This window comes from Pseudomonas sp. microsymbiont 2, from assembly GCF_054788395.1.
Genome location: NZ_CM139112.1, coordinates 3,787,695 through 3,843,233, shown reverse-complemented (window position 1 = coordinate 3,843,233; position 55,539 = coordinate 3,787,695). Strand labels below are relative to the sequence as shown.

Below are 55,539 nucleotides of genomic sequence, written 5' to 3'. Positions count from 1 at the left end.
GTTGGGGTTCTGCACACGGATCTTCACGGCCATGCGCAGTTCCAGGTCCTGACCGGGCAGCGGGTCGATACCGATCACACTGATGTTCAGCGGGTCACGGCCCTGGAACAGCGCGCAAGCGTTCAGGCCAAGGGTCAGCAGCAGGATCAGGCAGACGCGGACATGCATGATGATTCGGGTCTCGGGGGACGGGCGAGTCCGCAGTGTGGCAAATGCGCGGCAGGGTTGAAAGTGCGAGGCGCCATGAACGGAAGTGCTACACAGCCTTGGCGTCCTTGAATACCTCCCGCAGGTCCTGGACGAACGCCTGCTGCGCTTCGCCAGGCTGCTGCCGGCGGTGCCAGGCGAGGGTGAACGGCACCATGAAGTCCCGCGTTGGATCCAGGGCTCGCAGGAGACCCTGGGCTTCCCAGGGCGCAGCGCAATGGCAGGGCAGATAGCCGATATGTCGGCCTGACAGGATCAGCGTCAGCGCGCTGTCGATCTGTTCCGCCACCGCAAGGCTGTGCCGGCTCTCGAAGGGCTCGTCCTGTTTGAGAAAGCGATAGGGGTGGCGTACCTGGTCGGCCTCCAGCAGTTGTTCGCGACTCACCCGGGGCAGGCTGAACAACGCATGTCCCAGGCCGCAGTAAAGCCGCTGGCACTCCTCGAACAACGGCACGTAGTCGAACGCTGCCTGGTTGCCGGAGAAGTAGCTGATGGCGCAGTCCAGACGCTGTTCCAGCAGCAACCGTTCGAGCTCGGCCGGAGGCGCGCAGGTCAGTTCCAGCCGTACCGATTCTTCGCGTTGACGAAAGCGCGCAATGGTCCTGGCCAGGCGCAGTGTCACGCTCGCGTCCTGGTTCTCGGCCAAGCCGATTCGCACCGTGCCCAGCAGGCGTCCAGACACACCGTTGGCCTGCTGGCGAAACTGCTCGATCTGCAGCAGCAGGTCACGGGTGGCCTGGAGCAACAGTTCGCCTTTCTCGGTCAGGCGAAAGCCGCCCTTGCCACGGCTGCACAGGCGATAGCCCAGACGCGTCTCCAGCTTGGCCATCTGCTGGCTGATACTGGGCTGGCTCAGCCCCAGCACGCCCTGGGCGGCGCTGAAGCCGCCGGCCTCGACTACAGTGACGAACAGCCGCAGCAGGTGCAGGTCGGGGTCGTGCAGTTGTCCAAGCATCACATTGCCTCTGGTGAATGTCAGCTTTGCAAGGTTGCCATTTTTGCAATGTAACCCGACAGGCATGCTGACGGCATCCACCCCCTGCCGAGGTGCCCGCCATGCGTCGAACGTTGTGCCTGCTTGCCTTGCTGATCGCCCTGCCGCTGCAGGCCGAGGAAAAGATCGTCAACCTGTATAGCTGGGCCGACTATGTCGCCCCGCAAACCCTGGAGCGTTTCGAGAAGGAGACCGGCTACAAGGTCCGTTACGACACCTTCGATACCACCGAGGTGCTGGAGACCAAGCTGCTGACCGGCGGCAGTGGCTATGACGTGGTGGTGCCGTCGGCCACGGTACTGGCCCGTGCCCTCAAGGCCGGCGCCTTGCAGCCGCTCGACGCGCAAGCGATGCCCGGCTATGCCAACCTCGACCCCGATCTGCTGGCCAAGCTGGCCGAGAGCGATCCGGGCAATCGCCATGCGCTGCCGTACACCTGGGGCACACTGGGGCTAGGGGTGAACGTCGAGGCGGTGCGCCAGCGCCTGGGCGATGTGCCGCTGGACAGCCTCGACCTGCTGTTCAAGCCGGAGTACGCCAGCCGGTTGAAGGATTGCGGCATAGCCATGCCCGATTCGCCCCAGGAGGTGATCGGCCTCACGCTCCACTATCTGGGCAAGGACCCGTACAGCCAGAACAAGGCCGACCTGGATGCCGCGCAGGCGTTGTTGCAGCAGTTGCAGCCATCGATCAGCTACGTGGCCAATGGTCGCCAGATCAATGACCTGGCCAACGGCAGTGTGTGCCTGGCGCTGACCTACAACGGCGATGCGGCCATGGCCGCCGATCAGGCCCGTCGCGCCGGCAAGCCATTCGAGCTGATCTACCGCATCCCCCGCGAGGGCACGTTGGTCTGGCAGGACAACCTGGTGATCCCGAAGGACGCACCGCATCCTGAGGCCGCGCGCGCCTTCATCGCCTTCATGCTGCGCCCCGAGTCGGTGGCGGCGCTGACCAACACGCTGTTCTTCGCCAATGCCAACCAGGCCGCCACGCCGTTGGTGGATGCGGCGATCCGCAACGATCCGGACATCTATCCAACGGCCGAGGTGCGCCAGCGTCTGTTCGCCGACCGTAGCATGGCGCTGTCCGACCTGCGCCAGCGCAATCGCCTGTGGACCGCCTTCCGCAGCCGTCAGTAGATAATCACAACAGGAGACAAACCGTGGATCTCGCCCAGGACAACGACCAGGCCATGACCCGTGACAGCCTCTACGGCACTGCCGCCGAGAGCACCTATGCCGGCATCACAAGCTTTTCCAGGCGTCGCTACAGCCGCGACCTGCGCGGCGTCGATGTGGTGGTCAGCGGCGTGCCGTTCGACACCGCCACCAGCAACCGCCCCGGTGCGCGCTTCGGGCCGCGGGCGATCCGCGCGGCCTCGGTACAGCAAGCCTGGGCCCGTCACTGGCCCTGGGCATTCGACCCGTTCGATCACTTGGCGGTGATCGACTATGGTGACTGTGCGTTCGACAGTGGCACGCCGCAAACCGTGCCGGACAGCATCCAGGCCCATGCCGAGCGCATCCTCGAGGCTGGCTGCGCCATGCTCACCCTCGGCGGCGACCACTTCATCAGCTACCCGCTGCTCAAGGCCCATGCCCGCCGCCATGGCCCGCTGGCGCTGATTCATTTCGACGCCCATAGCGACACCTGGCCGGACGAGGAGGGCAAGCGTATCGACCATGGCACCATGTTCTGGCATGCGGCGCGGGAAGGCCTGGTGGATCCGGCGCGTTCGGTGCAGATCGGCCTGCGTACCACCAATGACGACAGCCAGGGGTTCGCCGTGCTCGATGCCCGCCAGGTGCATCGGCAGGGGACCGAGGCGATCATCACGGCGATTCGCCAGCGAGTAGGCGACGGGCCGGTGTACCTGACTTTCGATATCGATTGCCTGGACCCGGCCTTCGCGCCCGGGACCGGTACGCCGGTATGCGGGGGCCTGAGCACGGTGCAGGCGCTGGAGATTCTCGGTGGCCTGCGTGGCATCAACCTGGTGGGAATGGACCTGGTGGAGGTGGCGCCGGCCTACGACCACGCGGATATCACCGCACTGGCCGGGGCGACCTTGGCGATGGAGATGCTGTGTCTGTATGCGGCGCGGCACAAGGTGGACAGCCCTGCATAGAGGCTGCAGTCCTTTCTGTGGAAGCAGGTTTACCGGTGCGGTCACCGTAGCATTCGCGGGTAAACCTGCGTCCACAGGCGTTGTTGCCTGGGACCATACTGAAACATCAGGAATCATCTCAAGCCAGATTCCCACTTTTGCGTCGAACCCTGGGCGCCGTAGGCTATCCAACCCTGGAGCGCGCCTTTTCGAACCGGAGGTGAAGCATGAATCCTACATGGCCATTCCTGGCCCTCGGCCTGCTGCTGGCCTTGCCGCTCCAGGCTGCGCCGTTGCCAGCGCCGTTGCTGGCCGCCAACGACGTCAACAATCCCTACAACAGCCCGATCATGCGGGCCAACCCCAACAGCCGGCAGGGCAGTGTGCTCGCCACGCCACCGGTACGTGGTCCGTCTACCCAGCCGATTCCACGTCAACCGACCCTCGACAACCGAGGCATCGGCAACGGCGAGAACCTGCGTCGCGAGCAGCAGATCCCCAATCTGGATCCCGTCCGGCCACCGCGCGACTCCCAGCGCGTGCCGTGACCCCTTCGAAGGAACCGAACATGACACCACGCACCTGGTTGACCACCCTGGCCGCCGCCAGCCTTTTCCCCTTGCTGGCCCAGGCGGCCGCCGAGCAACAGTTCTCCAGTGAGGAAGGGCAACTGACCGTCAGCACGGTCGCCGATGGTCTGCGCAATCCCTGGGCCCTGGCCTTCCTGCCTGGTGGCAAGGACATGCTGGTGAGCGAGCGCCCCGGCAACCTGCGCATCGTCAGCGCCGAAGGCAAGGTCGGCCCACCGCTGTCCGGTGTGCCCAGGGTATGGGCCGAAGGGCAGGGGGGCTTGCTCGACGTGGTGCTGTCGCCGGAATTTGCCAAGGATCGCACGGTCTATCTGTCGTTCGCCGAGGCAGGCGCGGATGGCAAGGCCGGTACGGCGGTCGGCCGCGGCCAGTTGTCCCAGGACCAGGCGCGGCTGGAGAATTTCACGGTGATCTTCCGCCAGCAGCCCAAGCTGTCCGAAGGCAACCATTTCGGCTCGCGCTTGGTGTTCGACCGCGACGGCTATCTGTTCATCGCCCTGGGCGAGAACAACCAGCGTCCTACCTCCCAGGACCTGGACAAGCTGCAGGGCAAGATCGTGCGTATCCTGCCCGATGGCGAAGTACCCAAGGACAACCCTTTCGTTGGTCGTGACAATGTGCGTCCGGAAATCTGGTCGTTCGGCCACCGCAATCAGCAGGGCGCTGCGCTCAACCCCTGGACCGGCAAGCTGTGGACCCACGAGCATGGTCCCCGTGGCGGCGACGAGATCAACATCCCGCAGCCTGGCAAGAACTACGGCTGGCCGATCGCTACCCACGGCATCAACTACTCGCTGTTGCCGATCCCCGAGGCCAAGGGCAAGCATGTCGATGGCATGGTCGATCCGCATCATGTGTGGGAGAAGTCGCCGGGCATCAGCGGCATGGCGTTCTACGACAGCCCGACGTTCAAGGCTTGGGACCACAATCTGTTCATCGGTGCGTTGGCGACTCAGGAATTGATCCGACTGCAGCTAGATGGTGACAAGATCGTGCATGAAGAGCGTCTTCTGGGCGACTTGAAGGCGCGGATCCGTGACGTGCGGGTGGGGCCGGACGGCTATGTGTATGTGCTGACCGATGCTAAGGACGGGGCGCTGCTCAAGGTCGGCTTGAAAGAAGGCTGATCCGGGGCGCCCGGGCCGGCCTTTTCGCGGGCAAGCCCGCTCCCACAGCGACCGCGCCGACTTCGAGCCATGCTGTGGGAGCGGGTTTACCCGCGAAGAGGCCCTAACTGGCGTAACATGGCCTTTTCCTACCCGGCTACCCGGCATGACCCCCGACTCTCTCTACCGGCAGGCCCTGGACGAGCAAGGCTTCTTCCCCGATCCAGCCCAGGCCGCTGCGCTCACCGCACTGCAAGCCTGTTTCGATGCGTTGCGCCAGGGGCAGCCCACCCAGGGCCTGTACCTCTGGGGCCCGGTCGGGCGCGGCAAGACCTGGCTGATGGACCTGTTCCACCGCTGTCTCACGGTCCCGTCCCGGCGTCAGCACTTCCACCACTTCATGGCCTGGGTCCACCAGCGCCTGTTCCAGCTCAACGGCACCACAGACCCGCTCAAGGCCCTGGCCCGGGAGCTGGCGGGCGAGATCCGCGTGCTGTGCTTCGACGAGCTGTTCGTCAGCGATATCGGCGACGCGATCATCCTCGGTCGGCTGTTCCAGGTGTTGTTCGACGAGGGCGTGGTGATTGTCGCCACGTCCAACCAGCCCCCGGACCAGCTGTACCGCGATGGTTTCAACCGCGAACGCTTCCTGCCGGCCATCGCCGCCATCGAGCGGCATATGCATGTGCTGTCGGTGGCCGGCGAGCAGGATCACCGGCTGCATCCTGGAGAGCGACAGCAGCGCTACTGGGTGGCGCGGCAAGGTGGCGGCGCCTTGGCGGCAGTGTTCGAGCAGTTGAGTCCGGATGATCCGGGTAGCGAGCAGCCCGTGCAGCTTGGCTCCCGGCGAGTGCGGGTGGTACGTCACAGCGCCCGGGCCGTCTGGTGCCGGTTCGCTGATGTGTGCGAGCAACCCTTGGCCGCCATGGACTTCATGGCCTTGTGCGATCGCTTTCCGGCGATTCTTTTGAGTGAAGTGCCAGCCCTGGGCGGCGAGCAGCAAGCCGGACGCATTGCTCGCGGCACCGAGGATGGCGCCGCCCGCGTCGAGGCCGGCGACCGCGAGCTGCCCATGCTGGCGCCCAAGGATGACAGCGTGCGGCGCTTCATCGCGCTGGTCGACGAATGCTACGACCGTCGGGTGGCGTTGTACCTGGAGGCCGAGGTCCCGCTGGATGCGCTCTACACTCAAGGGTATCTGGCGTTCCCGTATCAACGGACCTTGAGCCGGCTACGGGAGATGCAACTGCAACGCTTCGCCTGAAGGAGCCGCCCATGGAGCCGCTGTCGCATCACCTGCTGACCCAGGCCTACAACAATGCCTGGGCCAACCACCGTCTGTACAAGGCATGCCTGCAACTGAGCCACGATGAGTTCGTTGCCCCCCGTTGCAGCTTCTTCCCCTCGATCAAGGCCACCCTCAACCATCTGTTGACGGTGGACTGGTTCTACCTGGATGCCCTGGAGTGCGAGCAGCGCGGCGAAGCCCCCGATCCGGACGGTGAGCGCTTCTTCCAGCCGGAGCAGCCGTTCGCCACCTGTACCGACCTGCAGGCCCAGCAGGCCCAGGCCGATCAGCGGCTGATCAACTATTGTCGGGCATTGCGTGACGATCAGCTGGCGCGCTACGTGAGCATCGTCCGGCCCGACCGGGTGCAGCGCGAGCAGCGCCTGCGGCTGCTGTCGCACCTGTTCGAGCACCAGATCCACCATCGTGGGCAGGTGCATGCGATGCTCAGTGACACGGCAGTGAAGCCGCCGCAGCTGGATGAGTTTTTCTGTGAAGAGGAGGCGGGGTTACGGGAGGCAGATTTTGCCGAGCTGGGCTGGCGCGAGGAGCAGGTCTGGAGCCGCTGAGTGGTCCATGCAGCGTCGTACCTGTGGGCGCGGGCTTGCCCGCGAAGGGCTGCATAGCAGCCCCGGTCATTTTGTCAGCCAGCCGATCAACGCCTGGTGGAACTTGCCCGGTTCCTCGATCTGCGGCGCATGCCCCAGCCCTTCGAAGGTCACCAGTTCGCCCTGGGGGATCATCTTCGCCACCCGCGGCCCCAGCTCCTTGTATCTGCCCAGCGTCGCCTTGACCTCGGGCGATGCGATATCGCTGCCGATCGCCGTGCTGTCCTGGTCACCGATCAGCAACAAGGTCGGCATTTTCAGGTCCTTGAACTCATGGACCACCGGCTGGGTGAAGATCATGTCGTAGATCAGCGCCGAGTTCCACGCCACGGCCTCGTGCCCCGGGCCCTTGTTCAACCCCACCAGCATCTGCACCCAGCGCTCGTACTCGGGCTTCCAGCGGCCAGCGTAGTAGGTGTTGCGCTCGTAGTTGCGCACGCCTTCGGCATCGAGCTTGAGCTCGCGGGCGTACCACTGATCCACCGTGCGATAGGGCACGCCCAGGGCTTTCCAGTCCTCCAGGCCAATGGGGTTGACCATGGCCAGGCGCTCCACCTTTTGCGGGTACATCAGGGCGTAGCGGGTGGCGAGCATGCCGCCGGTGGAGTGGCCGAGGACGATGGCCTTGTCGATGCCCAGCTTCGCCAGCAAGGCATGGGTGTTGTCGGCCAGCTGCTGGAAACTGTACTGGTAATGCGCCGGCTTGCTCGATGTGCAGAAGCCGATCTGGTCAGCGGCGATCACCCGGTAACCCGCCTGGCTCAGAGCGTCGAGGGTGGTCTCCCAGGTCGCGGCGCAGAAGTTCTTGCCATGCATCAGCACCACGCTGTGACCGTTGGCCTTGCCCTTGGCGGGTACGTCCATGTAGCCCATCTGCAGGGCCTGGCCTTGGGACTGGAAGTCGAAGTGCCGCAAAGGATGCGGATAGGCGAAGCCTTCGAGCTGCTGGCCGTAGGTGGGCGGTTCGGCGGCGATGGCCGTACCTGCGCTCAGGCAGGCCAAGGCCAGGACGGTTGCGCGCGGCATCGGGGCACTCCATGTGGGACCAGACGGGAAACGGCGACTGTAGCAGCCAGTTGGCCCTGGGCCTCGTGAAAGGTGTTACCCGGTGTGAAACCAGCCCAGGGTGATCATCGCCACGACGATATAGCGTCCGCCCTTGGCCAGGGTGACCAGCAGCACGAAGCGCCAGAACGGTTCGCGCATGATGCCCGCGATCAGCGTGAGCGGATCGCCGATCACCGGCATCCAGCTCAACAACAGTGACCACTGGCCCCAGCGCTGGTAGCGCTGCTGGGCGCGCGCCAGCTGACTGGCGCTGAACGGGAACCAGCGTCGTTCGCGCAGGTGCTCGATGGCCCGGCCAAGCAGCCAGTTGACCACCGAACCGAGCACATTGCCGAGGGTCGCGACCAGCAACAGCGTCGCCCACGCCGCAGGCTCGCGCAGCAGCAGGCCGACCAGTACCGCCTCGGACTGCAGCGGCAGCAGAGTGGCGGCGCCAAAGGCGCTGATGAACAGCGCCCCGAGGCTGAGCATCAGTAGCTGGCGACCACGGTGTCCCGACCGTCCTGGGTCACGCCGATCACCTGGTAGGCGTCCTTGCGGTCACCCATCTCCATGCCTGGGGAGCCCATGGGCATGCCTGGCACGGCGAGGCCCTTGAGGTCGGCACGCTGGGTCAGCAGGCGCACCTGCTCGGCTGGCACGTGGCCTTCGACGAACTTGCCATCGATCACCCCGGTGTGGCACGAGGCCAGGCGTGGTGCCACGCCCAGGCGTTGCTTGACCGCGCTCATGTCCGGTTCGACGTGGTCGTTGACGGTGAAACCGTTGTCGCTCAGGTGCTTGATCCATTCCTTGCAGCAACCGCAGTTGGGGTCGCGGTACACATCGATGGTCTCGGCGGCCTGGGCCAGGCCGGTGAAGGCCAGCAGGCCAAGGGTGAGCAGGTGTTTGCGCAGCATGGTGAAGCTCCTGTGAAACAGAACACATCTGGTTGGCTTTGTGGGAGCGGGTTTACCCGCGAATGCGTCAGCGAGCCCACCATCGCATTCGCGGGTGAACCCGCTCCCACAGGGACGGCGTCAGGCCTTAAAAGCGCAGGCGAACCCCGGCCACCAGCCGGGTCTGGCCGATGTCCTCGCCATCCTCCCGGGCCTGGTCGGCACGCTGGCCGTGCAGGCGGTTGAAGCTGACCCCGACATAGGGCGCGAACGCGCGGCTGATCTCGTAGCGCAGGCGCAGGCCCACTTCGCTTTCGGCCAGACCCGAACCCTGTTCGCGCCCGGCATCGTTGCGCCCGAAGAAGTTGGCTTCGACGGTCGGTTCGAGGATCCAGCGATTGGTCAGCAGCATAGCGTAACCAGCCTCCAGGCGCAGCGCGGTCTGCTGTCGCTCGCCGGCGTAGGCGGTGGCCTCCAGCTCCAGGCCGTAGAGCGGCGTGCCCTGGATGCCGAAGGCGGCCCAGGTCTGGCCGCTGGCGGGCTTGAAGTCCTGGCGCACACCGCCGACCAGCTCCCACCAGGGGCTGATGGCATGGCCCCAGAGCGCCTGCAGCTCGGCCTTGTGGGTCTTGCCCTGTTCGCGTTCACCCTCGGTGCGCAGCCACAGGCGGTCGATGTCGCCGCCGACCCAGGCGGTGGCGTTCCAGTTCAGGGCACCGCTGCTTTCGAAATTCTGGTACTCCAACTGGTCGACGATCACTGCCCAGTTGGTCGCCCGGTCGTGCACCTGATGCCCCGGCAGCGGCGGGAAGGCGGCGCGGCGGTCGGCATCGGTGATCACTGGCAGCGGTGTGCGCGGTTGGCTGGGAGTTGCCGGCGCGTGGTTCATCTGGCTGTGATCCATGGGCATGCTGCCAGGGTTCATCTGGCCGTGGTCCATCGGCATGGCGCCATGGTTCATGTGGTCCATGCCCGCGGCCAGGGCCCGTTCGCTGGCCAGCAAGGCCATCAGTGCGACACCGGTGACGATGTGGCGGTTGCGGTTCTCATTCATCGACCCGTACCTCGCGGAACATGCCGGTCTCCATGTGGTAGAGCAGGTGGCAGTGATAGGCCCAGCGGCCCAGGGCGTCGGCGCTCACGCGGTAGCTGCGCCGGCTCCCGGGGGGCATGTCGATGGTGTGCTTGCGCACCAGGAAGCGCCCATGTTCATCCTCCAGGTCGCTCCACATGCCATGCAGGTGGATGGGGTGGGTCATCATGGTGTCGTTGACCAGGGTGATGCGCACCCGCTCGCCGTACTTCAGGCGCAGCGGTTCGGCATCGCTGAACTTGATGCCGTCGAACGACCAGGCGAAGCGCTCCATGTGCCCAGTCAGGTGCAGCTCGATGTCCCGCGACGGTTCGCGTCCGTCCGGGTCGGGATAGGGGCTGCGCAGGTCGGCGTAGGTCAGCACCCGGCGGCCGTTGTCGCGCAGGCCGATGCCGGGATCGGCCAGGTTGGCGCGGGGGGCCATGGTCTGCATGTCCACCAGCGGGTTGTCGGTCTCGCTGGCGGGGTGGCCTTGCATCATGGCCATGCCGGCCATTTTGGAGTGGTCCATGCCCGCCATGTTGCCGTGGCCCATCGCTGGCATGTTCGAATGGTCCATCTCACCCATGCCGCCGTGCCCCATGTCGTCCATGGTCAGCACCGGACGCGGGTCCGGCTCGGGTACAGGGGCCTGCAAACCCGCTGCGCGGGCCAGGGTGCCACGGGCGAAACCGGTGCGGTCCATGCTCTGGGCGTACAGCGTGTAGGCGGGCAGGTCGCCCACGGTGACCAGTACGTCATAGGTCTCGGCCACGGCGATGCGCAGCTCATCCACGCTCACCGGGGTCACCGGCAGGCCGTCGGCGGCGATCACCGTGAGCTTCAGGCCTGGGATGCGGAAGTCGAAGTAGGTCATCGCCGAGGCGTTGATCAGGCGCAGGCGCACGGTCTCGCCGGGCTGGAACAGGCAGGTGAAGTTGCCGTCCGGTGGCTGGCCGTTGAGCAGGTAGGTGTAGGCGGCAGCGCTGATGTCGGCGAGGTCGGTGGGGCTCATGCGCATCTTCGCCCAGGCCCAGCGCTCACCGGCTGCCTTGCCCCAGCCGTTTTCGGCGACATCGTCGACGAAGTCGCCGACCGTGCGCTTGTGGTAGTTGAAGGCGTCGGACTGTTTCTTCAGGGTGGCCATCAGCGCTTCGGGCGCCTGGTCCGACCAATCGCTGAACAGCAGCACATGGTCGCGCTGGTATGCGTGCGGCTCAGGCTCGCGAGGCTCGATGACGATGGCGCCGTACACACCGGCCTGCTCCTGCAAGCCGGAATGACTGTGGTACCAATAGGTGCCGCTTTGGCGCAGGGTGAACTGGTAGAGGTAGTCGCCACCAGGCTCGATGCCGGTGAAGCTCAGCCCCGGCACGCCGTCCATGTTGGCCGGCAGGATGATGCCGTGCCAGTGGATCGAGGTGGGCTGATCCAGGCGGTTGCGCACCCGCAGGGTCACGGTGTCGCCCTCGCGCCAGCGTAGCTGCGGGCCGGGCAGGCTGGCGTTGATGGTCTGCGCGGTGCGTGGGCGCCCGGTGATGTTGACCGGGGTCTGGCCGATGAACAGGTCGAACTGCTGGCCGCTCAGGTCGTGCAGCGGCAGACGGCCCTCGGCGGCCTGGGCCAGCGGGCGCCAGAGGCCCAGGCCGGCCAGAGCGGTGGCGGCACCCAGGCCCTTGACGAAGGTGCGGCGGGTTGGAGTCGGTGGCATGGCGTGTTCTCGGTGCTGGCAAGGTTCATCCGATCGCGGGGCAAGCCCGCTCCCAGGGTGGGAGCGGGCTTGCCCCGCGATCGGGAATGACACCGATGGTCGCCGCCAGCGCCTGTCAGCCACCTGAGGCGCGGATTACAGAATTGTCAGGCAGCGGCCTCGCCACTCTCCAGGTCGCGCATCAGCAGGCCGAATTCCAGCGAGACCTGCTCGGGAATCGGCAGGTACACCACATGGCCGTCGCCCGGCGCCACTTCGATGGCTTGCTGCTGGCGGTCGCACAGGCGGTGCAGGTCGAAGTGGTAGTTGCCGCGCGGGGTCATCAGCTCCAGGTGGTCACCTATGGCGAAGCGGTTCTTCACCTTCACCTCGGCCAAGCCGTCCACCCGCACCCCGGTCAGCTCGCCGACGAACTGCTGGCGCTCGGACACCGAGTTGCCACGCTGGTAGTTCTGGTACTCGTCATGGACGTGGCGGCGCAGGAAACCTTCGGTGTAGCCACGCTGGGCGAGGGATTCGAGGTTGTCCATCAGGCTGCGGTCGAAGGGGCGACCAGCCACCGCGTCGTCGATGGCCTGGCGGTACGACTGCACGGCGCGGGCACAGTAGAAGTGCGACTTGGTGCGGCCCTCGATCTTCAGCGAGTGCACGCCCATCCGGGCCAGGCGCTCGACGTGCTGGATGGCGCGCAGGTCCTTGGCGTTCATGATGTAGGTGCCGTGCTCGTCCTCGAACGCCGGCATCTGTTCATCGGGGCGGTTGGCCTCCTGGAGCAGGAACACCTGCTCGGTCGGCGCGCCAAGGCCCAGGGTCGGCTCGCATTCACGGACGATATCGCCGGTGGTGTTCTCGCTGGCCGGGGTGGCCCGGTACTTCCAGCGGCAGGCGTTGGTGCAGGTGCCCTGGTTGGCATCGCGCTTGTTCATGTAGCCCGACAGCAGGCAGCGCCCGGAGTAGGCCATGCACAACGCGCCATGCACGAAGACCTCCAGCTCCATGTCCGGGACCTGCTGGCGGATCTCCTCGATCTCTTCCAGCGACAGCTCCCGCGACAGGATCACCCGGGTCAGCCCCAGGCCCTGCCAGAACTGCACGCTGGCCCAGTTCACCGTGTTGGCCTGCACCGACAAGTGGATGGGCATCTGCGGGAAGTGCTGGCGCACCAGCATGATCAGCCCCGGGTCGGACATGATCAGCGCATCCGGGCCCATCTCGATCACCGGGGCCAGGTCCTTGAGGAAGGTCTTGAGCTTGGCGTTGTGCGGGGCGATGTTGACCACCACGTAGAAGCGCTTGCCCTGGGCCTGGGCCTCCTGGATGCCGAGGGCCAGGTTGGCGTGGTCGAATTCGTTGTTGCGCACCCGCAGGCTGTAGCGCGGCTGCCCGGCGTAGACCGCGTCGGCGCCGTAGGCGAAGGCATAGCGCATGGTCTTCAGGGTGCCGGCGGGGGCGAGCAGTTCGGGCTTGGCGAGAATGGTCATGGTGCGCACCGGGGGCAAAAGGCGCGGATGCTAAGACGGCGGCACCGCGCAGGTATTGATCTGGATCAACGGCACTTTTGCCGATGTGCGGGGCACTAAATTGTTGAGCCCTCGAGGAATGCCCATGAACGAAGCTGTCTTGCAGAACAAAGCCCTGACCGTGCTGCTGGCACTGGTGACCATCGCCTTCATCTGGATCTTGCTGCCGTACTCCGGCGCGATCTTCTGGGCGGTGATCCTCGGCATACTCTTCGCGCCCTTGCAGCGCCACCTGTTGCTGCGCTTCGGCGGGCGGCGCAACCTGGCCACGGCGACGGCGCTGCTCACCTGCCTGCTGATCGCCGTGCTGCCGGTGATCGTCATCGGCGCCCTGCTGGTACAGGAGGGCGCGGCGCTGTACCAGCGCATCGAGAGCGGCCAGCTGGATATCGCCGGCTATATCGAGCGCGGCAAGGACATGCTGCCGGCCTATGCCCAGCATTTCCTCGACCGCATGGGCATGGGCAACCTCGACGGCCTGCGCGACAAGATCAGCAAGTGGGCGACCCAGGGCAGCCAGTTCCTCGCCGGGCAGGCGTTCAGCTTCGGCCAGGGCACCTTCGAGTTCCTGGTGAGCTTCGGCATCATGCTCTACCTGCTGTTCTTCTTCCTGCGCGAGGGCGCGGAGGTGGCGCGCAAGGTGCGCCAGGCGGTGCCGCTGCCCGAGCAGCAGAAGCGCCGCCTGCAGTTGAAGTTCAAGCGCGTGGTGCGGGCCACGGTCAAGGGCAACCTGCTGGTGGCGATCACCCAGGGGGCGCTGGGCGGGCTGATCTTCTGGATGCTGGGCATTCCCAGCGTGCTGGTGTGGGCGGTGCTGATGGCGTTTCTGTCGCTGTTGCCTGCGGTGGGGGCGGGGATCGTCTGGGGGCCGGTGGCGCTGTATTTCCTGCTGACCGGGGCGATCTGGCAGGGGATCGTGCTGACCGCGTTCGGCGTGCTGGTGATTGGCCTGGTGGACAACCTGCTGCGGCCGATCCTGGTGGGCAAGGATACGCGGATGCCGGATTACCTGGTGCTGGTGTCGACACTCGGTGGGCTGGCGGTGTTCGGGCTCAACGGGTTCGTGATCGGGCCGTTGATCGCGGCGTTGTTCATCTCCAGCTGGGCGATCTTTGCCTCGACCAAGCCGCAGGTGCAGTTGCCGTCCTGAAAGGGCCATTCGCGGGTAAACCCGCTTGTGTCTTGAGGTGGGATTAGAATCTGGAGTGAGAGCGGTGAATGGCAAGAGCTGAATGCCGCAGGTGCCTTGAGCACGCGTGGGAGCACAAGCTGCCATTCACCGTTCCACTTTGGCGAGAGCCCGAACAGTTGGATGCGGCTCTGATCTCGAATCACAAGCGTGGGCCAAGCCAAAGTCCTCTCACTGTGTTGAGTTTAGGAGGTTTTGGTGATGGCTTCCTTCTTGGGTATCGATGTATCCAGTATCTCGCTCGATGCTGCGGTGCGGCCCCAGGGCATCAAACTGCATATCAGCAATGATCCGAGAGGCTTTGAGGTGCTACTGAAGAGCCTTCGCAAGCTCAGTATCAAGCGCGTCCTGCTAGAGGCAACGGGTGGCTACGAGCGAGATGTCATGCGTTTTCTACAGGACGCTGGCTACAAGGTCATACGCGTCAATCCCAGGCGGGCCAGGTCATTCGCTGACTCTTTGGGCATCAAGGCCAAGACCGACGCCATCGACGCCGAAGTTCTGGCGCACTATGCCGAAGTCATTCCAGATCAACCCTCTCTGCGAGTCAGCCCAGAACGAGCGCTTCTGCGAGAGCTGCTTCAGCAACGTGATCGGTTGGTTCAACAACGAGATGACGACCTGCGACGCCTGAAGCAGGTGCAATCGACTGCAGTCGCTAACTACCTGAATGCCAACCTGAAGCACTTCAAGACGCAGATCAAACTGGTTGAGTGCGAGATCGAACAGCAAACCGCGATGCTGAACGACGAACGGGTTGCCCAGCTGATCACAGTGAAAGGCATTGGGATGGTGACAGCGGGCAAATTAATAGCGCTGCTGCCGGAGCTAGGTCGGGTTGAATCCAGAGAAATTGCCTCCCTGGTCGGGGTCGCGCCCTTCAACCACGACAGCGGGAAGTCCGTGGGCAAGCGTTCTATCTCTGGTGGGCGATTTGCGGTCAGGCGATCGCTGTACATGGCATGCATTGTGGCGATGAAGTACAACCCAGCACTCAAGGCGCGTTATGAGTCACTGCGCGAGCGGGGGAAGCTTCCCAAGGTTGCTATCGTGGCCTGCATGAGGACTTTCATCGTACGGCTAAATGCCATGCTCAGAACGGGCACATCATGGCGCGACCTGGTGCTGCCGCAACCTGAAAGTACAACGTAAATCCAGAACGCTGCGCGATCAGCGTGGAAGCGGGTTTGCCCGCGAAGCCAACACCGTGGTGGATGGCACGGGCTTCGCCCGTGTTCGCGGGCAAGCCCGCTCCCACAGGGATCGCGCCAGATTCTAAAAATTGCGTAAGACAGTTGCTCCCACAGGGAACTGCACGAGACCTGTGGGAGCGGGTTTACCCGCGAATGAGCTGCATCGCAGCCCCAAGCTGTTTATCGGAAACTGTAGGAAACCCCGGTATACACCCCGAACCCTTCCCCCGGCGTCGAGCGGGCGATGTCCTGCCCGGCGTCGTTGTACCCCGGTGTCACCGTCGCCGCGTAACGCTTGTTGGTCAGGTTGCGCAGGTCGAGCCAGGTCTGCCAGTCCCGTTTCGGCGAATCCCAGCCCAGGCGCGCGCCGAGCAGCGCATAGGCGTCGGCGTGGTAGCTGTTGGCGTAGTCCACCTGGACCTTGGAGGCCATCTGCGTGTTCACCCCGGCGTGGAAGCCGCTCGGCCAGTCATAGCGCAGTTCGGCCTGGTAGTAGTGCATGGGGATGCCGGGCAGGCGGTTGTCGCCGAACTTGTCGTCGTCGCGGTAGTGGAAGTCGCTGAAGGTGTAGGCCTGGCGCAGGCTGAGCTTGCCGGTGCCCGGTTGCTCCCAGAGCAGGCTGTCCAGGCCTGCCTCGATGCCCTGGTGCACGGTGGGGCTGGCGTTGAACTCCTTGAACGGCAGACCCTGCACGACTTCCACGTTCAACAGCTCGTGGCGCACCTGGGCGTAGTACCAGGCCAGGTCCCAACGCCCCAGTGCCGAATCGCCGCGGGCGCCCAGTTCCAGGGTGGTGGCGGTCTGGTTCTGCATCTTCATGGGCTGGTTGGCGACTGGCGCACTCCAGACCAGCGACCACGGGTGTGGCGGCTCCACCGAGCGGCTGAGGTTGCCGTAGACCTGCAGGTCCGGGCGGATGTCGTAGCGCAGGCCCAGGCGTGGGGCGTAGTCCCAGTCATGCTGGCTGACCTTGCCGCCACTGGCTGGGTAGGTGACGTCGCTTTCGCGGCGGGTGTAGATCATCGCCAGGCCCGTGGTCAGCCACAGGTTCGGAATCAGCTCCAGGTCGTTGCCCGCATGCAGCACGGTGTCCGAGCCCTGGTAGCTGAAGTCGCGGCTGCGGGCACCGAAGTTGTCGCCGCCGCTGCGGGCGAACTGCGAGGCGCCGCTGTTGGGCAGGTGCTTGGTGGTGCGCCAGCCGAGGGTGGTCTTGCTCTCGTGGCCGAACAGGGTGTCGCGGCGCACGTAGTTCAGCGTGCCGCTGACATCGGTGTAGGCGACCTTCAGGCGCATCGGGCCTTCGCGCAGGTCCATCGGGTAGTCGTGATAGACCAGCCCGGCCTCCAGGCGCGAATCGTCGTCGAGGAAGAAGATGGTCTTGTTGCCCACCCAGGTGCTGCCCGGTTGCGGACGGCTGTCGTCGCGGGCCAGGTAGGCCGGGTTGGCCGCGCGGGGATGGTGCTTGATCTGGTCCTTGGTCAGGCGTCCGGCCAGGTCGTTCTCGGTTTCCCGGTAGCGCAGGTAGAAGCGCGTCTCCAGGTTCGGGTTGAAGCGGTAGCCGACATTGGCGGCGATGCCCTTGGCGCTGCCGCTGCTGTGCTGCTGGTAGCCGTCGTACTCGGCATCGGTCAAGGCCACGTAGTAGTCGAGGTTGCCCAGCACCTGCCCGGAGCTGATGTGCCGGCGCTGGTAGCCACGGCTGCCGACTTCATAGCGCACCTGCAAGGGCGCTGCATCGTAGCCGGTGTGGGTCACGTAGTTGATCGCGCCGCCCAGGGCCAGCGAGCCCTGGTCGAAACCGTTGGCGCCGCGCAGCACCTCGGCGCGGCTCAACCATAAAGGTTCGAACAGTTCGTAGGGGGTGCCGCCCGGACCGGTCAGTGGCAGGCCGTCGAACATCGTGTACACGCCCGAGCCGTGCGCGCCCGGCGCGCGGTTGATGCCCGATCCGCGGATCGACAGCTTGATGCCGTCGTTGCCCGCCGACTGGGCGAACACACCAGGCTGGTAGGCCAGCACGTCCTGGTTGCTGGCCACCCGACCGTTGCCCACCGTGGCCATGTCCACCAGATTGCTGGCGCCAGGCACGCTGTGCAGGCGTGCTCGCGCCGCCTCCAACTCGTCCTGTTCCTGGTCACTGATCAGCACCTGATCCAGTTCAACCGGCGCGGCCAAGCCCAGTTGGTTGGCGCCTAACAGGGCAACCAGGCCAAGGCAAGACGAAAGAGGCAGAACAGGACGCATCGTACAACTCCAGGCGAAATGCTGACGGGAACCGCGTTGAGACGAGCGAATTTCAGTCCAGAGCACGGAGCAAGCTGCATTTCGCTGTCATTCAGTGAGAACGTCTTTGTCGGAGAGCTCTTTACAGAGCGGGCGAGTAGAGGGTCGCCGGATGGATTCGTAAGGTGTGGTGAAGACGGTTGTGGGAATTCCCGCTACTACCGACCACGAAGGAAGACGCCTGATGATCTGCGAGATTGAGCGACCGACAAGCAATACTTCAGCGGTATACCTGACCCCCCGTGAGCAGCAGGTATTGCTGTGGTGCGCATATGGCAAGAGCTCCTGGGAAATCGGCAGGATTCTGCAATGCAAGGAGTCCACGGTGAACTTTCACGTGGGCAATATCCTGCGCAAGTTCGATGTCGTCACCCGCGTGGCCGCCGTCAGCAAGGCCATTCGCTACGGCATGCTGGCGGCAGATTGAGGGCATGCTTGCCGAGCGCCTGGTCGGCAAGGGAAAAATCTCCCGGATTGGTTGACGGTGATCGCTTCGGCTTAAATTAAGCCATACGAACTATACGGCTACTGCATTAAGGGAGAAATCTGACATGAACAATCTCTTTTCGGCGAGATCGGTGAGTGCGACGTTCAAGGCGCCCCCTGGAAGGCGATCTTTCCTGGCGTCACTACCGCGCTGCCTGACCAGCAGGGTGTCGCCGTGAGTACTTACAAACTGGTTTGCCCGCATTGCAGCAGCCGCATGCGAACCCGCACCAGCGAAGGTCGCCATATCTTCCTGAGGGTGGCGTACCTGCAATGTACCAACGAAGCCTGTGGCTGGTCGGTCAGGGCCGAGTTCGAAATGACCCATGAGCTTTCACCCAGCGGGATGCCTCGACCTGATGTCCATCTGCCGCCTGCCGGCAGCGAACTGCGCAGGCGTGCGTTGCAGCGCGAAGATGCCGCGACTGCTACGCTCGATGACGGACGCCGATGTTCGGGCATTGATAGCTGAAAAAAAAACACCCCGCTCGAAGCGGGGTGTCTTGTTTTACCGGTTCGATCAACCGATCAGTTGCAGGCCCGCCTGTTGCACCATCTCCAGCAGCGGCTGCGGGTACACGCCGAGCACGAAGGCGAGGATGGCGATGGCCAGCAGCATCACGCCGCCGGTGCGCTGTTCCCACTTCAGCGGGGCGTCGTGGCGACGCAGGTTCGGCTCGACCAGGTACAGGGTGACCATGACGCGCAGGTAGTAGTACACGCCGATGGCGCTGCCGATCACCAGGGCGCCGACCAGCCACCACAGGTGCGACTCGACGCCGGTGGCGATGATGTAGAACTTGCCGATGAAGCCCGCGGTCAGCGGGATACCGGCCAGCGACAGCATCATCACGGTCAGTACCGCGGTCAGGTACGGACGGCGCCAGAACAGGCCGCGGTACTCGTACAGGGCGTCGGCGTCGCGGCCGGCATACGGCGAGGACATCAGAGTGATCACGCCGAAGGCGCCGAGGCTGGTGATCACGTAGGTGACCAGGTACACGCCCATGGCCTCCAGGGCCAGGCCCTTGCTGGCGACCAGGGCGATGACCAGGTAGCCGAAGTGGGCGATGGACGAGTAACCCAGCAGACGCTTGAGGTTGCTCTGGGTCAGCGCCAACAGGTTGCCGATGAGGATCGAGGCGACCGCGATCACCGCCAGCACGGTGCTCAGCACGCCGCTGCTGGCGGCGGGGGAGAGCATGAACAGGCGCACGACCACGGCGAACACCGCGACCTTGCTGGCGGTGGCCAGGAACGCGGCGACCGGCGCCGGGGCGCCTTCGTAGACGTCCGGGGTCCACAGGTGGAACGGCACCAGCGACAGCTTGAAGGCCAGGCCCACCAGCATCATGCCCAGGCCCAGCTGCGCCAGCAGGCTCGGCATGCTGGTGGCCGCCAGGGCCTTGCCCAGCTGGTCGAAGGTCAAGCTGCCTGCGTCAGCGTACAGCAGCGCCATGCCGAACAGCAGGAAGGCGGAACCGGCGGCCGACAGCACCATGTACTTGATGCCGGCTTCCAGCGAGCGCTTGTTGAAGAAGGCGTACGCCACCAGGCCGTAGACCGGCACCGACAGCAGCTCCAGGCCGATGAACAGGCCGGCCAGGTGGTTGGCGCTGACCAGCACCAGGCCACCCAGTGCCGACATCAGCAGCAGCAGGTACAGCTCTTCACGGTTGCCCGGGAAGCCCTTGGAGCCTTCGCCCAGATACGCGTGGGCGAGGGTGACGCAGGCCAGCGTCGCCACCAGGATGATCGCCATGTACAGGCAGGCGAACTTGTCGATGGTCACCAGCGAGGTGACCGCCAGCGGCGCGACCTTGAGCGCCGGCAGGATCGACAGCAGAGCCAGGTTCAGGCCCACGGTGGACAGCAGGAAGGTCTGCGAGTGGTTGCGCTTCCAGGCGATCGCCAGCATCACCACCACCGTGGTGATGGTGGTGATCAGCATCGGCGCCAATGCGATGAAGTGTTGAGTGGTGAATTCCATAGCGCTCTTACCGGGCCGAAGCGAGTTGAGTGAAAGCGGATCCGAGCCACTGCTGCACACCGCTCATGGTGGCGGCAGAGGTGTCGAGGAACGGCTGCGGATACACGCCCAGCAGGATCAGCAGGCCCGCCAGGCCCAGCACCATGATCAGCTCGCGACCGTCCATGCCGGCCAGCACGGTGTCGGACTTGGCCGGACCGAAGTAGGCGCGGTGGATCATGATCAGCGAGTACACCGAACCGAAGACCAGGCCGGTGGTGGCGATCACGGTGATCCACGGAACATGGGCGAAGCTGCCGATCAGGATCAGGAACTCGCCGACGAAGTTGCCGGTGCCCGGCAGGCCCAGCGATGCGGCGGCGAAGAACAGGCTGATGGCCGGCAGGTATGCGATGCGGTGCCACAGGCCACCCATCTCGCGCATGTCACGGGTGTGCAGGCGCTCGTACAGCTGGCCGGCCAGGATGAACAGCGCGGCGGCCGACAGGCCGTGGGCCAGCATCTGGATCACCGCGCCCTGCAGGGCCTGCTGGCTGCCGGAGTAGATGCCGATCAGCACGAAGCCCATGTGCGAGACGCTGGAGAACGCCACCAGGCGCTTGATGTCGGTCTGGGCGAAGGCCAGGAAGGCACCGTAGAAGATGCCGATCAGGCCCAGGGTCATGGCGATCGGCGCGAACTCGGCCGAGGCGTTCGGGAACAGCGGCAGGGCGAAGCGCAGCAGGCCGTAGGCCGCGGTCTTCAGCAGGATGCCCGCCAGGTCCACGGAACCTGCGGTCGGCGCCTGGGCGTGAGCGTCAGGCAGCCAGGAGTGGAACGGCACCACCGGCAGCTTCACCGCGAAGGCGATGAAGAAGCCCAGCATCAGGATGTACTCGACACCGGCCGGCAACTCGGCCTTGAGCAGGTCGCTGTAGTTGAAGGTGATCACCCCGGTGTTGTTGTAGTTGACCAGCACCAGACCGAGGATCGCCACCAGCATGATCAGGCCGCTGGCCTGGGTGAAGATGAAGAACTTGGTCGCCGCGTAGATCCGAGTCTTCTTGCCGTCGGAGGAGCTGTGACCCCAGAGCGCGATGAGGAAGTACATCGGCACCAGCATCATTTCCCAGAAGAAGAAGAACAGGAACAGGTCCAGGGCCAGGAACACGCCGACCACGCCGCCGAGGATCCACATCAGGTTGAGGTGGAAGAAGCCGACGTGGCGCTGGATCTCTTTCCACGAGCACAGCACCGACAGCACGCCGAGCAGGCCGGTGAGCAGGATCATCAGCAGCGACAGGCCGTCGAGGGCCAGGTGGATGCTGATGCCGAAGCGCTTGATCCACTCGACCTTGTATTCGAGGGCCCAGGCGGGTTCGGCACCCGGCGCGGGAGCCAGGGTGTAGTTGCCATTCGCCCACAGCCACAGGCCGATGCCAAGCAGCAGGGACATGGTCAGCAGCGCGATCCAGCGCGGCAGGGTGGCGCCGAAGCGCTCACCCAGCCAGCACAGGAAGCCGCCGATGAAGGGGATCAGGATCAGCCAAGGCAAAATCATGACGGGTTGGTTTCCTTTGGCAAAGTCGCAAGATTCATAGTCATACCGCGGCCACTACCACGGCGCCGAGCACCAGCACGGCGCCCACGGCGATCGAGGCGGTGTACCAGCGCAGCTGGCCGGTCTCGGTCTTGCTCATGGCGACGTGGCCGCCACGGGCCATCCGAGGGATGAGGCCGATGCTGCGGTCAACCGGGTCCTTGCGCAGGATGTGGCTGATCAGCAGGTAAGGTTTGACGAAGAGCTTGTCGTAGATCCAGTCGAAGCCCCAGGCGGCGAACCACCAGGCCGACAGGACGCGACCGATACCGCTGTTGGCAACTGCTGTGACGAAGCGGCGTTTGCCCAGGAACAGCAGGGCCGACAGCAGGATACCGGCGATGGCGATGGCGCCCGAGGCGATTTCCAGCGAGTGCTTGGCTTCGCCACCGGCGTGGCCGGCGCTCTCAGGCAGCACGCCTGCCAGCGGCGGGTGGATCCAGGCGCCGATGAAGGTCGACAGCACGATCAGCACGCCCAGCGGCAGCCAGTGGCTGATGCCGTGGCCGGCGTGGGCTTCGGTCTTGGCTTCGCCGTGGAAGGCGATGAAGATCAGGCGGAAGGTGTACAGCGAGGTCATGAACGCGCCCACCAGGCCTGCGTACAGCAGGCCGGTGTTGCCGCTGGCGAAGGCTTCCCAGAGGATCTCGTCCTTGGAGTAGAAGCCCACGGTCAGGATCGGCAGGGCGGCCAGGGCGGCGCCACCGACCACGAAGCTGGCGTAGGCCAGCGGCAGTTTCTTCCACAGGCCGCCCATCTTGAAGATGTTCTGCTCGTGGTGGCAGGCGACGATCACCGCACCGGAGGCAAGGAACAGCAGGGCCTTGAAGAAGGCGTGGGTCATCAGGTGGAAGATCGCCGCGTCCCAGGCGCCGACGCCCAGGGCCAGGAACATGTAGCCGATCTGGCTCATGGTCGAGTAGGCGAGGATACGCTTGATGTCGGTCTGCACCAGGGCGGCGAAGCCGGCCAGGACCAGGGTCACGCCACCCACGACGCCGACCAGGTGCAGGACGTCCGGCGCCAGCAGGAACAGGCCGTTGGTACGGGCGATCAGGTACACGCCCGCGGTCACCATGGTTGCCGCGTGGATCAGCGCCGAAACCGGGGTCGGACCGGCCATCGCGTCGGCCAGCCAGGTCTGCAGCGGCAGCTGGGCCGATTTACCGACCGCGCCACCCAGCAGCATCAGGGTCGCCAGGACCATCCAGGTGTCGCCGGCCTGGAACTTCTGCGGTGCCAGCACCAGCAGTTCCTGCACGTTCAGGGTACCCAGCTGGACGAACAGGATGAACAGGCCGATGGCCATGAACACGTCGCCGATGCGGGTGACGATGAAGGCCTTGAGTGCCGCGTTACCGTTGTTGCGGTTGCTGTAGTAGAAACCGATCAACAGGTACGAGCACAGGCCCACGCCTTCCCAGCCGAAGTAGATGAACAGCAGGTTGTCGCCCAGCACCAGGAACAGCATGCTGGCGATGAACAGGTTGGTGTACGAGAAGAAGCGCGAGTAGCCGGCTTCGCCACGCATGTACCAGGAAGCGAACAGGTGGATCAAAAAGCCGACGCCGGTGACCACGCCCAGCATGGTGACCGACAGGCCATCCACGTACAGGGTGAAGTTCGGCGCGAAGCCGTCCACCGACATCCACTGCCACAGCAGCTGGCTGTACGCGCCGCCTTCAGGCGGGGCGACGTTGAACTGCCAGATCACGTAGGCGGCCACGGCGGCCGAGAGGCCCACCGAACCGACGCCGATCAGCGCGGACAGGTTCTCGGACCAGCGGCCGCGCGAGAACGACAGCAGCAGGAAGCCGATCAGGGGGAATACGAACGTCAGGAAGATAAGGTTCATCCGCGCATCTCACTGGCAGCATCGATGTCGAGAGTGTGGAAGCGGCGATACAGCTGCAGCAGGATCGCCAGGCCAATGCTGGCCTCGGCGGCTGCCAGGCTGATCACCAGAATGAACATCACCTGGCCGTCGGGCTGGACCCAGCGGGCACCGGCGACGATGAACGCCAGGGCGGAGGCGTTCATCATGACTTCCAGGCTCATGAGCACGAAGAGGATGTTGCGGCGGACCATCAGGCCAACCAGACCTAAGCAGAACAGGATGCCGGCGACCGCCAGACCATGCTCGAGAGGGATAGCACCCATGATTTACTCCTTCGCCTCGTTGCGGCCCAGGTGGAAGGCGGTGACGGCTGCCGCGAGCAGCAGCATCGAGGCCAGTTCGACCACCAGCAGGTACGGCCCGAACAGGCTGATGCCGACTTCCTTGGCGCTGACGGTGGTACCGCTGATGGCAGCGCCCGACGGGGTGACGAACAGCACGTACAGCAGCTCCAGCAGCAGCAGGGCGGCGAGGATCACCGGCCCCGCCCAGATGCCCGGTTTGAGCCAGCCACGCTCCTGGGCGACCGAGGCCGGCCCGAGGTTGAGCATCATCACCACGAAGACGAACAGCACCATGATGGCGCCGGCGTAGGCGATCACTTCCAGGGCGCCGGCGAACGGCGCACCGAGGGAGAAGAAGATCATCGCCACGGAAATCAGCGAGATGATCAGGTAGAGCAGGGCGTGCACCGGGTTGGTGCCGGTCACCACGCGAAGCGTGGAGACAACGGCGATACCGGATGCGAAGTAGAAAGCGAATTCCATCTTTCTGTCCTTATGGGAGCAAGCTCTTCACGTTGATCGGCTCGGCTTCGTTCTGCGCGGAGCCTTTCGGCTTGCCAGCGATCGCCATGCCCGCAACACGGTAGAAGTTGTAGTCAGGGTTCTTGCCGGGGCCGGAGATCAGCAGATCTTCTTTCTCGTACACCAGGTCCTGACGCTTGAACTCGGCCATTTCGAAATCCGGAGTGAGCTGGATCGCGGTGGTCGGGCACGCCTCTTCGCACAGGCCGCAGAAGATGCAGCGCGAGAAGTTGATGCGGAAGAACTCGGGGTACCAACGGCCGTCCTCGGTCTCGGCCTTCTGCAGCGAGATGCAGCCGACCGGGCAGGCCACCGCGCAGAGGTTGCACGCCACGCAGCGCTCCTCGCCGTCGGGGTCGCGGGTGAGGACGATGCGGCCGCGGTAGCGCGGCGGCAGGTACACGGGTTCTTCGGGGTACTGCAGGGTGTCGCGCTTGCGGAACCCGTGGGAGAACACCATGGCCAGGCTGCGCAGCTGTGTGCCGGTGCCCTTAACGATGTCGCCGATATACTTGAACATGGGTCAAATCCTCACTGGGCCGCGACGGCTGGCGTGTTGTAGAGCACGATCGCAGCGGTCACCAGCAAATTGATCAGGGTCAGCGGCAGGCAGAACTTCCAGCTGAAGTCCATCACCTGGTCATAGCGTGGGCGCGGGATCGAGGCGCGCAGCAGGATGAACAGCATGATGAAGAACGCGGTCTTCAGGGCGAACCACAGGAACGGTACTTGCGGCAGGATGCCGAACGGACCGTGCCAGCCACCGAAGAACAGGGTTACCAGCAGCGCCGAGATCAGGATGATGCCGATGTACTCACCGACGAAGAACATGCCCCATTTCATGCCGGCATATTCGATGTGGTAGCCGTCGGCCAGTTCCTGTTCCGCTTCTGGCTGGTCGAACGGGTGACGGTGAGTCACGGCGACGCCAGCGATGAAGAAGGTGCAGAAGCCGAAGAACTGCGGAATGATGAACCACAGGTTGTTGGCCTGGTATTCAACGATGTCGCGCATGTTGAACGAGCCCACCTGCACCACCACGCCCATCAGCGCCAAGCCCAGGAACACTTCGTACGACACGGTCTGGGCCGAGGCCCGCAGGCTGCCGAGCAGGGCGTACTTGTTGTTCGACGACCAGCCGGCGAACAGCACGGCGTAGACCGACAGGCCGGCCATGGCGAAGAAGAACAGCAGGCCGATGTTCAGGTCGGCCACGCCCCAGCCCGGGGTGATCGGGATGATCGAGAAGCCGATCAGCAGGGCGCTCATGGCCACGACCGGCGCCAGGGTGAAGATCATCTTGTCGACGAAGGGCGGGTTCCAGTCTTCCTTGAAGAACATCTTCAGCATGTCGGCGGCGATCTGGAACATGCCGAACGGGCCGACGCGGTTCGGACCGTAGCGGTCCTGCCACCAGCCCAGCAAGCGACGTTCGACGAAGCTGAGCAGGGCGCCGCAGACCACCACGGCCAGCAGCACCACGATGGCCTTGACGACCTGAATGATCACATCGATCACTTCGGGGGTGAACCAGCTCATTGTGCTGCCTCCTGCAGGCCTTCGACGGCTGCACCGAAGATGGCGGGCGGAATGCCGGCCAGGCCTTTGGGCAACGCAACCAGGCCAGCGCCCAGTTCTTCATTGATACGCAGCGGCAGGCGCAGCGACACGCCGGCCACGTTCAGGCTCAGCAGCGCGCCGTCGTTGACGCCCAGGCGGTCGGCCTCGGACTTGGCCAGGCCGACGTAGGCGGCCGGGATGCGCTCCTGCACCGGGGCGGCGCGCGAGGAGTTCTCTTCGCTGCCGAACAGGTGGAAGAACGGTACGGCGGTCCAGGTGCCGCGGGCCGGGTTGAACGCGCCCGGAATGGCGGTGAACCAGTTGAGCTTGTCGCCTTGCGACTCGATCAGGCGCACGCCCGGGTCACCGGCACGCAGGTGGCCGCCCACTTCGTCCTGGAACTTGTTCCAGGCCTGCGGCGAGTTCCAGCCCGGCGACCAGGCGAACGGCACCTGCTGGCGCGGTTCGGCCGAGCCCGAGTAGCCTTCCATGGAGAAGGCGAACGCGGTGTCCTTGTCCTGGGGGGTACGCGGCTCGTGCACGCTGATGTTGGCGCGCATGGCGGTACGGCCGGAGTAGCGCAGCGGTTCGCGGGCCAGCTTCATGCCCTTGATGCGGAACGCGGCGCTTGGCGCGGCATTGACGATGCCGGCCAGTTGCGGGGCGGCTTCGGCGCAGGCGCTGGTGACGTGGTCCAGCTGGGTCCAGTCCACCGGCTTGTTGAGCAGGGTGGCACGCAGGGCGTGCATCCAGCGCCAGCCTTCGTGGATCTGGATGCTGCTGTCCAGGTACTGCGGGTCGAACACCTGGAAGAAGCGCTGGGCACGGCCTTCCTGGCTGACCAGGGTGCCGTCGCCTTCGGCGAAGGAGGCAGCCGGCAGCACCAGGTGGGCGCGTTCGAGGGTCGGGGTCTTCGAGTGGTCGGCGACGATCACCACCTTGGCGGCGGCCAGGGCGGCGTCGACCTTGGCGGCCGGCACGCGGGCGTACAGGTCGTTTTCCAGCACGACGATGGCGTCGGCCTTGCCGCTGATGACCGCGTCCAGCGCGGCATCGACGGACTCGCCACCCATCATTGCCATGCCGAGGCTGTTGGCTTCAGGCACGACCAGGCTCAGCGAACCGTTCTTCTCGCGCAGCTTGAGGGCCTTGGCGATGTTGGCGGCGGCTTCGATCAGCGCAGGGTCCGCCAGGGAAGTGCCGGCGACCACCAGCGGGCGCTGGGCGGTGAGCAGGGCATCGGCGATGCGCTGGGCCAGGGCCTTGGCTTCGTCGTCCAGGCCGGCGACGGCAGGCGCGCTCGGGTCGATGGCGTGGGCCACGGCGAAACCGATACGGGCGAGGTCGGCGGGAGCGGCGTGCACGCATTCTTCGGCGACGTCGTCCAGCTTGGTTTCAGCCAAGGATGCGATGAACAGCGGGTACAGCGCGTGCTGGCCGATGTTCTTCACCGCGGCGTCCAGCCAAGGCTGCACGCGCATGGCGTCGGCCATGGCCTCGGCCTTGCCCTTGGTGGCCTGGCGCACGGCCAGGGCGACGCGGGCGGCGGTCTGGGTCAGGTCTTCGCCGAGCACGAACACGGCGTCGTGGTCTTCGATGTCGCGCAGGGTCGGCACCGGCAGCGGGCTGTCGTTCAGCACGTTCAGCGCCAGGCGCACGCGGGCCAGTTCACCGGCTTCCATGCCCGAGTAGAAGTACTCGGCGCCGACCAGCTCACGCAGGCCGTAGTTGCTTTCCAGGCTGGCGCGTGGCGAGCCGATGCCGACGATGGTGCGGCCGCGCAGCAGGTCGGCGGCCTTGTCCAGGGCGGCGTCCAGGCTCAGCTTGCTGCCATCGGCGAGGAACGGCTGGCGCGGACGGTCCTTGCGGTTGACGTAGCCATAGCCGAAGCGGCCACGGTCGCACAGGAAGTACTGGTTCACCGAGCCGTTGAAGCGGTTCTCGATGCGGCGCAGTTCGCCGTAGCGCTCGCCGGGGCTGATGTTGCAGCCGCTGGAGCAGCCATGGCAGATGCTCGGGGCGAACTGCATGTCCCACTTGCGGTTGTAGCGCTCGGAGTGGGTCTTGTCGGTGAACACACCGGTCGGGCAGACCTCGGTGAGGTTGCCGGAGAACTCGCTTTCCAGCACGCCGTCTTCGACGCGACCGAAGTACACGTTGTCGTGGGCGCCATAGACACCCAGGTCGGTGCCGCCAGCGTAGTCCTTGTAGTAGCGCACGCAGCGGTAGCAGGCGATGCAGCGGTTCATCTCGTGGGCGATGAACGGGCCGAGGTCCTGGTTCTGGTGGGTACGCTTGGTGAAACGGTAGCGGCGCTCGTTGTGGCCGGTCATTACCGTCATGTCCTGCAGGTGGCAGTGACCGCCTTCCTCGCACACCGGGCAGTCGTGCGGGTGGTTGGTCATCAGCCATTCGACGACGCTGGCGCGGAACGCCTTGGATTCGTCATCGTCGATGGAAATCCAGGTGCCGTCGGAGGCAGGGGTCATGCAGGACATGACGATACGACCACGGGTGTCGTTCTCGTCGGTGTACTGCTTGACCGCGCACTGCCGGCAGGCGCCGACGCTACCGAGCGCCGGGTGCCAGCAGAAATAGGGGATGTCGAGGCCGAGTGACAGACAGGCCTGTAACAGGTTGTCCGCACCGTTGACTTCGAGCGCTTTGCCGTCTACGTGGATAGTGGCCATGGTTCAAAGTTCTTCGTTGGCCCGCGTGAGCAGGCGTGGCTAATGGAAATCGGTGAGCCTGTGGCCGGCCGCGAATCGTTCGGGCCGGCCTGCAGGCTGGCGGATGGCACGGACCACCCGCGTTTCATCTTGTTATGCGCCGACCACAATCGGCTTGGCCAAGTTCGGGCGCAGGGTGTCGGCAGCGCTAGCGGGCGCGACACCGGCCTCGAACTCGGACCGGAAGTATTTGATGGCACTGCCCAAGGGCTCCACGGCACCCGGTGCGTGAGCACAGAAGGTGCGGCCTGGGCCGAGGAAGTTGACCAGACCCAGCAGGGTCTCGATGTCTTCGGCGCGGCCCTGGCCTTTTTCCAGGGCGCGCAGCATCTTCACGCTCCACGGCAGGCCGTCGCGGCATGGGGTGCACCAGCCGCAGGATTCGCGGGCGAAGAACTCTTCCATGTTGCGCAGCAGCGACACCATGTTGATGCTGTCGTCCACCGCCATGGCCAGGCCCGTACCCATGCGGGTGCCGACCTTGGCGATGCCGCCGGCGTACATCTGCGCATCGAGGTGCTCGGGCAGCAGGAAGCCGGTACCGGCGCCGCCAGGCTGCCAGCACTTGAGCTTGAAGCCGTCGCGCATGCCACCGGCGTAGTCTTCGAACAGCTCGCGGGCGGTGACGCCGAACGGCAGCTCCCACAGGCCAGGGTTCTTCACCTTGCCGGAGAAGCCCATCAGCTTGGTGCCGTGGTCCTCGCTGCCTTCGCGGGCCAGCGACTTGTACCAGTCGTTGCCGTTGGCGACGATGGCCGGCACGTTGCACAGGGTCTCGACGTTGTTCACGCAGGTCGGCTTGCCCCACACGCCGACGGCGGCAGGGAAGGGCGGCTTGGAGCGCGGGTTGGCGCGGCGGCCCTCGAGCGAGTTGATCAGCGCGGTTTCTTCACCGCAGATGTAGCGCCCGGCACCGGTGTGCACGAACAGCTCGAAGTCGAAACCGGAGCCGAGGATGTTCTTGCCCAACAGGCCAGCGGCCTTGGCTTCATCGATGGCGCGGTTGAGGTTCTTCGCCGCGGTGGTGTATTCGCCGCGCAGGAAGATGTAGCCACGGTAGGCCTTCAGGGCGCGGGCGCTGATCAGCATGCCCTCGACCAGCAGATGGGGCTGTTGCTCCATCAGCATGCGGTCCTTCCAGGTGTTCGGCTCCATTTCATCCGCGTTGCACAGCAGGTAGCGGATGTTCATGGATTCGTCTTTGGGCATCAGGCCCCACTTCACGCCAGTGGGGAAGCCCGCGCCGCCGCGGCCCTTGAGGCCGGAGTCCTTGACGCTCTGCACGATGTCGTCGGCGGACATCTCGGCCAGTGCCTTGCGGGCAGCGGCGTAGCCGTTCTTCGACTCGTACTCGGCCAGCCAGACCGGCTCGCCGTCGTCACGCAGGCGCCAGGTCAGCGGGTGGGTTTCGGCCGAACGCGCAATGCGGTTGGCCGGGCCGAAGGAAGTGATGGTCATACGTAACCCTCCAGCAGCTTGGAGACGCCGGCAGGTTGCACGTCGCCAAAGGTGTCGTCGTCGATCATCAGCGCCGGGGCCTTGTCGCAGTTGCCCAGGCAGCACACCGGCAGCAGGGTGAAGCGCCCGTCGGCGGTGGTCTGGCCGAGGCCGATGCCCAGCTCGCTCTGGATCTGGCTGACCACCGACTCATGACCGCCGATGTAGCAGACCATGCTGTCGCACACGCGGATGATGTGGCGGCCGACCGGCTGGCGGAAGATCTGGCTGTAGAAGGTGGCCACGCCCTCGACATCGCTGGCGGGGATGCCCAGCACTTCGCCGATGGCGTAGATGGCGCCGTCCGGCACCCAGCCGCGTTCCTTCTGGACGATCTTCAGGGCTTCGATGGACGCCGCGCGCGGGTCCTCGTAGTGGTGCATCTCGTGCTCGATGGCCGAGCGCTCGGTTTCGCTCAGGGCGAAACGGTCGGTTTGGATAAGCGTGCTGTTCATGCTTAGCGGTCCACGTCAGCCATAACGAAGTCGATACTGCCCAGGTACGCGATGAGGTCCGCGACCATGCTGCCTTTGATCACCGAAGGGATCTGCTGCAGGTGCGGGTAGCTCGGGGTACGGATCCGGGTGCGGTAGCTCATGGTGCCGCCATCGCTCGTCAGGTAGTAACTGTTGATGCCCTTGGTCGCCTCGATCATCTGGAACGACTCGTTGGCCGGCATGACCGGGCCCCACGAGACTTGCAGGAAGTGGGTGATCAGGGTCTCGATGTGCTGCAGGGTGCGCTCTTTCGGCGGCGGCGTGGTCAGCGGGTGATCCGCCTTGTACGGGCCTTCCGGCATGTTGCGCAGGCACTGGTCGATGATGCGGATACTCTGGCGCATCTCCTCGACGCGGACCATGCAGCGATCGTAGGCATCGCCGTTGTGGGCCAGCGGTACTTCGAATTCGAAGTTCTCGTAGCCGGAGTAGGGGCGCGCTTTACGCAGGTCGAAGTCGCAACCGGTGGCGCGCAGGCCGGCACCGGTGGTGCCCCACTCCAGGGCTTCCTTGGTGTTGTAGGCGGCGACGCCGATGGTACGGCCCTTGAGGATGCTGTTCTGCAGGGCGGCCTTGGTGTACTCGTCGAGGCGCTTGGGCAGCCATTCGACGAAGTCCTTGACCAGCTTGTCCCAGCCGCGCGGCAGGTCGTGGGCGACGCCACCGATGCGGTACCAGGCCGGGTGCAGGCGGAAACCGGTGATCGCCTCGATCACGGTGTAGGCGCGCTGGCGGTCGGTGAAGGTGAAGAACACCGGGGTCATGGCGCCGACGTCCTGGATGTAGGTACCCAGGAACAGCAGGTGGCTGGTGATGCGGAAGAACTCGGCGAGCATGATGCGAATCACGTCGACCTTCTGCGGCACCTGGATGCCGGCCAGCTTCTCGACGGCGAGCACGTACGGCAGGTTGTTCATCACCCCGCCGAGGTAGTCGATGCGGTCGGTGTAGGGGATGAAGCTGTGCCAGGACTGGCGCTCGGCCATCTTCTCGGCGCCACGGTGGTGGTAGCCGATGTCCGGGACGCAGTCGACGATCTCTTCACCGTCCAGCTGCAGCACGATACGGAACGCACCGTGGGCCGAAGGGTGGTTGGGGCCGAGGTTGAGGAACATGTAGTCCTCGTTGGCGCCCTGACGCTTCATGCCCCAGGCTTCCGGGTTGAAGCGCGCCGACTCCTCCTCAAGCTGCTGCTTGGCCAGGGTCAGGCTGTAGGGGTCGAACTCGGTGGCGCGGGCCGGGTAGTCCTTGCGCAGCGGGTGACCTTCCCAAGTGGGCGGCATCATGATGCGGCTCAGGTGCGGGTGGCCGGCAAAGTCGATGCCGAACATGTCCCAGACTTCACGCTCGTACCAGTTGGCGTTCGGCCAGATACCGGTCACGGTCGGCAGGTTCAGGTCGCCTTCGCTGAGCGACACCTTGATCATCACGTCACTGTTACGCTCGACCGACAGCAGGTGGTAGAACACGCTGAAATCGGCGGCCGGCAGGCCACGGCGCTGGGTGCGCAGGCGCTCGTCGACGCCGTGCAGGTCGTACAGCATGCTGTACGGTTTGGCGACGCCGCGCAGGAAGCTGAGCACTTCCTTGAGCTGGGCGCGTTTTACCCACAGTACCGGCATGCCGGTGCGGGTTTCCTGGGCGACGAATGCGTCGGCGCCAAAACGGTTGTGCAGTTCGACGACCACATCCTGGTCGTCAGCCTTGTAGGGCGGAATATAAATAGCGTTGTCCGCTGTCATGGTCTCGGTCGCTTTGGGTCAGCGTTAAGAATGAAGCCAGGCCGCCGGCTCCTTCGGGAGCGGGCGGCAGGTCGCTGGATCAGACTTCGTCGGGGCTGCGCAGGTTGGTTACCGCAATGCGCTGTTCACGACGCAGGTCCTTCTGGGCGGGCATCTCGGCACGGTAGATGCCTTGATCACCAACCACCCAGGAAAGCGGGCGTCGTTCTTGGCCGATCGACTCCTGCAGCAGCATCAAGCCTTGCAGGAATGCCTCGGGGCGCGGCGGGCAGCCAGGCACATAGACGTCCACGGGGAGGAACTTGTCGACCCCCTGAACGACCGAGTAGATGTCGTACATGCCGCCGGAGTTGGCGCACGAACCCATGGAGATGACCCACTTGGGCTCGAGCATCTGCTCGTACAGGCGCTGGATGATCGGCGCCATTTTGACGAAGCAGGTACCGGCGATGACCATGAAGTCGGCCTGGCGCGGCGAGGCCCGGATGACTTCGGCGCCGAAGCGGGCGATGTCGTGGGGTGCCGTGAAGGCCGTGGTCATTTCCACGTAGCAGCAGGACAGGCCGAAGTTGTACGGCCAGAGGGAGTTCTTGCGACCCCAGTTGACCGCGCCACGCAGCACATCTTCGAGTTTCCCCATGTAGATGTTCTTGTGGACCTGGTCCTCCAGCAGTTGATCGGTGACGGTTTCCCGCTCACCGACCGGATACTGCTCGTTGGGTGCGTCCGGATCGATTCTGGTGAGATTGTATTGCATGCCAAAGCCTCATTGTTTCAGCTTCGCTTGCCGCTTGCGGCGACCTTCGGGAGCCCAATCGAGCGCCCCGACGCGCCATAGGTAGACAAGACCTGCCAACAGAATTGCTATGAAAATGAGAGCTTCGACGAATCCGGTCCAGCCGCTTTCGCGGACGGACACAGACCATGCAAACAGGAAGAGGGCTTCGATATCGAAGATCACGAACAGCATCGCGACCAGATAGAATTTGGCGGACAGGCGCAGGCGGGCGCTGCCGACGGGCAGCATGCCGGATTCGAAGGGTTCGTTCTTGGCGCGACCCCAGGCCTTGCTACCGAGCAGGCTGGACAGGCCGAGCATGAAGGCACACAGGCCGACGACACCCAGGAGGAAGATGGCAAAGCCCCAGTTGTGGGCGATGAGTCCTGCCGAATCGGACATGCTTGAAATCCTTATACAGAGACCCAGCTCTGCAGTCTGAAATAAGTAGAGCGGCGACGTGGTGTCGCAGACGCAGTGACCAAATGTCGCAGCTGAATCAATCGCGCTGATTTTATGGGTAAACCCAGTGCAAGTAAAATTTCCGTTGCAAATTTATTCGTAGGATTAAGTACAAAGATCTTTCGTAACTGGCTGAAAGCCTTGAGTTTCGGGCATTGCGTGCGGATTTGTTAATTATGTTTCTTACCCCGCGTAACGGCTGGCTAGTTGCGTAATGATAATTAATATCATTTAACCTGGGCTGCATTGTTTTAGCTGTTCTGGGCCTTGCAAAGTTCATCTGCCAAGCGGCCCCTCTTGCAAATGCGAAAAACTCTCGTTCTAGCAGCTTTCAGCGCTGCGCGTGCCGCTCTGGATCAATACTTTGTCGTTTGCGCTGCGGCTGACCGACGCGGCGATCAGCCACTGGCCGAGCCAGTAGAAGAGGATGATCAGGTACTCGGCGGCGGCGAATGGGCTGACGAAGCGGTCGATACCGATCAGGCTGTCGGAGAACACGAAGGCGCAGGCGCCCAGCGCGGCCAGGCCACCGCAGGCCAGGGCGCGCCAGAGCATGGCGCCGATGGTCAGGGCGTACAGAGCTACCGGAATCAGCAGTGGGCCCAGGCCATGACTGGCGAGCACGCCGAACAGTGAGCCGCCAATCAGCACGGCCCAGGCCAGCGCCGGGTAGGCCGGGCGCCGCGTGAGGCGGCAATAGCCGCGCAGGTAGGCCAGGTGCGCGCAGAGAAACGCCCCAAGGCCGAACACGAACAGGTCGCGGGGGATCGCCAGGAGAATGTCGCCGAGCACCGAGAAGGCCAGGCCGAGGATGATCCAGCGGCGATAGGGTGTGGCGGGGGTGGTGCTCAGCCAGGCAATCAGGGCGAGCACCGGAATGGGTTTGACCAGTAGGCCAAGCAGGGCGTTGTCGCTGGCCAGCGCATATAGATAGAAGGCGGCGGCTGCGACGGCGACGATGAGCAGGTGGCCAGGGCGGGGCATGGGCAGTCCTTGCTATGGGGTAGCCACAAGCTTAGACCTGATCCTGGTTTTTGCTGGTAATGCGGTCCCTGTAGGAGCGGCCTTGTGTCGCGAAAGGGGCGCGCAGCGGCCCCAGGATTTCAGCGTTAAAGCAAATATCGCCGGGGCCGCTGCGCGGCCCTTTCGCGACACAAGGCCGCTCCTACAGGGGATGGCGCTTGGCCTGAAAATAATGAACAAGGCCCGGGATCCTCGCGAATCCCGGGCCTTGCTCAACAGCTCACTGCACTCAGTGGAACTGCTCTTCCTCGGTCGAGCCGGTCAGTGCGGTCACCGACGAGGCGCCACCCTGGATCACGGTGGTCATGTCGTCGAAGTAGCCGGTACCGACTTCCTGCTGGTGCGCGACGAAGGTGTAGCCTTTGCTGGCGTCGGCGAATTCCTGCTCCTGCAGCTTGACGTAGGCGGTCATGTCGTTGCGGGCGTAGTCGTGCGCCAGGTTGAACATGCCGTGCCACATGTTGTGGATGCCGGCCAGGGTGATGAACTGGTGCTTGTAGCCCATGGCCGACAGCTCGCGCTGGAACTTGGCGATGGTGGCGTCGTCCAGGTTCTTCTTCCAGTTGAACGAAGGCGAGCAGTTGTACGACAGGATCTGGTCCGGGTATTCCTTCTTGATCGCCTCGGCGAAGCGGCGGGCTTCTTCCAGGTCCGGCTTGGCGGTTTCGCACCAGATCAGGTCGGCGTACGGGGCGTAGGCCAGGCCACGGGCAATGGCCTGGTCGAGGCCGGCGCGCACCTTGTAGAAGCCTTCACGGGTACGCTCGCCGATCACGAACGGCTGGTCGTACGGGTCGCAGTCGCTGGTCAGCAGGTCGGCGGCGTTGGCGTCGGTACGGGCCAGGATGATGGTTGGCACGCCCGAGACGTCAGCGGCCAGGCGCGCTGCAACCAGCTTCTGCACGGCTTCCTGGGTCGGTACCAGGACCTTGCCGCCCATGTGGCCGCATTTCTTCACCGAGGCCAGCTGGTCTTCGAAGTGCACGCCGGCGGCGCCCGCTTCAATCATGTTCTTCATCAGCTCGTAGGCGTTCAGCACGCCGCCGAAACCGGCTTCGGCGTCAGCCACGATCGGCGCGAAGTAGTCGATGTAGCCGTCGTCGCCCGGGTTCTTGCCGGCTTTCCACTGGATCTGGTCGGCGCGGCGGAAGGCGTTGTTGATGCGCTTGACCACGGTCGGTACCGAGTCGACCGGGTACAGCGACTGGTCGGGGTACATCGACTCGGCCGAGTTGTTGTCGGCGGCAACCTGCCAGCCGGACAGGTAGATGGCCTGGATGCCAGCCTTTACCTGCTGCACTGCCTGGCCGCCGGTCAGGGCGCCCATGCAGTTGACGAAATCTTTTTCTGGGCGGAAGGACGGGTGGGCACCTTCGGTGACCAGCTTCCACAGTTTTTCTGCGCCTTGGCGAGCAAAGGTGTGCTCTGGCTGCAGCGAGCCACGCAGGCGAACGACATCAGCGGCGGTGTAGGTACGGGTCACGCCTTTCCAGCGCGGGTTTTCGGCCCAGTCTTTCTCGAGGGCTGCAATTTGCTGTTCGCGTGTCAGTGCCATGGAAATAAACCTCGTCGCATCGATCTTGAGTGTAATTGTGCTGATGCTCGGATACGCAGATCAGAAGCCAGGCGGCTGTGCTGTCCGGGGGAGTGCGGCGGCGAACGCAGGAGGCTCGAAGGGGAAGGGTTGTGCAGGCCAGGCGAAGGTGTGCCCTGCAGGTCGGCTCGTGGTTGCCTTGCTGCGGTGCGACGCGATTGCCAGAACTGCGGTGATGCGCTTCCGTCCCTCGGGACAACTTCTTCGTTGCAGTCGCAATCCCGTCGAACCGCCTTGTGGGCCGTATGGACACGAGGTGCCTCCACGGTGGGAGGAGCGCACCTCGAAGACCCTTGCCAGGGCCTCTGATTAGCGGGAGCGAGGCCATCATGCCCTTGGCGAAAAGAGCCTGTCAAATGTTTTGTAGTGCTTTTTTATGCTTACTACATCTTTGGTCTAATGCGACTTGGCAGTCAGTTTCAAGGCCTTCGGTCGAGGCCTTGATTTGCCTGGTTTCAGTCCAGAAGGTCGACTTTGACACGCAATGTCATGTTTTCCCCGCGCTGGGTGCTGTAGCTGAGGCTTGACGCGCTGCGCTCGGACTGACTCTGCTGGTTGAAGCCGGCCAGGGTGATCCACTCGCCGAGCTTGCCGGTGACGGTCGTGTCGGTGCTCTGGACTTTCACTACATCGGCACGTTCCTGGCTCATTCGGTCGTTGTTCGTGCTTATTTGCAGGCGAACCGTATCGCCGCTCAGGCGTGGCGTGACATAGAAACCTTGGGTGACATTGCGGTACTCGGTGTTGCTCTGGATGCGTCCGTAACCGTCGGTGGCGGTGCTGGTGACCGGGATGCTCTGACCGACCTGGATCAGCGCCGGCTGGCCTTCGCTGGCCTGCACCTGTTGCAGGCCGCCTTCGCGGTTGGCGGTGCCGTAGCGAATGACGCGGGCGTTGCCGCGGTTGTCCTGGAAGTTGCTGTCGTTGTTGTCCACGCTGATCATCAGTCGCTTGGGCGCGGTGTCGAGCTGTTGCAGCAGGGCGCGCAGGTCGTCGATGCGTTCCTGGCTGGCGTTGACGATCAGCTTGTCCTCGAAGGTGCTGACGCTGCCGTCCTTGCCGAGGAACGACTGGGCGGCGGGCAGCAGTTCGGCGCTGGCGCGGTGTTGCAGGGGGATGACCTCGGTGGCGGCCTGGGCGGCGAAGCTGGCGGCCAGCAGCAGGGAGGCGAGCAGGGGGCGTAGCGGCATGTCCATGATCTCCGCAGGTGGAGTGTTCATGATGGCAAATTTGTCAGCATCTTGCCGGGTATGGATCACAGCGTGATGGCTGCTGTCAGACAAATTCCGTAACATCGCGCCCTTGATTTCAGACTCGATTCCCGTGGCTCGACGTGGGAGCGGGCTTGCCCCGCGATAGCGTCAGATCAGGCAGCACCTTCTGCCCTTTGACCCCATCGCGGGGCAAGCCCGCTCCCACGCCATTGCCAGGGCTGTTTACAGGACCTTCATGAAACCCGCTCGCCTACGCGCCGACCTGCTCGCCGGTCTTACCACTTCCTTCGCCCTGGTGCCCGAGTGCATCGCTTTCGCCCTGGTGGCGCACCTCAATCCGCTGATGGGCCTGTACGGTGCCTTCATCATCTGCACCCTGACCGCGCTATTTGGCGGCCGTCCGGGGATGATCTCCGGCGCCGCCGGCTCCATGGCGGTGGTGATCGTCGCCCTGGTGGTGCAGCACGGCGCGCAATACCTGCTGGCCACGGTGCTGCTGGGCGGGGTGGTGATGATCCTGTTCGGCGCGCTGCGCCTGGGCAAGCTGGTGCGGTTGGTGCCTTACCCGGTGATGCTCGGCTTCGTCAACGGCCTGGCGATCGTCATCGCCCTGGCGCAGCTGGAGCACTTCAAGGAGGGTGAGCACTGGCTCACTGGCACGCCGCTGTACCTGATGATCGGCCTGGTCGCGCTGACCATGCTGGTGGTCTACGTATTGCCCAAACTCACCCGCGCAGTGCCGCCGGCATTGGTGGCGATCCTCGGCGTTGGCCTGCTGGTCTACTTGCTCGGCCTGCCGACCCGCACCTTGGGCGACATGGCCCATATCGCGGGTGGCCTGCCTGGCCTGGCGTTGCCCGACGTGCCGTGGAACCTCGAAACCCTGAAGATCATCGCCCCCTATGCGCTGCTGATGGCCATGGTCGGTTTGCTGGAAACCCTGCTGACCCTCAACCTCACCGACGAGATCACCGAGAGCCGTGGCTACCCGGACCGCGAGTGCGTGGCCCTGGGCGCGGCCAACATGGTCTCGGGCCTGTGCGGCGGCATGGGCGGCTGCGCGATGATCGGCCAGACCGTGATCAACCTCAGCTCCAATGGCCGTGGGCGCCTGTCGGGCGTGGTGGCCGGGGTGATGATCCTGCTGTTCGTGCTGTTCCTGTCGCCGCTGATCGAGCGCATTCCGCTGGCCGCGCTGGTGGGGGTGATGTTCGTGGTGGCCCAGCAGACCTTCGCCTGGGCCTCCCTGCGGGTGCTGCACAAGGTGCCGGTGAGTGACGTGCTGGCGATTATCGCGGTGACCGTGGTCACGGTGTTCACCGACCTGGCCACGGCGGTGCTGTTCGGCATCGTCATCGCTGCGGTCAACTTCGCCTGGCAGCATGCGCGGGAGCTGTATGCCGACAATCATGAGGATGGGGACGGGGGCAAGCATTACCAGGTGCATGGCACGCTGTTCTTCGCCTCGACCACGCCGTTCCTGAACCAGTTCGATCCGGCCAATGATCCGGCCAGGGTCACCCTGGATTGCCAGCACCTGAGTTTTGTCGATTATTCGGCGGTGGCGGCGCTGAAGACCTTGCGCGAGCGCTATGCCAAGGCGGGCAAGCAGTTGCGGGTGGTGCACCTGTCGGAGCGCTGCAAGAAGCTGCTCAAGCGGGCTGGCGAGCAACATTGAGTATCGTTGTGGCCCGTACCGGCCTCTTCGCGGGCAAGCCCGCTCCCACAGGGATCGCATACCCCTGTGGGAGCGGGCTTGCCCGCGAAGAGGCCGGTACAGGCAAAAGGCTTACTCCCCGCGATTCTTCTTCACGATGGCATCGGCGATGCTCGCCGGTGCCTCTGCATAGCGAGTGAACTCCATCGAGAAGCTGGCCCGGCCCTGGGTCATCGAACGCATCGAGGTGGCGTAGCCGAACATCTCGCCCAGTGGTACCTCGGCGCGGATCACCTTGCCGGCCGGGGTCTCGTCGCCATCCTGGATCATTCCCCGGCGTCGGCTCAGGTCGCCGAGGATATCGCCCTGGTACTCCTCGGGCGTGACCACCTCGACCTTCATCACTGGCTCCAGCAGCACCGCGCCACCTTTTTGCGACAACTGCTTGGTGGCCATCGACGCGGCGATCTTGTAGGCCATCTCGTTGGAGTCGACATCGTGGTACGAGCCGTCGTACACCGCCGCCTTCAGGTTGATCAGCGGATAGCCGGCGAGCACGCCGTTCTTCATCTGCTCTTCGATGCCTTTCTGGATGGCCGGGATGTACTCCCGTGGCACCACGCCGCCGACGATTTCGTTGACGAACTCCAGGCCTTCCTTGCCTTCATCGCCCGGGGCGAAGCGGATCCAGCAATGCCCGTACTGGCCACGACCGCCGGACTGGCGCACGAAGCGCCCTTCGATTTCGCAGGTGTTGCGGATCTTCTCGCGGTAAGCCACCTGCGGCTTGCCGATATTGGCCTCGACGTTGAACTCGCGGCGCATGCGGTCGACGATGATGTCCAGGTGCAGCTCGCCCATGCCGGAGATGATGGTCTGGCCGGTCTCCTCGTCGGTCTTGACCCGGAACGACGGGTCTTCCTGCGCCAGCTTGCCCAGGGCGATGCCCATCTTCTCCTGGTCGCCCTTGGTCCTGGGCTCCACCGCCACCGAGATCACCGGGTCGGGGAAATCCATGCGCTCGAGGATGATCGGCTTGTCCATGTCGCACAGGGTGTCACCGGTGGTCACGTCTTTCATGCCGATCAGCGCGGCGATGTCGCCGGCGCACACATCCTTGATCTCGGCGCGCTGGTTGGCGTGCATCTGCACCATGCGGCCGATGCGCTCCTTCTTGCCCTTGACCGAATTGAGCACGGCATTGCCGGAGCTGAGCACGCCGGAGTACACCCGGGCGAAGGTCAGGGTGCCGACGAACGGGTCGGTGGCGATCTTGAAGGCCAGGGCCGAGAACGGTTCCTTGTCGTCGGCGTGGCGTTCCAGGTGTTTTTCCTCGTCGTCAGGGTCGGTGCCCTTGATCGCCGGGATCTCGCTGGGGGCGGGCAGGTAGTCGATCACCGCGTCGAGCATCAGCGGCACGCCCTTGTTCTTGAACGACGAGCCGAGGATGGTCGGCACGATCTCGTTGGCGATGGTGCGCTGGCGCAGGGCGGCCTTGATTTCCTCGGTGGTGAACTCCTCGCCCTCGAGGAATTTCAGGGTCAGCTCTTCGCTGGCATCCGCCGCCGCCTCGATCATATGGGCCCGCCATTCGTCGGCCAGATCCTGCAGTTCGGTCGGGATCTCTTCCTCGCGGTAGCTGGTGCCCTGGTCGGCCTCGTTCCAGTAGATGGCCTTCATCTTCACCAGGTCGATCTGGCCGATGAAGTTCTCCTCGCTGCCGATGGCCAGCTGGATCGGCACCGGATGGTGCCCCAGGCGTTGGTCGATCTGCTTCACCACCCGCAGGAAGTCGGCGCCCTGGCGGTCCATCTTGTTGATATAGGCCAGGCGCGGCACATGGTACTTGTTGGCCTGGCGCCACACGGTCTCGGACTGCGGCTCGACGCCGTCGGCGCCGCTGAACACCACCACCGCGCCATCGAGCACGCGCAGCGAGCGCTCCACCTCGATGGTGAAGTCGACGTGGCCGGGGGTGTCGATGATGTTGAAGCGGTACTTGTGGGGGAACTGCTGGGTCGAGCCCTGCCAGAAGGCCGTGGTGGCCGCCGAGGTGATGGTGATGCCGCGTTCCTGTTCCTGGGCCATCCAGTCCATGGTCGCGGCGCCGTCGTGGACCTCGCCCATCTTGTGGTTGACCCCGGTATAGAACAGGATCCGCTCGGTGGTGGTGGTCTTGCCGGCATCCACGTGGGCAACGATACCGATGTTGCGGTACAGCTCGATGGGGGTCGTGCGGGCCATGGTCGGGTCACCTGTGGGCGAGGATTCTCCCAAGGTAGCAGAGCGGGAGAATCCTGCCGGGGCGACCGTCAGTCGGCGAGCACCTGCAACTGCCATTGGCCGTCGCTTTCACGGGCCAGGCCGCTGGCCGGCAGCAAGGCCAGCAGGCGTTCATGCAGGGCGGACTCGGTGAACGACTTGAGGGTGGTCATGTCCAGTGCGCCGACGGTGACCAGCTCGGCCTTGGTATAGGACAGCCAGGCTTTCTTCAGCACCAGCAGCACGTCGCTGCCTGCGGTATTGGCGAAGCACCGGTGCAGGGTACGGCCTTCCAGTTCGAAACTGTGGCGGTGCTCGTAACCGTCCTCTGCGCCATTGCCCTCGGCGCAGCGGTGGCAGCGGCAGGGGCCCTCGCCGAAGGCGTTGCGCAGGTAGCTGTTGAAGTCCACGACGGGCTTGAGGGTCAGGCGTTTGTCGACCTCGAACAGGTCGGCGATCAGGGGTTGTTCGGCGCTCACTCGGTATCCTCGCGTGGTGTGGCGTGCATCGGCGGGCACCCTAACAGATCGGGCCCTTCAGATCACCTTTTGCAGGCCTGGCCTCTTCGCGGGTAAACCCGCTCCCACAGGCAATGTGAAAATCCCTGTGGGAGCGGGTTTACCCGCGAAGAGGCCAATAGAGACAACACGGGCCGCCTGCCGTACTCTTACGCGCCAGCAATCCAACCCTTCAAAACCGAGGTAACCCCGCTTGAGCACCAAGTACCCCTACACCGCCACCGTGACCATCAGCGCCGAAGACCGTGGGGGCGATACCGAGGCCTCGGAGAACACCAACATGCGCGTGGGCCTTGAGGCGGTGACTGAGGTGCTGAAGAAAGTGCATTTCGTCGGTACGCTCGGGGCGCCGGAGAAAGGCGCCACGCACATCTGCGTCACCTTGGAGAACGGCCTCAGCTACTACGGCCCGATCGTCAACGGTCACGCCGAACTCGAAGGCGGCTGGATTGCCTTCGAATGTGACATGCCCACCCCCGAAGAGCTGGGCCTGTAAGCCTCAGCCCAGTTCCGCCAGGCACTGCTCGAGGATATCCAGCCCTTCTTCGAGCACCTCGGTCTCGATGGTCAGCGGTGCCAGCAGGCGGATGATGTGCCGTGCCTTGCCGCTAGGCATGAGCAACAGGCCTTTGGCCCGCGCCGCTTCCAGCACCCTGGTCAGCAGCGCTGGTGCTGGGCTGCCGTCGGCGCTGACGAACTCGATACCGCGCATGGCACCCACACCGGTCAGGCGACCGATGAACGGGTACAAGGCTGTCCAGCGCTGCGCGCGACGGACGATGGCCTGCTCTTGACGCTCCCCCCAGTTGGCGATGTTTTCGTCCGTCATCTGCGCCAGGCTGGCCAGGGCCGCTGCGCAGGCGATCGGATTGCCGGAGTAGGTGCCGCCCAGGCCGCCCTTGGGCAGCGCGTCCATGATTTCCCGGCGACCAACCACCGCCCCCAATGGCATGCCCCCGGCAATGCTCTTGGCCAGCAACAGCAGGTCCGGCTCGATCGCCAGCCGTGGGAACGCGAAGCGCTGCCCGGTGCGCCCGAAGCCGGACTGGATTTCGTCGATGATGATCAGGATTCCGCGTTCGTCGCAGAATCGCCGCAATGCCTGGGCAAAGGTTGGGTCGAGGGCGAGAAAGCCGCCTTCACCTTGCACCGGCTCGAAGATGAACGCCGCCACGTCCTCCACAGCCAGTTCGACGCTGAACAAGCGGTCCATGGCCTGCAGCGCCTGTTCGCAGCTCACCCCAGTGTCCGCGCTGGGGTAGGGCAGGTGGTAGACCGGGCCGGGCAGCTCGCCCACGCGCTGCTTGTACGGGGCGACCTTGCCATTGAGGTTGAGGGTGGCCAGGGTGCGGCCGTGGAAGCCGCCGTCGAAGGCGACGATGGCGCGCTTGCCGGTGGCGGCGCGGGCGACCTTGAGGGCGTTTTCCGCGGCCTCCGCGCCACTGTTGGTGAGCATGCCCGTCAAGGGGTAGCTGAGCGGGACGAACTGGCGCAGGCGCTCCATCAATTCCAGGTACGGACCGTGGGGCGCGGCGTTGAAGGCATAGTGGGTCAGGCGCTCGGCCTGCTGCTGGATGGCCTCGACCACCGCCGGGTTGCAATGGCCCAGGTTGAGCACGCCGATACCGCCGACGAAGTCGATGTAACGCTTGCCAGTGGTGTCCCAGACTTCGGCGTTACGGCCATGGGAAAGTGTGATCGGGTGAACGATGGCGATGGACTGGCTGATACTTTCCTGATTCATCTGCACGCGGCCTGTTGTTCGGTTCGAGCCATATCCAAGCGTGCCGTCGATAGCGTCCGCAAACGAATTATTGGATTGCAATTATTCCTTTAATTCTTGAAGTTGGTTTTTCGTAGGCAAGTGAGGGGCATTCCTTTCAAGGTGTCCGCCGACAGAGGTGTTGCGCCTATCAGATCGAGCGCCGCCCGCGCGGCGCATCGCGACGCAAGGCCGCTCCTACATTTGTTGCAACGTGCCGAACCTGTCAGGCCATGGTTGCCCGCCTTGGTGCATGCCTCAAGTCAGGCGAGGCGCCAGCAGTGCCCACCTTGATACCGCGTCGTACCAACAAGGCGGACCAGGTAATGGCACAGGAGAGACTGGCCCGAAACAGATGTAGGAGCGGCCTTGCGTCGCGATGCGCCGCGCGGGCGGCGCTCGATCTGATAGGCGAAACACCTCTGACGGCGGACACCTCGAGGCCCTCACTCGGTCAATTTCCATGCAGAACACCCACCCCGATGCAGGTGGCAGAGGGCATCAGTCGTTTCGACAGGACGAGGTGCCATCCGGCAAAAAATGGAAGTAGTTGATTCCAATGAGGAATGACATGTTTCGAAAAGGTCGTTTGTCGACCCCGCCTCATAGATCGATACTGGCCCTGATCAACGCTGACAACGCGCTGTTCGAAAGAGAGGAAAAGTTCGATCGCCGGTGTTTACAACAACAACGAGCAACTCCGAATTCGCGAATGCTGCTCCAACTTTCAGCCGTCTTCGTCGCGGCCGACCCACTCGAGGGTTCTCCATGGCATCGCCAGACAACAACAAACAGCGGTCCTTGCAGCACGGCCTGACTTCACGCCAGGTATCGATGATCTCCATCGCCGGCATCATCGGCGCCGGCCTGTTCATCGGCTCGTCCAACGCCATTGCCACCGCCGGCCCGGCCATTCTCATCTCCTACGCCATGACCGGCCTGCTGGTGCTGCTGGTGATGCGCATGCTCGGCGAAATGGCCATCGCCAACCCCAACAGCGGCTCGTTCTCCACCTACGCCAGCGAGGCCATCGGCCCCTGGGCGGGCTTCACCATCGGCTGGCTGTATTGGTGGTTCTGGGTGCTGATCATTCCGGTCGAGGCCATTGCCGGCGCGGATATCCTCCACGCCTACTTCCCGGACGTGCCGTCGTGGCTGTTCGCCTTCCTGATCATGATCGTGCTGTCGGGCACCAACCTGGTCAGCGTGAAGAACTTCGGGGCGTTCGAATACTGGTTCGCCCTGGTCAAGGTACTGGCCATCATCGCCTTCATCGTGGTCTGCAGCCTGGCGGTGTTCGGCTTCTGGCCGCTGGCGCAGGTTTCTGGCGTCAGTCGGCTGTGGGACAACGGCGGCTTCATGCCCAACGGCTTCGGCACCGTGCTCGGTGGCGTGCTGATCACCATCTTCTCGTTCTTCGGCGCCGAGATCGTCACCATTGCCGCCGACGAGACCGCCAACCCGAAAGACAAGATCCGCCGGGCCACCAACCTGGTGGTCTACCGCATCGCCATCTTCTACCTGGCGTCGATCTTCCTGGTGGTGTCGCTGGTGGCCTGGAACGACCCCGGGCTCAAGGCGGTCGGCTCATTCCAGCGCGTGCTGGAAGTGCTCAACGTGCCTGGCGCCAAGCTGCTGGTCGACCTGGTGGTGCTGGTGGCGGTCACCAGTTGCATGAACTCCGGGCTGTACACCGCCTCGCGCATGCTCTACTCGCTGGGTGCCCGGGGCCAGGCGCTGCGCATGACCAAGCGCATCTCCGGGGCGGGCGTGCCGACCGTGGCGGTGATTCTCTCGACCCTGGCTGGCTTTGCCGGTTGCTTCGTCAATTATGTGTTCCCCGGCAAGGTGTTCGGTTTCCTGCTGTCCACCACCGGTGCCATCGCCTTGCTGGTGTACCTGGTGATCGCCGTGTCGCAACTGCGCATGCGCGCCCGCGTCGAGCGTGAAGGGCGCACGCCGGAACTGAAGATGTGGCTGTTCCCCTGGCTGACCTGGCTGGTGATCGGCACCATCGTCATGGTCTTGGGCTACATGCTGTTCAGCGATGCCTACCGTTACGAAACGTTGATGACCGCGGGCGTGACCCTGTTCATCCTGCTGGTCTCGCTGACCCAGCGCCGCAAGCGGGCTTCGACGCTGCAGGCGGCCTGACGTGGGAGCTGGCTTGTCGGGGCGCCGCTCCCACAGGGACCGCATTGATCCCAAGCCTTGCGCAACTCCTGTGGGAGCGGGCTTGCCCGCGAAGCAGGCGACGCGGAGCTTGGCACCGGCTTTGCCGGTGTTCGCGGCGGTTCGGCGCCCCGATAAACCCGCTCCCACAGAGGTGGGGCGGGGCGTTACCATCTGGTCTGCGTTGCCTAACTAACTCCAACAAGCCAAGGACGCCCATGACCGCCTCCCTGCAACAACTCGCCGCACCCGAAGGCACCTGCTATGGCTGCGGTTGCTCCCACCCCAGCGGCCTGCATCTGCAAAGCCATTGGGACGCCGACGGTATCCATCTGCTGTGCCGTCATTCCCCCGACGAGACCTTCATCGGCTGGCCCGGCCTGGTCTATGGCGGCCTGCTGGCGATGCTGGTCGACTGTCATTGCAACTGGACGGCCATGGCCTACCACTACCGCGCAGAAGGCCGCGAGCCAGGTAGCCTGCCGCGTATCGACTGCGTGACCGGCCAGCTTGGCCTGACTTACCTCAAGCCCACGCCGATGGGCGTCGAGTTGCTGCTCAAGGCACGTGTCGAGGGCGAAGTCGGGCGCAAGTGCCGAGTGGTCTGCGAGGTCTGGGCCGGGGATGTGTTGACCGTCACCGGCGACTCGGTGTTCGTGCGGGTCGATACCGAGAAGCTCAAGCGTCAGGCCCATCAGCAGGGCTAGCGCCACCCTCGAGCCCGGTCCTCTGTTGAAAAAACTGACGGGCCGGTTGTGAAAAGTCCTATATGTCCGCTTCGTCGCTGGGAATAGCCTGAGGCCGCTTTTCCAACAGTCTGTCTGCCAGAGGCTCAATCTCCGAAGCCCTGGCAGGACTCTGCGCTGCCGGTGCTTCCGGTTTGCGACGAGCATTTCAGACATTTCCCGCACGATGGTGCCGATGCCTGTGGCGGCCGCCGTTTGCCGCGCGCACCGAAGGAGCTTTTCCATGCCCGTTCTTTTCAACCGCAAGACGTTGCCGCTTGCAGGCCTGTTCGTGATGCTGGGCGGTTGCGCCAGTGTGGTGGTACCGACCGAACAGATCGAACTCACCCGTAATGCCGTCAACCGCGCGGTCACGGCCGATGCCACCCAGTACGCGCCCGTAGAGATGCGCGACGCCCAGGACAAGCTGAGCGCCATGGACCGTGCGCTGGGCGAGAAACAGTACGAGCAGGCTCGTCTGCTGGCGCGGGAGGCCGAGGCCGATGCCCGTCTCGCCGAGATCAAAGCGCGCGCCAACCGGACCCTGGATCAGCTCGACAGCGCGGAAAAAGGCATCGAAGTGCTCAGGCACGAAATGCTTGGCGCGCCTGATGCCATTGCGACCCAACCTGCCCAGTAAGGAACCGAACATGTCCAAACGCTATCTGCTGCCTGCTCTGTCCGGCCTTGCCCTGACGCTTGTCGGATGCGCCGCCACGCCGGAAAACCCACAGTTGCTGGAAGCCAGGGGGGCTTACGCGGCCTTGCAGGGCAAACCGCAGTCCCATCGCCTGGCGGCCCTGGAAACCCGCCAGGCGCAGGCCGCGCTGGAGAAGGCCGAGCAGGCCTCGCTGGGCAACCGCAAGGCGCCCGAGGTGGGGCAACTGGCCTACCTGGCCAACCGTAGCATCGAGGTTGCCGAGCAGACCATCGTGCTGCGTCAGGCCGAGGTCGGCATGCGTGGCATCGAGGCGCGCCGCACGCAGGCCCAGCTCGATGTGCGCACGGCTCAGCTCAATGCGTTGAAAGCGCTCAAGGGGCAGCAATCGGAGCGGGGCACCGTGGTGACCTTCGGTGATGTGCTGTTCGACACCGGGCGGGCCGAACTGCGGGCTGGCAGTCATGGCGATATCCAGCGGCTTGCCCAGTTCCTGCTGGACAACCCGGAGCGCAAGGTGCGCATCGAAGGCTTCACCGACGCCACCGGTGGCGAGGCGTTGAACCAGCGCCTGTCCGAACAGCGCGCCGCGGCAGTGGCCAATGCCTTGTACCGGCAAGGGGTCGCGCCGGCACGTATCGTCAGCGCAGGCTATGGCAAGGCGTACCCGGTGGCGAGCAATGCCGATGCCTATTCGCGCCAGCTCAATCGCCGGGTGGAGGTGGTCGTCTCCCATGACGCGCGACCGGTAACGGCGCGCCACTGAGCCTGGCAGGCGATCCGCTGCAAGGCGGGTCGCCTTTTCATTTGCAGCACTGCGCCAGGGCTGGCATTGTCGGGCGTGATCCGGCTACCCGACAGGATGTTGCCATGCCCTACCAGATCCGTCCGGCCTGCGATGAAGACTGCGCGGCCCTGAGCCTCGTCGGCCAGGCTACCTTCGCGCTGGCCAGCCCACCCGACAGCGCTGCCAGCGCCCAGCGGCACTATATCGCCTGCCATCTCCAGCCCGAGCACTTCCGGGCGCACCTGCGTCATCCGCACAAGCGCCTGCTGATCGTCGAGCAATCCGGCCAGGTGCTGGGCTACAGCATGCTCGACCTGGCGCCTGGCGTACTGGGCATCGCCGCTGCCGATCACATGGTGGAAATCTCCCGTTGCTATGTACTGCCCTGCGCCCACGGCCAGGGCGCGGCGCAGCAGCTGCTCGATGCGACCCTGGCCCACGCCCATGGCCTGGTCCGGCTGACCGTCAACGAACTCAATGCCAGGGCCATTCGCTTCTATACGCGCAATGGCTTTGCCAAGGTGGGGGAGGCGATCTTTCCCTGCGGTGACGAACGCCACCGGGACTGGGTGATGGTCAGGTCGCCTTCAGGCCTTTAAATTGAACAACCCAACCTTTCAGGGCATGCCCATGAGCGATCTTTCCGCGTTCCCCATCACCCGCAAATGGCCGGCGCAGCATCCCGAGCGCCTGCAACTCTATTCGCTGGCCACGCCCAACGGCGTCAAGGTCTCGATCATGCTCGAAGAGATCGGCTTGCCGTACGAGGTGCACAAGGTCAGTTTCGATACCGAGGACCAGCTGAGTCCCGCGTTCATTTCGCTCAGCGCCAACAACAAGATCCCGGCGATCCTCGACCCCAATGGCCCGGGTGGCCGAGCGCTGGGGCTGTTCGAGTCGGGAGCGATCCTGCAGTACCTGGCCGAGAAGAGTGGCCAACTGCTGAGCCAGGATCCGGCCCAGCGCTATCAGACGCTGCAGTGGCTGATGTTCCAGATGGGCGGCATCGGGCCGATGTTCGGCCAGGTGGGGTTCTTCCATTTCTTCGCCGGCAAGGACTACGAGGACAAGCGTCCGCGGGATCGCTATGTCAATGAGTCCAAGCGCCTGCTGGGCGTGCTCGACCGCCATCTGCAGGGGCGGCAGTGGATGGTCGACGACTACAGCATCGCCGATATCGCCATCTTCCCCTGGGTGCGCAACCTGGTGGAGCGCTATAACGCGCGCGAGTTGGTGGGGTTCGATGAGTTCAAGGAAGTGCAGCGAGTCCTTGCGCAGTTCCTCGAGCGCCCGGCGGTCCAGCGCGGCTTGAAGATCCCGGCCTGACAGAGAACCCGTGGGAGCGGGCTGGCCCCGCGATAGCGTCGGAAAGCTCAGTATCGCTATCGCGGGGCAAGCCCGCTCCCACGCTGGTAATGCTTGCTGCTTTGTTTCCTGCGCGACAGCCCATGGGGCTGGGTGATCTCCTGCAGGTTCAGCGACAATCAGAGAGCCTGGTTCAGCAGCCAGTACAGGCATCCGGCCAGCAACATCGCCGCTGGCAAGGTCAGCACCCAGGCCATCAGCAGGTTGACCAGCGTCTTGCGTTGAATCCCCGAGCCATTGGCCACCATGGTCCCGGCCACGCCCGAGCTCAGCACATGGGTGGTCGAGACCGGCAAGCCGAACAGGTCCGCCGCGCCGATGGTGCACATCGCCACCACCTCCGCCGACGCGCCCTGGGCATAGCTCAGGTGGGTCTTGCCGATCTTCTCGCCCACCGTCACCACGATACGCCGCCAGCCGACCATGGTGCCCAGGCCGAGGGCGATGGCCACCGCCACCTTGACCCAGAGTGGGATGTAGCGGGTAGCGTCGTCCAGCTGGCGCTTGAACAACTGCACATGGCTCGCGGTGTCGGCGTCGAAGTCGGCCAGCCGATGCTTGTCGATCAGGCGGATGGCTTCGCTGGTCAGGTACATGTCGTTGCGCACGTTGGCCATGGCCTCTGCCGGCACGCGGTTGAGCGAGCCGTAGCCCTTGACCTCCTCGCCGATCATGCCGCTCAGCGCGGCCAGTGCCGGGACGAGTTCAGGCATGGCCTTGGGCTCGGTGATGAACCGGGTCAGCACCTGGCGTGGGTCGGTGGGCGGTGTGGCCGGCGCCGAGCGCTCCAGCGCCTGGCGGGTCACCTCGGCGACCGCGGAAAACTGCAGGGCCTGCTCGCTGGGCATGGTCTTGTTCAGCGCATAGGCCATCGGCAGGGTACCGACCAGGATCAGCATGATCAGGCCCATGCCTTTCTGGCCATCGTTGGAGCCGTGGGCGAACGACACCCCGGTGCAGGTGAGGATCAGCACTGCGCGAATCCACCAGGGCGGCGGTGTTTGCCCCGCCGGTGCCTGGTACAGCTCGCGGTGCTTGACCAGCGTGCGCAGGGCCAGCAGCAGCAGGGCGGCGCAGGCGAAGCCGATCAGCGGCGAGAACAGCAGAGCGTAGCCAACCTTGCTCGCCTGGGCCCAGTCCACTCCGCTGGTGCCGTCGCGTCCGTGCATCAGCGCATTGGCCACGCCCACGCCGATGATCGAGCCGATCAAGGTGTGCGAGGACGACGCCGGCAACCCCAGCCACCAGGTGCCGAGGTTCCAGATGATCGCCGCCAGCAGCAGGGCGAAGACCATGGCGAAGCCGGCCGACGAGCCGACCTGCAGGATCAGCTCCACCGGCAGCAGGGCGATGATGCCGAAGGCCACCGCGCCGCTGGAGAGCAGCACGCCGAGAAAGTTGCACAGCCCCGACCACACCACCGCTACCGATGCCGGCAGCGAATGGGTGTAGATCACCGTGGCCACGGCATTGGCCGTGTCGTGGAAGCCGTTGACGAACTCGAAGCCCAGGGCGATCAGCAGCGCCAGGCCCAGCAGCAGGAACGGCGTGAGGGTGGTGACCACGGTGCCACTGGCGCTGACGTCCTGCTTGAGGCTCCAGAAGGTGTAGGCAAGGCCGGCCAGCAACAGGCCGAAGAACAGGGTGAGCGTGGCGCGTCCGGGTTTGTGCGCAAGGTGAGGGCGCGGGTTGCGCAGGGGCAGGTCGGTCTGTCTGGCCAGGGACGGGGTTGCCATGAGGGCTCCGGTTGGCGTTGGGCGTTGGTGCCGAGGGCCTTCAGCATAGAAACAATTCGTTACCAGGGCGTGACCTCGGTCAATGAAGGCCCTAGGCTTGTTGGGGAACGATGTCGCAGGAGTGCCTGATGATTCGCTGCAAACGTGTCTACGAAGCCGCTGGCGCCGGGGATGGCCAGCGTGTGCTGGTCGATCGCCTGTGGCCGCGCAACAAGCGCAAGGAGGACCTGCACGGCCAGTGGCTGCGCGAGGTCGCGCCCTCCGACGCGCTGCGCAAGGCGTTTCATGCCGGTGAAGTGGATTTCGCCGGTTTCACCCAGCGTTACCAGCGGGAGCTGGCGGCGCATCCCGAGCACTGGTATCCCTTGCTGGACCTGGCCAGCAAGGGCGATCTGACCTTGCTGTATGCCGGCAAGGACACTGAGCACAACAATGCCCAGGTACTGGCCCGCTGGCTGGAGGACGAGCTGGACCGGCGTGGTCCGGGAAGCTCGCCGGTCTGCTATGCCCCTTGAGCTGATCCCCGCCACCGAGCAGCACCTGACCTTCGCCCGCGACCTCACCCGTCGCGCCATGCTGGCGTACTACCGTGAATTCGACCTGCTGTGGATCGAAGAGGCCTTCGACGAAGCCTGGGGTTGGCGCGAGCAGTGGCTGGTGGTCGAGGATGGCCAGGTGCTGGGCTTCTGCAGCCTCAGCCAGGATCGCCAGGCGCTGTACATCCGCGAGCTGCACCTGCTACCCGAGCACCGCGGACGGGGCGTCGGGGGCTGGGTGCTGGAGCAGTTGGCCGAGTGGACGGCGCAGCGCGGATTGCCGTTGCTGCGGCTGATGGTGTTCAGCAGCAATCCGGCGCGGCGCCTCTACCAACGCCGAGGATTCGCCGAGGTCGGCATGGACGAGTGCTTCGTGCGCATGCAGCGTCTGGTGCCCTGACGCGAGCCCCTGAGCGGCCTTGTGTCGCGAAAGGGCCGCAACGCGGCCCCGGCGATCTTTGCTTTAACGCTGAAATTCTGGGGCCGCTCCGCGCCCCTTTCCGACCGGTCCGACGCCTCGGCAAGGCCGCTCCTACAGGAGCCGTGTATTTCAGTCCTGGCGTACCCTGACCATCTGCCCCTGAACCAGCATCGCCTCCAGCAGCGGCCCCTGCAACGTCAGCAGGTCGCCGATCAGCAGGTTCTGCAGCAGCGCCTTGCCATCGAAGGTATTGCCGCCCAGCGCGACTTCCCGCATGCCCTCGACCCGCACCACCGCCTTGCCCACCTGACCCAGGCGATTGCCGCTGATCACCAGCGGCCCCGGCTGCGGCGTGGCGTTGCGCAGGCTGACGGCGTATTCCGGGGTATTGCCGATACGGTTACCCACCAGGGTCAGCGCCGTGACCTCGCTGGCATCCACCGCGCTGCCCTGGCTGCTGGCCAGCAGGTTGTCGTCGATCAGCAGCGGCGCCGCTAAGGTGGGCATCAGGTTGCGCAACTGGATGCCATTGCCACGGCTGTCGCCGATTCGGTTGCCGGCCAGCAGCACGGCACCGCGCTGGTCGCTGATCTCGATGGCGGCCTTGGCCGCGCCAAGGATCAGATTGTCTTCGATCAGGGCGCGGGTCTGGCCACGCAGGCGCACACCGCTGTTGTTGTCGATGCCACGCAGCTGATTGCCTTGCACGTGTAACTGACTGTCGCGCACGTCGATGGCGTACTGCTGCGAGCGCTCGAATTGACTGCCAATGATGGTCGCCTGGCTGTGCTGCAGCTCCACCGCGCTGGACAGCTCGCTGAATCGACTGGCTTCGATCACGACGCTGGCCGGGCGTGTGGCGGCGGCTTGCTGGGTGCTGAGCGCGGTGCTCAGGCCGCGGGACAGATTGGCGTTGTAGCCCAGGCGCATGAGCGTCGAACCGATCACCTGGGTATGGCTGCCGGCCCAGGCCACCACGAATGGACGCCAGGCACGGTCGGTATTGCCGGCCTTGTCGCCGGCCATGCTCTGCAGCGATGACTGGTTCAGCCCCAGCCAGCCCTGGTTGATCAGCGCCGTGCCGGAGAAGCTGTACAGATAGAGGCTGGTGCCTTCGAGCACGAGACCGGCATCCGGGCCGATCATCAGCGGATAGCTGAGCAGGTAGCCGTCCTTGTAGCGCTTGAGGATACGTGGATCGCGCAGGGTGTCATGCAGTTGCGCCAGGGTGATGCTGCCACCGCGCAGCACCACGGCCTGGGGGTGATGCGCCTGGTAACCGGCGATGGCGCGGAACAGACCGTTGTTGACGAAGGGTTCGAACGGCCAGCTGCCGGCCTGGGACGAGAACATCGTTTGCAGGCTGACGCTGGCGCGACCTGGCGGTGGCGGGCGGCGGGCCTGCTCGAAGGACACGGCCTGGCGTGCTTGCTGGCGCAACTGGGTCAGCTGCTGCTGGTGTTGTGCCAGGGGCAGGGTATCCACTGCGGGGGTGGCCTGGGCGGTGCCCGCCAGCAACAGTGCGGCCAGGCAGGAGGAGAAGCGGCTGAACGGTGCCATGGTAGCGTCCTTGGTCAAGGCAGGTGGGGGTAGGCCGGCTTGAGCGGGCCACCGATCTGGCTGTAGTTGTCCACCTCGCCGTCCTCGCTGTCGTAAAGCTGGCGAGCCAGGGTATGGCTGGGCTGGCGGGCGAGGAACGGGATCAGCCAGGCCAGCTTGTAGGGCGCGACATCAGACTGACGCTGGCCCTTGAGCTCGGGCAGGGTGTCCGGGTCGAGCACGCTGCGGGCGGCGAAGCTGGCCAGGCGGTCGAGGGTGCCTTGGTCGTCGTCGCTCCAGGGTAGGCCGTTGGCGCGGGCCGACTCGCCGAGCAGCACCAGCGGCACCAGGGCGTACTGGCTGTAGTTGGCGGCCAGCTTGCTGCGGGCCACTTCCAGCGGCAGGTAGGCATAGTCACCGTGGCGCACGGCCTGGGCCAGGCCTCGGCGCAGGTTGCCGTCGGCCCAGCGGATGAAGTCGTCGCGCTCCACCAGCATGCCGGCGGCGGCCACTGCCCAGGCGGCCCAGTAGTCATGGTTGTTGAAGTAGACGGTGGTGGACTGGCGGCGCGGGTCGTACTCGCGGATCACCTGCTCGCCGAGCTGGGTGAACCAGCGTCGCTGCGCAGGCGTGAGGCGCAGCTTGCCATCGGCCGCCGCCTGGGTCAGCAGCACCGCGCCGGACATCGCCGCCAGCGCCCACTTGCGCGCGGCAATCCCGGTGTTGCTGGCGTCCGGGTCGAGCAGGGCGCCGGCCTTGGCCCAGTGCTCCAGCCACTGGTCCTGACAGGCCAGGGCCATGTTGGCGTCCTGGGGCTTCTTCGCGTTCTGGAAGCGCTTGCCGGCGTAGATCAGGCCACCGATGAACTGCTTGACCTGCCTGGCGATACGTTCGCTGTCGGCATCGGGCGTGGCGCGCAAGGTCGATTTGCTGGCGTCGCGTTGGTCGTATTTGCTTTGCAGTCGCAGGCTGCCGGTGTAGGGCGGCGGCGGTTCCTTGCTGCAGGCCAGGGTGCGATAGTCGGCGATCATGGCGGCCTGCGGCGTCGCGCGAGGTGGCCAGATCGACTGGGCGGCGTGGGCCTGGGGCAGTGCCAGGGCGAGCGCGAGCAGCGCAAGGATGCGTCTGGGGGCAGGCTTGCCCGCGAGCAGGCCAGAGGATGCGTTGCGTCCTTCGCGGGTGAACCCGCTCCCACGGAACATTACAGGCACAGGCGGGTCTCCACTTCGGTGGCGGCGCTGCCGGGCTTGGTCGGCTCGAGGAACACCGAGAGCAGGTTGGCGCCGGCGAACTCGGGGGCCTTGCTCAGCTCCAGGTAGTACTGACCGCCGCCGACCACGGCCTCGCGACGGAACCACACCTTGTCGCGGGCGCCGTTGTCGTAGTAGACGATGATGTAGAAGTCCTTGGCGTTCTTGTCGCTCAGGCGGATGTCGAGAAAACCCTTCGACCCGCTCAGCGACTGGCGCGCGCTGCCGGCATTGCTGAGCAGCTCGATGCGCTCGCCGACCTTCAGCGCCGGACGCCGCAGCCTGGAGGACAGTACCTCTGTGGACGCCTTGCAACCCCCTTGCACCGCCGGTACCAGCTGGCGGTACATCAGCGGCGAGTCCAGCCGGTAGTTGGCCGGCAGTTCCCAGACGATCAGCTTGGGCGGCGCCTCGGGCTTGTAGTCGGCTGACAGCAGGTACTCCAGCAGCGAGCCGTCCTCGCCAACCCCGGGCAGAGCG

At 64.7% G+C, this 55,539-nt stretch carries 52 protein-coding genes (2 of these 52 running past the window's edge); 20 read left to right on the top strand and 32 right to left on the bottom strand.

Going from position 1 to position 55,539, the window contains the following annotated elements; all coding sequences use genetic code 11:
* Together ACYUME_RS17220 and ACYUME_RS17215 are read right to left on the bottom strand one after the other, a co-directional pair.
* Positions 1-168, bottom strand: partial view of an LEA/WHy family protein gene (locus tag ACYUME_RS17220; RefSeq protein ID WP_279885001.1) — the 5' end (the start) only. The gene continues 303 nt to the left of window position 1, outside the view; the window shows 168 of its 471 coding nt (coding positions 1-168); its start codon is at positions 166-168; its stop codon lies off the left edge, out of view.
* 88 nt (positions 169-256) lie between these two features.
* Positions 257-1,162, bottom strand: coding sequence for a LysR family transcriptional regulator (locus ACYUME_RS17215; RefSeq protein ID WP_460415961.1), 906 nt, complete (start codon positions 1,160-1,162; stop codon positions 257-259).
* A gap of 101 nt (positions 1,163-1,263) precedes the next feature.
* Between ACYUME_RS17215 and ACYUME_RS17210 the strand changes: the two genes are divergently transcribed.
* From ACYUME_RS17210 to ACYUME_RS17185, 6 genes are all read left to right on the top strand, one after another.
* Positions 1,264-2,343: an extracellular solute-binding protein gene (locus ACYUME_RS17210; protein WP_460415960.1), complete on the top strand. Its 1,080-nt coding sequence runs from the start codon at positions 1,264-1,266 to the stop codon at positions 2,341-2,343.
* A gap of 53 nt (positions 2,344-2,396) precedes the next feature.
* On the top strand, positions 2,397-3,332 hold the full coding sequence (gene speB / locus ACYUME_RS17205; protein ID WP_460419382.1) for an agmatinase: 936 nt from the start codon (positions 2,397-2,399) through the stop codon (positions 3,330-3,332).
* A 206-nt stretch (positions 3,333-3,538) separates the two neighbouring features.
* Positions 3,539-3,859, top strand: coding sequence for a hypothetical protein (locus tag ACYUME_RS17200; RefSeq protein WP_460415958.1), 321 nt, complete (start codon positions 3,539-3,541; stop codon positions 3,857-3,859).
* Between the two features lie 20 nt (positions 3,860-3,879).
* Positions 3,880-5,028, top strand: a complete 1,149-nt coding sequence (locus ACYUME_RS17195; protein ID WP_460415956.1) for a PQQ-dependent sugar dehydrogenase — start codon at positions 3,880-3,882, stop codon at positions 5,026-5,028.
* Positions 5,029-5,173: 145 nt separating this feature from the next.
* The gene (gene zapE, locus ACYUME_RS17190; protein ID WP_460415954.1) at positions 5,174-6,271 is read left to right on the top strand and encodes a cell division protein ZapE; all 1,098 of its coding nucleotides are present in this window, start codon (positions 5,174-5,176) and stop codon (positions 6,269-6,271) included.
* An 11-nt stretch (positions 6,272-6,282) separates the two neighbouring features.
* On the top strand, positions 6,283-6,864 hold the full coding sequence (locus ACYUME_RS17185) for a DinB family protein (protein WP_460415952.1): 582 nt from the start codon (positions 6,283-6,285) through the stop codon (positions 6,862-6,864).
* 66 nt (positions 6,865-6,930) lie between these two features.
* Here ACYUME_RS17185 and ACYUME_RS17180 read toward each other — a convergent pair whose 3' ends face one another.
* From ACYUME_RS17180 to trhP, 6 genes are all read right to left on the bottom strand, one after another.
* Positions 6,931-7,929, bottom strand: a complete 999-nt coding sequence (locus ACYUME_RS17180; RefSeq protein ID WP_460415950.1) for an alpha/beta fold hydrolase — start codon at positions 7,927-7,929, stop codon at positions 6,931-6,933.
* A 75-nt stretch (positions 7,930-8,004) separates the two neighbouring features.
* Complete coding sequence (locus tag ACYUME_RS17175; RefSeq protein ID WP_279884976.1) at positions 8,005-8,442, bottom strand: YqaA family protein; 438 nt, start codon at positions 8,440-8,442, stop codon at positions 8,005-8,007.
* Positions 8,442-8,870, bottom strand: a complete 429-nt coding sequence (locus ACYUME_RS17170; protein ID WP_460415947.1) for a DUF411 domain-containing protein — start codon at positions 8,868-8,870, stop codon at positions 8,442-8,444. Before ACYUME_RS17170 ends, ACYUME_RS17175 begins: the two co-directional genes overlap by 1 nt.
* Before the next feature lie 127 nt (positions 8,871-8,997).
* Entirely contained in the window at positions 8,998-9,903 is a 906-nt protein-coding gene (locus ACYUME_RS17165; protein WP_279884972.1) for a copper resistance protein B, read from the bottom strand.
* A complete protein-coding gene (locus ACYUME_RS17160) occupies positions 9,896-11,632 on the bottom strand; it encodes a copper resistance system multicopper oxidase (RefSeq protein ID WP_460415945.1) in 1,737 nt (578 codons plus the stop codon). The genes ACYUME_RS17165 and ACYUME_RS17160 overlap by 8 nt, the downstream gene beginning before the upstream one ends.
* A 146-nt stretch (positions 11,633-11,778) precedes the next feature.
* On the bottom strand, positions 11,779-13,113 hold the full coding sequence (trhP, locus tag ACYUME_RS17155; RefSeq protein WP_460415943.1) for a prephenate-dependent tRNA uridine(34) hydroxylase TrhP: 1,335 nt from the start codon (positions 13,111-13,113) through the stop codon (positions 11,779-11,781).
* Positions 13,114-13,237: 124 nt separating this feature from the next.
* On the opposite strand from trhP, the gene ACYUME_RS17150 reads away from it, so the two are divergent.
* Both ACYUME_RS17150 and ACYUME_RS17145 read left to right on the top strand, forming a co-directional pair.
* Positions 13,238-14,302 carry an AI-2E family transporter gene (locus ACYUME_RS17150; protein ID WP_279884966.1) on the top strand — a complete coding sequence of 355 codons (1,065 nt, stop codon included), beginning with the start codon at positions 13,238-13,240 and terminating at the stop codon, positions 14,300-14,302.
* A gap of 240 nt (positions 14,303-14,542) precedes the next feature.
* Positions 14,543-15,493, top strand: a complete 951-nt coding sequence (locus tag ACYUME_RS17145) for an IS110 family transposase (protein WP_460415301.1) — start codon at positions 14,543-14,545, stop codon at positions 15,491-15,493.
* Positions 15,494-15,714: 221 nt separating this feature from the next.
* On the opposite strand, the gene ACYUME_RS17140 is transcribed toward ACYUME_RS17145, so the two are convergent.
* Positions 15,715-17,778, bottom strand: coding sequence for a TonB-dependent receptor family protein (locus tag ACYUME_RS17140; protein WP_460415941.1), 2,064 nt, complete (start codon positions 17,776-17,778; stop codon positions 15,715-15,717).
* Positions 17,779-18,001: 223 nt separating this feature from the next.
* Between ACYUME_RS17140 and ACYUME_RS17135 the strand changes: the two genes are divergently transcribed.
* Positions 18,002-18,244, top strand: coding sequence for a response regulator transcription factor (locus tag ACYUME_RS17135; RefSeq protein WP_279884962.1), 243 nt, complete (start codon positions 18,002-18,004; stop codon positions 18,242-18,244).
* Positions 18,245-18,478: 234 nt separating this feature from the next.
* Positions 18,479-18,775, top strand: a complete 297-nt coding sequence (locus ACYUME_RS17130; protein WP_279884961.1) for an Ogr/Delta-like zinc finger protein — start codon at positions 18,479-18,481, stop codon at positions 18,773-18,775.
* Between the two features lie 48 nt (positions 18,776-18,823).
* Here ACYUME_RS17130 and nuoN read toward each other — a convergent pair whose 3' ends face one another.
* The 16 genes from nuoN to ACYUME_RS17050 all read right to left on the bottom strand — a co-directional run bounded on the left by nuoN (position 18,824) and on the right by ACYUME_RS17050 (position 37,647).
* Positions 18,824-20,293 carry an NADH-quinone oxidoreductase subunit NuoN gene (gene nuoN / locus ACYUME_RS17125; protein ID WP_279884958.1) on the bottom strand — a complete coding sequence of 490 codons (1,470 nt, stop codon included), beginning with the start codon at positions 20,291-20,293 and terminating at the stop codon, positions 18,824-18,826.
* A gap of 7 nt (positions 20,294-20,300) precedes the next feature.
* Positions 20,301-21,833: an NADH-quinone oxidoreductase subunit M gene (gene nuoM, locus ACYUME_RS17120; RefSeq protein ID WP_279884956.1), complete on the bottom strand. Its 1,533-nt coding sequence runs from the start codon at positions 21,831-21,833 to the stop codon at positions 20,301-20,303.
* A 40-nt stretch (positions 21,834-21,873) separates the two neighbouring features.
* On the bottom strand, positions 21,874-23,727 hold the full coding sequence (gene nuoL, locus ACYUME_RS17115) for an NADH-quinone oxidoreductase subunit L (RefSeq protein WP_460415937.1): 1,854 nt from the start codon (positions 23,725-23,727) through the stop codon (positions 21,874-21,876).
* A complete protein-coding gene (nuoK, locus tag ACYUME_RS17110; RefSeq protein WP_008096201.1) occupies positions 23,724-24,032 on the bottom strand; it encodes an NADH-quinone oxidoreductase subunit NuoK in 309 nt (102 codons plus the stop codon). The genes nuoL and nuoK overlap by 4 nt, the downstream gene beginning before the upstream one ends.
* A 3-nt stretch (positions 24,033-24,035) precedes the next feature.
* Positions 24,036-24,536, bottom strand: coding sequence for an NADH-quinone oxidoreductase subunit J (nuoJ, locus tag ACYUME_RS17105; protein ID WP_279884951.1), 501 nt, complete (start codon positions 24,534-24,536; stop codon positions 24,036-24,038).
* A 10-nt stretch (positions 24,537-24,546) separates the two neighbouring features.
* The gene (nuoI, locus tag ACYUME_RS17100; protein ID WP_003251442.1) at positions 24,547-25,095 is read right to left on the bottom strand and encodes an NADH-quinone oxidoreductase subunit NuoI; all 549 of its coding nucleotides are present in this window, start codon (positions 25,093-25,095) and stop codon (positions 24,547-24,549) included.
* An 11-nt stretch (positions 25,096-25,106) separates the two neighbouring features.
* Positions 25,107-26,114, bottom strand: a complete 1,008-nt coding sequence (nuoH, locus tag ACYUME_RS17095) for an NADH-quinone oxidoreductase subunit NuoH (protein WP_050706494.1) — start codon at positions 26,112-26,114, stop codon at positions 25,107-25,109.
* A complete protein-coding gene (gene nuoG / locus ACYUME_RS17090) occupies positions 26,111-28,825 on the bottom strand; it encodes an NADH-quinone oxidoreductase subunit NuoG (RefSeq protein ID WP_460415934.1) in 2,715 nt (904 codons plus the stop codon). The genes nuoH and nuoG overlap by 4 nt, the downstream gene beginning before the upstream one ends.
* 132 nt (positions 28,826-28,957) lie before the next feature.
* The gene (nuoF, locus tag ACYUME_RS17085; RefSeq protein ID WP_213657488.1) at positions 28,958-30,322 is read right to left on the bottom strand and encodes an NADH-quinone oxidoreductase subunit NuoF; all 1,365 of its coding nucleotides are present in this window, start codon (positions 30,320-30,322) and stop codon (positions 28,958-28,960) included.
* Positions 30,319-30,816 carry an NADH-quinone oxidoreductase subunit NuoE gene (nuoE, locus tag ACYUME_RS17080; RefSeq protein WP_012313767.1) on the bottom strand — a complete coding sequence of 166 codons (498 nt, stop codon included), beginning with the start codon at positions 30,814-30,816 and terminating at the stop codon, positions 30,319-30,321. The genes nuoF and nuoE overlap by 4 nt, the downstream gene beginning before the upstream one ends.
* A gap of 2 nt (positions 30,817-30,818) precedes the next feature.
* Positions 30,819-32,600 carry an NADH-quinone oxidoreductase subunit C/D gene (gene nuoC, locus ACYUME_RS17075; RefSeq protein ID WP_460415932.1) on the bottom strand — a complete coding sequence of 594 codons (1,782 nt, stop codon included), beginning with the start codon at positions 32,598-32,600 and terminating at the stop codon, positions 30,819-30,821.
* A gap of 79 nt (positions 32,601-32,679) precedes the next feature.
* Positions 32,680-33,357 (bottom strand): NuoB/complex I 20 kDa subunit family protein, encoded by a 678-nt coding sequence (locus ACYUME_RS17070; protein ID WP_008096180.1) that lies wholly within the window; start codon positions 33,355-33,357, stop codon positions 32,680-32,682.
* A gap of 9 nt (positions 33,358-33,366) precedes the next feature.
* A complete protein-coding gene (locus tag ACYUME_RS17065; protein ID WP_279808381.1) occupies positions 33,367-33,780 on the bottom strand; it encodes an NADH-quinone oxidoreductase subunit A in 414 nt (137 codons plus the stop codon).
* Positions 33,781-34,161: 381 nt separating this feature from the next.
* Positions 34,162-34,824 (bottom strand): lysoplasmalogenase, encoded by a 663-nt coding sequence (locus tag ACYUME_RS17060; RefSeq protein ID WP_460415929.1) that lies wholly within the window; start codon positions 34,822-34,824, stop codon positions 34,162-34,164.
* A 268-nt stretch (positions 34,825-35,092) separates the two neighbouring features.
* Positions 35,093-36,418, bottom strand: a complete 1,326-nt coding sequence (gene aceA / locus ACYUME_RS17055) for an isocitrate lyase (RefSeq protein WP_050706488.1) — start codon at positions 36,416-36,418, stop codon at positions 35,093-35,095.
* 494 nt (positions 36,419-36,912) lie between these two features.
* Complete coding sequence (locus tag ACYUME_RS17050; protein WP_460415926.1) at positions 36,913-37,647, bottom strand: secretin N-terminal domain-containing protein; 735 nt, start codon at positions 37,645-37,647, stop codon at positions 36,913-36,915.
* A 259-nt stretch (positions 37,648-37,906) separates the two neighbouring features.
* Between ACYUME_RS17050 and ACYUME_RS17045 the strand changes: the two genes are divergently transcribed.
* Positions 37,907-39,349 carry a SulP family inorganic anion transporter gene (locus tag ACYUME_RS17045; RefSeq protein WP_460415925.1) on the top strand — a complete coding sequence of 481 codons (1,443 nt, stop codon included), beginning with the start codon at positions 37,907-37,909 and terminating at the stop codon, positions 39,347-39,349.
* A gap of 111 nt (positions 39,350-39,460) precedes the next feature.
* Here ACYUME_RS17045 and fusA read toward each other — a convergent pair whose 3' ends face one another.
* Together fusA and ACYUME_RS17035 are read right to left on the bottom strand one after the other, a co-directional pair.
* Entirely contained in the window at positions 39,461-41,572 is a 2,112-nt protein-coding gene (fusA, locus tag ACYUME_RS17040; RefSeq protein WP_460415923.1) for an elongation factor G, read from the bottom strand.
* A gap of 68 nt (positions 41,573-41,640) precedes the next feature.
* Entirely contained in the window at positions 41,641-42,069 is a 429-nt protein-coding gene (locus ACYUME_RS17035; RefSeq protein WP_279888645.1) for a hypothetical protein, read from the bottom strand.
* Between the two features lie 232 nt (positions 42,070-42,301).
* Here ACYUME_RS17035 and ACYUME_RS17030 point away from each other — a divergent pair, with 232 nt between their 5' ends.
* Positions 42,302-42,604, top strand: coding sequence for a hypothetical protein (locus tag ACYUME_RS17030; RefSeq protein WP_062359438.1), 303 nt, complete (start codon positions 42,302-42,304; stop codon positions 42,602-42,604).
* Between the two features lie 3 nt (positions 42,605-42,607).
* Here the strand turns inward: ACYUME_RS17030 and ACYUME_RS17025 are convergent, their stop codons facing one another.
* Positions 42,608-43,852, bottom strand: coding sequence for a 2-aminoadipate transaminase (locus tag ACYUME_RS17025; RefSeq protein ID WP_460415920.1), 1,245 nt, complete (start codon positions 43,850-43,852; stop codon positions 42,608-42,610).
* 786 nt (positions 43,853-44,638) lie between these two features.
* Between ACYUME_RS17025 and ACYUME_RS17020 the strand changes: the two genes are divergently transcribed.
* From ACYUME_RS17020 to ACYUME_RS16995, 6 genes are all read left to right on the top strand, one after another.
* The gene (locus ACYUME_RS17020) at positions 44,639-46,024 is read left to right on the top strand and encodes an amino acid permease (RefSeq protein ID WP_460415918.1); all 1,386 of its coding nucleotides are present in this window, start codon (positions 44,639-44,641) and stop codon (positions 46,022-46,024) included.
* A gap of 236 nt (positions 46,025-46,260) precedes the next feature.
* The gene (locus ACYUME_RS17015) at positions 46,261-46,749 is read left to right on the top strand and encodes a PaaI family thioesterase (protein WP_460415916.1); all 489 of its coding nucleotides are present in this window, start codon (positions 46,261-46,263) and stop codon (positions 46,747-46,749) included.
* Between the two features lie 262 nt (positions 46,750-47,011).
* A complete protein-coding gene (locus ACYUME_RS17010) occupies positions 47,012-47,407 on the top strand; it encodes a DUF4398 domain-containing protein (protein WP_279886373.1) in 396 nt (131 codons plus the stop codon).
* 10 nt (positions 47,408-47,417) lie between these two features.
* A complete protein-coding gene (locus tag ACYUME_RS17005) occupies positions 47,418-48,191 on the top strand; it encodes an OmpA family protein (protein ID WP_460415914.1) in 774 nt (257 codons plus the stop codon).
* Between the two features lie 104 nt (positions 48,192-48,295).
* The gene (locus ACYUME_RS17000) at positions 48,296-48,811 is read left to right on the top strand and encodes a GNAT family N-acetyltransferase (protein ID WP_460415912.1); all 516 of its coding nucleotides are present in this window, start codon (positions 48,296-48,298) and stop codon (positions 48,809-48,811) included.
* Between the two features lie 31 nt (positions 48,812-48,842).
* Positions 48,843-49,538, top strand: coding sequence for a glutathione S-transferase N-terminal domain-containing protein (locus tag ACYUME_RS16995; RefSeq protein ID WP_460415910.1), 696 nt, complete (start codon positions 48,843-48,845; stop codon positions 49,536-49,538).
* A 158-nt stretch (positions 49,539-49,696) separates the two neighbouring features.
* Here the strand turns inward: ACYUME_RS16995 and ACYUME_RS16990 are convergent, their stop codons facing one another.
* Positions 49,697-51,313 (bottom strand): inorganic phosphate transporter, encoded by a 1,617-nt coding sequence (locus ACYUME_RS16990; RefSeq protein WP_460415908.1) that lies wholly within the window; start codon positions 51,311-51,313, stop codon positions 49,697-49,699.
* 128 nt (positions 51,314-51,441) lie between these two features.
* On the opposite strand from ACYUME_RS16990, the gene ACYUME_RS16985 reads away from it, so the two are divergent.
* Complete coding sequence (locus ACYUME_RS16985; RefSeq protein WP_460415906.1) at positions 51,442-51,828, top strand: DUF488 domain-containing protein; 387 nt, start codon at positions 51,442-51,444, stop codon at positions 51,826-51,828.
* A complete protein-coding gene (locus ACYUME_RS16980; RefSeq protein WP_279886360.1) occupies positions 51,818-52,249 on the top strand; it encodes a GNAT family N-acetyltransferase in 432 nt (143 codons plus the stop codon). The genes ACYUME_RS16985 and ACYUME_RS16980 overlap by 11 nt, the downstream gene beginning before the upstream one ends.
* A 150-nt stretch (positions 52,250-52,399) precedes the next feature.
* On the opposite strand, the gene ACYUME_RS16975 is transcribed toward ACYUME_RS16980, so the two are convergent.
* The 3 genes in view from ACYUME_RS16975 to ACYUME_RS16965 are tightly spaced (at most 14 nt apart) and all read right to left on the bottom strand, a layout consistent with a single transcriptional unit that may run on beyond the window.
* Positions 52,400-53,830, bottom strand: coding sequence for a right-handed parallel beta-helix repeat-containing protein (locus tag ACYUME_RS16975; protein WP_460415904.1), 1,431 nt, complete (start codon positions 53,828-53,830; stop codon positions 52,400-52,402).
* A gap of 14 nt (positions 53,831-53,844) precedes the next feature.
* On the bottom strand, positions 53,845-55,011 hold the full coding sequence (locus tag ACYUME_RS16970) for a polysaccharide lyase (RefSeq protein WP_460415902.1): 1,167 nt from the start codon (positions 55,009-55,011) through the stop codon (positions 53,845-53,847).
* A protein-coding gene (locus tag ACYUME_RS16965; protein WP_460415900.1) for an alginate O-acetyltransferase AlgX-related protein crosses the window boundary here: on the bottom strand, positions 55,011-55,539 show its final stretch. It continues 875 nt past the right edge of the window; 529 of the gene's 1,404 nt are visible here — the last part of the coding sequence; its start codon lies beyond the right edge, outside the window; it ends in the stop codon at positions 55,011-55,013. The genes ACYUME_RS16970 and ACYUME_RS16965 overlap by 1 nt, the downstream gene beginning before the upstream one ends.

Excerpts from the sequence above, each read along its gene's own strand:
- ACYUME_RS17215 (WP_460415961.1), bottom strand. The coding sequence starts at position 1,162 with ATGCTTGGACAACTGCACGACCCCGACCTGCACCTGCTGCGGCTGTTC.
- ACYUME_RS17210 (WP_460415960.1), top strand. The coding sequence starts at position 1,264 with ATGCGTCGAACGTTGTGCCTGCTTGCCTTGCTGATCGCCCTGCCGCTG.
- speB (WP_460419382.1), top strand. The coding sequence starts at position 2,397 with ATGACCCGTGACAGCCTCTACGGCACTGCCGCCGAGAGCACCTATGCC.
- ACYUME_RS17200 (WP_460415958.1), top strand. The coding sequence starts at position 3,539 with ATGAATCCTACATGGCCATTCCTGGCCCTCGGCCTGCTGCTGGCCTTG.
- ACYUME_RS17195 (WP_460415956.1), top strand. The coding sequence starts at position 3,880 with ATGACACCACGCACCTGGTTGACCACCCTGGCCGCCGCCAGCCTTTTC.
- zapE (WP_460415954.1), top strand. The coding sequence starts at position 5,174 with ATGACCCCCGACTCTCTCTACCGGCAGGCCCTGGACGAGCAAGGCTTC.
- ACYUME_RS17185 (WP_460415952.1), top strand. The coding sequence starts at position 6,283 with ATGGAGCCGCTGTCGCATCACCTGCTGACCCAGGCCTACAACAATGCC.
- ACYUME_RS17180 (WP_460415950.1), bottom strand. The coding sequence starts at position 7,929 with ATGCCGCGCGCAACCGTCCTGGCCTTGGCCTGCCTGAGCGCAGGTACG.
- ACYUME_RS17175 (WP_279884976.1), bottom strand. The coding sequence starts at position 8,442 with ATGCTCAGCCTCGGGGCGCTGTTCATCAGCGCCTTTGGCGCCGCCACT.
- ACYUME_RS17170 (WP_460415947.1), bottom strand. The coding sequence starts at position 8,870 with ATGCTGCGCAAACACCTGCTCACCCTTGGCCTGCTGGCCTTCACCGGC.
- ACYUME_RS17165 (WP_279884972.1), bottom strand. The coding sequence starts at position 9,903 with ATGAATGAGAACCGCAACCGCCACATCGTCACCGGTGTCGCACTGATG.
- ACYUME_RS17160 (WP_460415945.1), bottom strand. The coding sequence starts at position 11,632 with ATGCCACCGACTCCAACCCGCCGCACCTTCGTCAAGGGCCTGGGTGCC.
- trhP (WP_460415943.1), bottom strand. The coding sequence starts at position 13,113 with ATGACCATTCTCGCCAAGCCCGAACTGCTCGCCCCCGCCGGCACCCTG.
- ACYUME_RS17150 (WP_279884966.1), top strand. The coding sequence starts at position 13,238 with ATGAACGAAGCTGTCTTGCAGAACAAAGCCCTGACCGTGCTGCTGGCA.
- ACYUME_RS17145 (WP_460415301.1), top strand. The coding sequence starts at position 14,543 with ATGGCTTCCTTCTTGGGTATCGATGTATCCAGTATCTCGCTCGATGCT.
- ACYUME_RS17140 (WP_460415941.1), bottom strand. The coding sequence starts at position 17,778 with ATGCGTCCTGTTCTGCCTCTTTCGTCTTGCCTTGGCCTGGTTGCCCTG.
- ACYUME_RS17135 (WP_279884962.1), top strand. The coding sequence starts at position 18,002 with ATGATCTGCGAGATTGAGCGACCGACAAGCAATACTTCAGCGGTATAC.
- nuoN (WP_279884958.1), bottom strand. The coding sequence starts at position 20,293 with ATGGAATTCACCACTCAACACTTCATCGCATTGGCGCCGATGCTGATC.
- nuoM (WP_279884956.1), bottom strand. The coding sequence starts at position 21,833 with ATGATTTTGCCTTGGCTGATCCTGATCCCCTTCATCGGCGGCTTCCTG.
- nuoL (WP_460415937.1), bottom strand. The coding sequence starts at position 23,727 with ATGAACCTTATCTTCCTGACGTTCGTATTCCCCCTGATCGGCTTCCTG.
- nuoK (WP_008096201.1), bottom strand. The coding sequence starts at position 24,032 with ATGGGTGCTATCCCTCTCGAGCATGGTCTGGCGGTCGCCGGCATCCTG.
- nuoJ (WP_279884951.1), bottom strand. The coding sequence starts at position 24,536 with ATGGAATTCGCTTTCTACTTCGCATCCGGTATCGCCGTTGTCTCCACG.
- nuoI (WP_003251442.1), bottom strand. The coding sequence starts at position 25,095 with ATGTTCAAGTATATCGGCGACATCGTTAAGGGCACCGGCACACAGCTG.
- nuoH (WP_050706494.1), bottom strand. The coding sequence starts at position 26,114 with ATGAGCTGGTTCACCCCCGAAGTGATCGATGTGATCATTCAGGTCGTC.
- nuoG (WP_460415934.1), bottom strand. The coding sequence starts at position 28,825 with ATGGCCACTATCCACGTAGACGGCAAAGCGCTCGAAGTCAACGGTGCG.
- nuoF (WP_213657488.1), bottom strand. The coding sequence starts at position 30,322 with ATGACCATCACTTCCTTCGGCCCGGCCAACCGCATTGCGCGTTCGGCC.
- nuoE (WP_012313767.1), bottom strand. The coding sequence starts at position 30,816 with ATGAACAGCACGCTTATCCAAACCGACCGTTTCGCCCTGAGCGAAACC.
- nuoC (WP_460415932.1), bottom strand. The coding sequence starts at position 32,600 with ATGACAGCGGACAACGCTATTTATATTCCGCCCTACAAGGCTGACGAC.
- ACYUME_RS17070 (WP_008096180.1), bottom strand. The coding sequence starts at position 33,357 with ATGCAATACAATCTCACCAGAATCGATCCGGACGCACCCAACGAGCAG.
- ACYUME_RS17065 (WP_279808381.1), bottom strand. The coding sequence starts at position 33,780 with ATGTCCGATTCGGCAGGACTCATCGCCCACAACTGGGGCTTTGCCATC.
- ACYUME_RS17060 (WP_460415929.1), bottom strand. The coding sequence starts at position 34,824 with ATGCCCCGCCCTGGCCACCTGCTCATCGTCGCCGTCGCAGCCGCCGCC.
- aceA (WP_050706488.1), bottom strand. The coding sequence starts at position 36,418 with ATGGCACTGACACGCGAACAGCAAATTGCAGCCCTCGAGAAAGACTGG.
- ACYUME_RS17050 (WP_460415926.1), bottom strand. The coding sequence starts at position 37,647 with ATGCCGCTACGCCCCCTGCTCGCCTCCCTGCTGCTGGCCGCCAGCTTC.
- ACYUME_RS17045 (WP_460415925.1), top strand. The coding sequence starts at position 37,907 with ATGAAACCCGCTCGCCTACGCGCCGACCTGCTCGCCGGTCTTACCACT.
- fusA (WP_460415923.1), bottom strand. The coding sequence starts at position 41,572 with ATGGCCCGCACGACCCCCATCGAGCTGTACCGCAACATCGGTATCGTT.
- ACYUME_RS17025 (WP_460415920.1), bottom strand. The coding sequence starts at position 43,852 with ATGAATCAGGAAAGTATCAGCCAGTCCATCGCCATCGTTCACCCGATC.
- ACYUME_RS17020 (WP_460415918.1), top strand. The coding sequence starts at position 44,639 with ATGGCATCGCCAGACAACAACAAACAGCGGTCCTTGCAGCACGGCCTG.
- ACYUME_RS17015 (WP_460415916.1), top strand. The coding sequence starts at position 46,261 with ATGACCGCCTCCCTGCAACAACTCGCCGCACCCGAAGGCACCTGCTAT.
- ACYUME_RS17010 (WP_279886373.1), top strand. The coding sequence starts at position 47,012 with ATGCCCGTTCTTTTCAACCGCAAGACGTTGCCGCTTGCAGGCCTGTTC.
- ACYUME_RS17005 (WP_460415914.1), top strand. The coding sequence starts at position 47,418 with ATGTCCAAACGCTATCTGCTGCCTGCTCTGTCCGGCCTTGCCCTGACG.
- ACYUME_RS17000 (WP_460415912.1), top strand. The coding sequence starts at position 48,296 with ATGCCCTACCAGATCCGTCCGGCCTGCGATGAAGACTGCGCGGCCCTG.
- ACYUME_RS16995 (WP_460415910.1), top strand. The coding sequence starts at position 48,843 with ATGAGCGATCTTTCCGCGTTCCCCATCACCCGCAAATGGCCGGCGCAG.
- ACYUME_RS16990 (WP_460415908.1), bottom strand. The coding sequence starts at position 51,313 with ATGGCAACCCCGTCCCTGGCCAGACAGACCGACCTGCCCCTGCGCAAC.
- ACYUME_RS16985 (WP_460415906.1), top strand. The coding sequence starts at position 51,442 with ATGATTCGCTGCAAACGTGTCTACGAAGCCGCTGGCGCCGGGGATGGC.
- ACYUME_RS16980 (WP_279886360.1), top strand. The coding sequence starts at position 51,818 with ATGCCCCTTGAGCTGATCCCCGCCACCGAGCAGCACCTGACCTTCGCC.
- ACYUME_RS16975 (WP_460415904.1), bottom strand. The coding sequence starts at position 53,830 with ATGGCACCGTTCAGCCGCTTCTCCTCCTGCCTGGCCGCACTGTTGCTG.
- ACYUME_RS16970 (WP_460415902.1), bottom strand. The coding sequence starts at position 55,011 with ATGTTCCGTGGGAGCGGGTTCACCCGCGAAGGACGCAACGCATCCTCT.